Below are 57671 nucleotides of genomic sequence, written 5' to 3'. Positions count from 1 at the left end.
TCTTCTCAGTCTGGTAAAAATGGATAAAAAGACAGCGGATCTTTCCATACAGCACATGGATATCAACCAGCTTCTTGAGGACATCCTGAAGCGTTTAAGACCTATTGCGGATAAAAGGAGCATTGACCTGATCCTTGACAGCTTCCGTCCGGTGGAGGCGGATGTGGATGAAATCAAATTTACTTCCGCTATCAGTAATCTGGTGGAAAATGCCATTAAATACAATGTGGACGACGGATGGGTCAGAGTATCCATAGACGCGGACCACAAATATTTTTATGTGACTGTGGCAGATTCCGGGATGGGAATTCCGGAAGATTCCCTGGAGCGTATCTTTGAGAGATTTTACCGTGTGGACAAATCACATTCCAGAGAGATCGGAGGCACGGGACTGGGACTTGCCATTACAAGAAGTACCATTGCCATGCATCATGGCGTGATCAAAGTATTCAGCAGAGAAGGCGAGGGAACAACGTTTTCCGTTCGTATTCCGCTGTCATATATTCCGTAGGAGGTGCCGGATGAAGAAATTTTTAAGTGTCCTTCTTCTGGCTGTTTCTGTATGTATGCTGGCTGCCGGCTGCAGTATTGAAGTAGAAGAACAGCAGACGCCGGATAAATACAGCTTTTATTATCTGAATGCAGCAGAGACAACTCTGGAGAGGGAAGCATATGAACCAAAAGAGGAATCAGCAGACTTTATGGTCCGTGAGCTGATGCAGAGCATTGGAAACAGGAAGGTTCCGGAGGACGGGATCGCACTGCTTCCGGAAGAGGTAATACTTAATTCTTATGATTTTCAGGATGATGTGCTGGTTATTGATTTCAGCGCCCAGTACCATGAAATGAGCAGAGCCAGAGAAGTCCTTACCAGAGCCGGGATTGTAAAAACCTTTTTGCAGGTGCCGGATATCCACCGTGTTCGATTTACTGTGGAGGGGCTGGAGCTTACGGATTCCCGGAACAATAAGATCGGGGATATGACAGAAGAAAGCTTCCTGGAGCTTTCCGGCAAGGATACCGATTACAGGTATGATACTTTTACCCTGTATTTCGCAGACAAAAGCGGGAAGAAGCTGGTAAAAGAGGAGAGAAATATTTATTACAGGCGTACCCTTCCAAAAGAAAGAGTGGTGCTGGAACAGCTTGCCAAGGGTCCCATGGAGGAAGGGCATTATGCGGTGATTCCGGAAAAATCCGTGATCCTCAGCGCTACCATTGCAGACCGGATCTGTTATATCAATATGAACAGGGCGTTTCAGGAGGAAGCACTGGATGTGTCAGAAAGCATTCAGATCTATTCTGTAGTGAATTCTCTTCTGGATTCCTGTGAGGCAGATAAGGTTCAGCTTTCTGTAGAAGGAAGTATGGACGGAAATCTGAGAAGCAGTATGCCCCTTTATACATTTTATGAAAAAAATGATCAGTTGGTGGTTCACGAAAAAGAGGAATCCTGACAACTGTCATTCATATCTTTTTACATGATTTTATACGGAAAGGAAGGCAAATGACAAGACGTCCGGTTTGTCTTGTTTGTCTGTTCCTGATGCTGTGTATGTGTCTGGCTGATCTGGCAGGGGTTCCGCTGATACGCGGAACTCCTTTGCCGGAAACAGTGCAGACCTACATAAAAAAGCATCCGGACTCTGTGATCTGCGGGGAGGTACAGAGATGCCAGGCAACGGAATTTTCCTTTTCTGTCTATCTGAAACAAGTCGTTCTGATCTGTCGGTCAGAAAAAATTCCCATTGAAAATGTAAGAGTATTTTTAAAAACAGAAGAAGAGCTTCCGGCAGGCACGGCTGTGTGTATTTCCGGGAAGCTGGAACAGGTGGAAGCGCCGAGAAATCCCGGTGAATTTGATTCCAGGCAGTATTATGCCTGCCAGCACATTTATTATTTTATGAAAAATGGAATCATAAAAAGAAAAAGCAGAGCTTATTCAGGATATCAGCAGTTTTTGCTTGAGCTGAAGGACCGGATACATACGGTACTGAAGCTTTCTGCAGGCAGGGATGCGCCGGTTTTTGAGGCAATGCTTCTTGGAGAAAAAAGTGAGCTGGATCAGGATCTGAAGCTCCGGTATCAGATGGCGGGAATGGTTCATATTCTTGCTATATCAGGCCTGCATATCAGTATTCTGGGGATGGGGCTGTTCTCCCTTTTAAAAAGAATCGGGCTGGGGAACGCAGGGGCAGGACTTGTCTCTTTGTATGTGATGCTTCAATATGGAATGCTTACAGGAGGAAGCGTGTCTGCCATGAGAGTAGTGTGTATGTTTGTTTTAAATGTAGGAGCAAGAGTTCTGGGACGGACCTATGATCTTATGACTGCACTGGCTCTCTCAGCAATTTTTCTTCTGCTTGATTCCCCTGCATATCTTTACAGCAGCAGTTTCCTTTTATCCTTCGGAGCAGTTGTGGGGCTGGGGGCGGTATCGCCACATCTGATCAGAATTACAGGCGCAAAAGGAAAAGCAGGGAAAGCTCTGATTTCTTCTCTTTCTGTTCAGGCCGTAACGCTTCCGGTTATGCTGGTGTTTTTCGGAGAGGTGTCTGTGATCGGAATCCTTTTGAATCTGTTTGTTCTTCCCACTGTGGGAGGTGTTCTTATAAGCGGCCTGTGCTGCTCAGTGCTGGGGCTTTTCAGTGTGAATGCAGGGAGGGCGGCAGCGGTTCCGGGCAGAATACTTTTATGGCTTTACGAAAAAGTCTGTACGTTTGCCGGAAAGCTGCCTTTTTGTACCTGGATCGGGGGGCTTCCGGAAATATGGCAGAGTATCAGCTACTATCTGCTGCTGGCATCAGGAATTATCCTGGCATATGTTATGGCATCCGGGATACAAAAAAAAGAAGAAAATCAGTTGGCTGTTGGGAAAAAAGTGTCCGAGAACTCGGACAAAATCAGAGGAGTGTTCAGGAAAGCTGCAAAAAGGGCGTATCCTGCAGGGATTTTTCTTCTGGCAGCTGCGGCAGGGATTTTTGTCCTTTCCCGGAAACCTGGAAAGGAGCTCAGAATTACCTGTCTGGATATCGGACAGGGTGACGGGATTGTGCTGGAAATTCCGGATGGAGGAGTTTTCCTTATGGACTGCGGAAGCAGCAACAAGAAAAATACAGCCCAGTATCAACTTCTGCCTTATCTGAAAAGCAGAGGGATTTCTCATATAAACGGGATTATGATCTCCCATACAGATAAGGATCATATCAGTGGGATCATGGAGCTTCTTGAATTTATGGAGCAGGGCCTGACCTCTGTAAGAAGCGATGCTCTGATACTTCCTGACTGGGAGGAACCGCCGGAAGTATACAATACTCTGATCCATCTTGCGCAGAGTGCCGGAATGAAGGTGCTTCAGGTGGAAAGTGGAAACAGTTTTCGTATGGGAGAAGCCGGCTTTCATATTCTGGCTCCTGCAAAAGACGCTCTGGGAGAAGATGTGAATGAAGAAGGAATGGTTGTAGAGCTGGAGTACAGAGATTTTCGCGGACTTTTTACCGGAGATGCAGGAGAACCTGCGGAAAAAGCAATCCTGAACAGGCTGAGAGATGTGGATTTTTTAAAAGTAGGGCATCATGGTTCCCGTTATTCTTCCTGCCGGGAGTTTCTGGATCAGGTGAAGGCAGAGGTTGCAGTGATCTCATGCTCAGACTCCAATACCTACGGGCATCCCTCACCGGAAACAACACTCCGTCTGAAAAAATCAGGGGCAAAAACAGAATTTACCATGAAAAGCGGGGCTGTGTCAGTCTGTACAGATGGAAAGAGGATGTGGGTACAGAGATTTTTGGAAGAATAAATTAGGAATTTTCAAAAAAACTTGATTTTTCTTTAGCTCTTTTATATGATAAAACGTGAAAGGGAAAAAGCAGAAAATGTTTGACAGAATCTGACAGAATGAACCGGATGTCTGCCGGACTATGTGTTTTTACAGGAAACAGCTGAAAAAGCTGAGAAATAAAGGAGGATGCAAAGTGAAAGTTTTAGTTTACAGAAAATGCAGTACTTGTCAGAAAGCTCTTAAATGGCTGGACGCACATGGCATCAGCTTTGAGGAAAGAGCAATGGTAGAAGAACATCCAACATATGAAGAACTGAAAGAATGGTATGAAAAAAGCGGAATGCCCCTTAAAAAATTTTTTAATACAAGCGGAAATCTTTATAAACAGATGAATCTGAAGGATAAATTAAAGGATATGTCAGAGGAAGAGCAGCTGAAGCTTCTTGCCACAGACGGAATGTTGGTGAAAAGACCTCTTGTAGTCGGAACAGATTTTGTTCTGACAGGATTCCGTGAAAAAGAATGGGAAGAAAAAATGCTTTAAGCTTCAGACAGAACAATTGAGTTTCGGGGAAAGGAAACGGAGGAATAAAAATGTCAGATCATGAAATGATCAATCTGGATGAAATGGGAAGCCTGAAGACCAGTATGGAGAGCCTGCAGGAAACACTTCTGAATAATCACCGGATCGATCCAAACCTTTATATTGAGTATGATGTAAAAAGAGGACTGAGAGATTCAGCAGGTAAAGGCGTTCTTACCGGACTTACAGAAATTTCAGATGTAAATGCCTATGACCTTGTAAATGGAAGGAAGATCCCGGCTGAGGGAAGTCTGTATTACCAGGGCTATAATATTTATGATCTGGTAAACGGACTGGAAGGACATAAATTTGGATTTGAGGAAACCATTTATCTTCTGCTTTTCGGACAGCTTCCTTCAGAAAAGGAACTGGAAATGTTTAAAGAGGTGATGGCGCAGTTTGAAACTCTGTCAGGCCGGTTTGTGCGGGATGTTGTGATGAAGGCGTCCAATGCGGACATTATGAATTCCATGCAGAGATGTATTCTTACCTTATACACCTATGATTCCAGACCGGAGGATATTTCTGCAGAAAATGTTCTGCGCCAGAGTATTGAACTGATTGCCAAGCTGCCGCTGATCGCAGTTTATTCCTATCACTCATACCGCCATTTCCGTAAGGATGAGACTTTATTTATCCGGAATCCGCAGAAGGGGCTTTCTCTTGCAGAAAATATCCTTCTGATGCTGAGACCGGACAGCTCTTACACAGAGCTGGAAGCCAAGGTTCTGGACATTGCTCTGATGCTTCATGCAGAGCATGGCGGAGGAAACAACTCTACGTTTACCACCCATGTGGTTACTTCATCAGGAACAGATACCTATTCCTCAGTGGCAGCTTCTATCGGCTCTCTGAAAGGTCCGAGACACGGCGGGGCAAATCTGAAGGTGCAGGATATGTTTGCCGATATCAAAGCCCATGTGAAAAACTGGACAGATGAGGCAGAAGTAGAGGCATATCTGTGCAGGATTCTGAATAAAGAAGCCTTTGATCATTCCGGTCTGATCTATGGAATGGGTCATGCAGTATACACTCTGTCCGATCCCCGTGAGGTGATACTGAAAAAATTTGCCCGCAAGCTTGCCGAGGAAAAGGGAATGATGGAGGAATTTGCTCTTTATGAGCTGGTGGAGCGACTGGGAAGCCGTCTTGTTATGGAACAGAGGAAAATGTTTAAAAATGTGTGCGCCAATGTGGATTTTTACAGCGGTTTTGTATATACTATGCTGGGCATCCCCAAGGAACTGTTCACACCTATTTTTGCCATTGCCCGAATTCCCGGATGGAGCGCTCACCGTCTGGAAGAAATCCTTAACGCTGGCAAGATCATCCGTCCTGCATATAAATATGTGGGACATCATAAGGAGTTTGTTGCGATGCCGGACAGAGATCCCTGCATGGAGTATCCTTGTATGGATGAGGAAAATGATAAAAACGGGGATTGAAAAACAGAATTATTTCTGGTATACTGAACCGACATAAGGGAGTAGTCGGTATCATATGGAAAAATAAGATTTTTGAAAAATGGTATGATGAGGTCAACATTCTGGAGTAGATCCTGGCCCCATCTGAAATGACGAGACTTATCTGCACAGGGCGGATAGTCTCGTTTTTTGGTGCCCTGTGCAAGAAAAGCAGATCGTCTGTGCTTACTACTTCTCTGATAAAATACTTACATTGGAGGAAAATCAAATGGGATTATGGGAACTTTTTGTACTTGCAGTGGGACTTTCCATGGATGCGTTTTCTGTGGCAGTCTGTAAAGGACTTTCTGTCTGTCAGATCAGAAAAAAGCAGATTCTGACCGTAGGACTGTATTTTGGATTTTTTCAGGGATTTATGCCCCTGGTGGGATATCTTCTGGGAACTGGCTTCCAGGAAAAAATCCAGAGCATTGATCACTGGATCGCATTTATTCTTTTGTCCCTCATCGGTATCAATATGATCCGGGAATCCGGAGGAGAGGCAGAAAATCTGGACGCCTGCTTTACATTTAAGGCAATGCTGCCTCTGGCTGTAGCCACAAGCATTGATGCTCTGGCAGTGGGAGTGACATTTGCGTTTCTGAAGGTTCAGATCATTCCGGCAGTGAGCTTTATCGGAATTACAACCTTTGTGATTTCCTGTGCGGGAGTTCTGATCGGAAACCGGTTTGGGGCAAAATATAAATCAAAAGCAGAAATTGCCGGAGGTATCGTCCTGATCCTTATGGGAGTTAAGATACTGTTGGAGCATACCATTCTGGCCTGAAATAATCTGGAGAGAACATATATTTAATTTTTACAGAAAAAACGCCGCAGAACTGCTTTCGGACACCTGGTTTTACAGATAAAATACGTAACCAGGGCGACCGGCAGATCTGCGGCATTTTCAGTACCATAAAGCGATCCTCAGGAACTGAGGGGGTCTGAAGCAGAATTGTCCTATTTGTTATGCAATAAGATAGTCTGCTGCCATTCGTTCAAGCTCTTCCGGATTGGCATTTCTCCATGTATGGAAATCCTGTCCGGACAGGGCAACTGTTTTTCCAAGGGTAACAAGAAACTCAGGAATATCTTTCTGAAGAATGGTTCCGATTTCTTTTCCCATGGATTCATTTCCCTGTGTCTGACAGCCATTGATATAAAGCACAAAAGCCGGATGAACTTTGCCGTCCACAGATTTTGCGGCGCCACGGAAACCGATCTCTCCGGTCTGATGTGTTCCGCAGGAGGACGGGCACCCGGAAATATGGATCTGTGGAAGGGCTCCGTCCGGAATTTCTGCGTCACGGACTGCTTTTACGCAGGAGAGCAGAAGCTCCTGAGAGTCGCGAAGCCCGATCTGACAGATGGAAGCTCCGATACAGCTTACAGAGGTTTCAAAAAGAGATTCAGCTCCGTCTTTTGTCAGTTCCAGAACTTTTTCTGCTTCTTTTCCGGTAAGATTTACAATATATGCGCTTTCATCCGGAGAAAGACGGATTTCCGCATCTCTGATGCCCGCAAGATATTCTGCAAGACGACAGAAAGACTCAACAGAAGGCTGACCGCCAATAGGATGCCAGATAACAGTGTAGAGTCCCTCCTGTTTCTGGGCAATCACACGGGAACTTTCCGGAGCATTGCCGTCCGGCTGTTTGGATACCGAGGAAACATTTACAGTAATATCCAGATCCTCTCCGGAAGCAAAAACCTCATCCAGTTTTTCCAGATATGCTTTTTTATAGTTTTCAGCGCCGCCCAGAGAATCCTGCATGTAGCGGGTTCTTGCTTTTGCACGGTTTTCATAATTTCCGTATGCGCAGAAAGTCAGCCACATGGCTTTAATATAGTAGAGAATCTTTGATGGCGGAACAGATTCAGCAACCCTGATACCAAGGCGGGGATTGTTTCCAAGTCCTCCGGCGCTGTATACGTCAAAGGTTCCGTTTTTATTTGCTGCAAATCCCAGGTCACGGTAGGTTGCATGAGTAAGGTTGGCAGGTGAATTTGAGAATCCCACCTTTAATTTCCGGGGCATTTTCGGAGCTTTTATAAAATTCATAAGATATTCTCCGGCAGCCTCTGCATAGGGCAGCACATCAAAATATTCGCCTGATTCCACACCGGAAAGAGGAGAACACATGACATTGCGGGGGAAATCACCGCCTCCGCCCATGGTAACAATACCTGAGGAAAGCGCTTCTTCTGCCAGTGTGCAGATAGTATCCGGCTGAAGATCATGAAGCTGGACTGTCTGACAGGTAGTAAAATGGATACGGCTGATCTTGTGCTCCTGAATCGCCTTTGCTGTAAAAGCAAGCTTTTCCTTTGTGATTCTTCCGGCAGTCATCCGGAGACGGAGCATTCCCTTTTTTCCGTCTTTTTGTGCATAGCTTCCGTACAGACCGGAAAAGCCTTTGTAGTCTTTTTTTGTTATTTCGCCGTTATAAAATGCTATGGTTTTTTTTCTGAAAGCGGGCATATCCTGTTTCCAGGACTGCGGATCGATTTTGTAATTCATTCATGTACCTCCGTTTAGATGAACCTGCAGCAGTAAAAGATGATTCTGCGCAGATGTTTTTAAGTGAAAAAGTCAGGAAGTCCATATGGAGCAAAAACTTTCTGACATGTTTATATTATAAAAGTGTGGGAGAAGAAAGTCAAAATAAATTAAAGCGCCAGAAGTTCCGGACGCTAAGAAGGAAACACAGAAAAAGAGGCGGAAATAAAGCCTGAAACAAGGCTGCCTTCATTGCGCAAAGCAAAGGAAACTGATATACTGAAAGAAACCGTTCTGTGTATTTTCAGAGGGGAAAATTGTGTGGTAATCATGCATGGGGACAGAATATGAAAAAGAAGGACAGAAGTGGAACAACCATTAAAGACGTAGCGCGGGAAACGAATCTTGCGATTTCTACAATCTCCAAATATATGAATGGAGGTACAGTTAGAAAAAAGAATCAGGAGTTGATTGAGGCAGCAGTAAAAAAGCTGAATTATTTTCCAAATAATACTGCCCGATGGCTTCGGACAAGCAAAACTTACAGAGTAGGTGTAATAGCAGGAATTGTAAACAGTCCTCATACGTCAGCGATACTGAATGAAATAGAAAAGAAGCTCAGAGACCATGGATATTCAGTTTCGTTTTTCAGTTTTGACGAAAATCTGGATAAAACAAAAGAATATGTGGAGTATATGATTTCAAATGGAGTGGATGGAATGTTGATCACAATTCCGGGAAATACGGAAGGTCAGCTGATTTTTCCGGAGAATCTGAGGATTCCGGTGGTTACTATTGAGGAAAACAGTGGAGTCATACAGGGGGATTGTGTACAGACAAGTTGTACTCAGGGAGCTTATGAGATTACGGAGCATCTGATAAAAAACGGACATTCCAGTATTGCGGTTATTGAGGGACGCAGAAATTCTCTGACTGCCAGCGAGAGAATGAAAGGATATTTCAGGGCTATGGAGGATTATGGAATTCCTGTAAGACCGGAATATGTTGTTCAGGGGGATTATATCTATCAGGGGGGATATCTGGGAATTCATGAGCTGTGGAAGCTTAATGAAAAACCAACAGCTGTTTTTGTTACAAATTATGACATGAGTATGGGAGCTATGGAGGCAATTTATGATTTGGGAATCAGAATTCCCGAGCAGCTGTCAGTTGTTGTTTTTGATGATTTTGAGCTGTCTGTTATGGTAAATCCAAAACTGACATCAGTACGTCAGCCGCTTGCAGAACTGGCAGATGCAGCCTGTGAGCTTTTGCTGCGCAGGATGAATGGAGATGAAAGTGATTATCCGAAAAGAATCAGGATGATGCCATCCTGTATTTATCGGGAGTCTGTTCAGGATCTCAACAGATAGTGAAAAATTTATCAAATAATATAGTTGACTATTTTTGTCCAGAATGATAAAATATTGTCAATCAAGAAAAATGGAGGGTACAATTATGAATCAGTGTTTTGGATGCTCTACCTGCAAAAGCGCAGATAAGCCGTTGGAAGGATTTATCGCGGATCTGCCTATGGAAACTTCCCATCACAGAGTAGAGGGACAGAGTGCAAAGTGTGGATTTGGTCTTCAGGGTGTCTGTTGCAGACTCTGCTCTAACGGACCGTGCCGTATCACACCAAAGGCGCCAAGAGGAATCTGCGGAGCAACTGCAGATGTTATTGTAACAAGAAACTTTTTAAGAGCAGTGGCATCAGGCTCCGGCTGCTACATCCACATTGTAGAAAATACTGCACTGAACGTACTGAAAACAGCACAGGCAAAAGGCGAACTGAAAGGCCTGAATGCGTTAAACTATCTGGCAGATGAAATGGGCATTGTATGTGATGACATTTACGAAAAGGCAGAAAAAGTTGCGCGTAAGGTTCTGGATGATCTGTATAAGCCGGAATATGAAAAAATGGAGCTGGTAGAAAAGCTTGCCTATGCACCGCGTTTCCAGAGATGGAAAGAACTGGGGATTCTTCCGGGAGGTGCAAAGGGAGAAGTATTCCACGGAGTGGTAAAATGTTCTACAAACCTGAATTCCGATCCGGTTGATATGCTTACAGACTGTCTGAAGCTTGGAATTTCCACAGGACTTTACGGACTGACACTGACAAATCTTCTGAACGATATTCTCCTGGGAGAGCCTGAGATCCGCATGGCTCCGGTAGGACTTCGCGTAATTGACCCTGAATACATAAATATTATGATCACCGGACATCAGCATACAATTTTTGTTGATCTTCAGGAAAAACTGAAAAGCCCGGAAGCAGTTGCAAAGGCACAGGCGGCAGGTGCAAAAGGCTTTAAGCTTGTAGGCTGTACCTGCGTAGGACAGGATCTTCAGCTTCGCGGCGCTCATTACACAGAGGTATTTGAAGGACACGCAGGAAACAACTACACAAGTGAAGCGGTTCTTGCCACCGGCGGAATTGACGCAGTTCTTTCTGAGTTTAACTGTACTCTTCCGGGAATTGAACCGATCTGTGATGAGCTGAAGATCAAACAGATATGTCTGGATGATGTGGCAAAAAAAGCAAATGCAAAAATGATGCCTTTTGATTTTGACAGACGTGAAGAGCAGAGCATGGAAATCATTGACGAGATCGTAGAAGCATATAAGGCCCGCAGAGGCAATGTTCCTATGAATCTGTTCCCGGAGCACGGAAACGACGATACCTTAACAGGTGTAAGTGAAGTATCTCTGAAAAAATTCCTGGGCGATACCTGGAAGCCGCTGATCGATCTGATCGTATCCGGAGATATCAAGGGAATTGCCGGCGTGGTAGGATGTTCTAATCTGACAGCAGGCGGACATGATGTGCTTTCCGTAGAGCTTACAAAAGAGCTGATCGCAAAGGATATTCTTGTCCTGACAGCAGGATGTTCTTCAGGCGGTCTGGAGAACTGTGGTCTTATGGAGCCTTCCGCAGCGAAGCTGGCAGGTCCGAAGCTTCGCGCAGTCTGTGAAAAACTGGGAATTCCGCCTGTATTAAACTTTGGTCCCTGTCTGGCAATCGGCCGTCTGGAGATTGTTGCAACAGAGCTGGCAAAAGAAATCGGCGTAGACCTTCCTCAGCTTCCGCTGGTACTTTCTGCAGCACAGTGGCTGGAAGAGCAGGCGCTTGCAGACGGATGCTTCGGTCTGGCTCTGGGCTTGCCGCTCCATCTTGGACTTCCGCCATTTGTAACCGGAAGCAAGCTGGTGACAAAGGTTCTGACAGAGGATATGAAACAGCTTACAGGCGGTCAGGTAATCATTAACGGAGATGCAAAGGAAAGTGCAGATATTCTGGAAAAGATTATTATGGAAAAACGTGCTGGCCTGAATATTTAAAAAGGAGGCTGCTTATATGAAAAGAATTATCATAGAAGCTGAAAAATGTGACGGATGCAAAAGCTGCAGCCTTGCCTGTATGCAGGCACACAGAAAGGATTCCGGAGATATTTATACCCTGGATCTGAACGATATTAATAATGAAAGCCGTAACTTTATCTATAAACAGCCAGACGGCTCCTACCGTCCGATTTTCTGCCGCCACTGTGATGAGCCGGAGTGTGTGATCTCCTGTATGAGCGGCGCTCTTACCAAGAATCCGGAGGATGGACATGTTTATTATGACAAAGAGAAATGCGGTTCCTGCTTTATGTGTGTAATGAACTGTCCGTACGGGGTTCTGAAGCCGGATGATGCAACAAAATCTGTAGTGATCAAATGCGATTTCTGCAAAGATCTTGGCGGAGAGCCAAGCTGTGTAAAAGCCTGTCCGAAGCAGGCAATTCACGTAGAGGAGGTATAACATATGAAATATGTGATAATCGGAATCGGCGCAGCAGGTATGACTGCAGCCAAAACTCTTCGTGAACTGGCTCCGGAAGATGATATCGTAATGATTTCTGTAGATGAAAAGCCACATTCAAGATGTATGCTCCACAAATATCTGAGCCATGAAAGAGATGAAGACGGACTGAATTTTGTTCCTTCAGATTTTTTTGAGAAAAACAGGATTACCCAGGCTGCAGGACAGAGAGTAGAAAAGCTGGATACAGAAAAAAAACAGGTGATCTGTGACAAGGGCTTTGTATGTTCTTATGATAAGCTTCTGATTGCTACCGGAGCAGAAAGCTTTATTCCTCCTGTGGGGGCTCTTCGTACTGCGCCGAATGTATTTGGGCTGCGTCATTTAAGTGATGCAAAAGCAATTGACAAATGTGCAGAAAACGCTCAGAAAGTTGTGATCATTGGCTCCGGACTGGTAGGACTGGATGCTGCCTACGGACTTCTGGAACAGAAGAAGGACATTGTGATCGTGGAAATGGCTGACAGGATCCTTCCTATCCAGCTGGATGAGACAGGAGCTGCACAGTACCAGAAGCTTTTTGAACAGGCAGGCTGTCAGTTCCGCCTTGGCAGAAGAGGCGCAGATACTGTCTGCAATGATGCCGGTGAAGTTACTCATGTGGTTCTGGATGATGGAGAGAAGCTTTCCTGTGATCTGGTGATCGTAGCAGCCGGAGTGAGAAGCGCTGTAGCGGGATTTGAGGACAGTGGTATTCTCATTGACCGCGGAATCCAGGTAAATGATTATCTGGAAACAAGTGTCAAAGACGTTTATGCAGCAGGTGATGTGACAGGACTTTCCGGAATCTGGCCAAATGCTCAGAAGCAGGGCAAAATTGCAGCTCAGAATATGGTCCTTGGCAATAAATATCAGTATGAAGACCGTTTTGCCGCAAAGAACACCATTAATTTCTTTGGCCTGGTTTCTCTGTGTGTGGGAAAACTGAATCCGGAAGAGGGAGATGAAGTTATTGCCAGAGAGGCAGCCGATCAGTATCAGAGAGCGATCTTTACAGACAATAAACTGGTGGGATTCCTTCAGCAGGGTGATATTTCCCATGACGGAATTTATCAGTACCTGATCAAGAATCAGATTGATCTCAGTGATAAGAAAGACAGAATATTCAGCCTGAGCTTCGGAGACTTTTACGGAGTAAAAGAAAACGGAGAATATAGCTGGACATAATAAAGAAACAGAACAGAAAAAGAGTACAGTCCTTATTTATGCTTATGAGGAACTGTACTCTTTTATTTATGTATGCACGACAGTCTGTTATATAGAGAGTTATGGAGTTGAGACAGGTTTGCTGGTCTTATGATGTAATGTTTTTTGTCCTGCATATAGATTTCGAACCGATTTTCCAGAATGGAACTGCACATTTACAAATTCTGTACAGGGAAAATTACTGTAGTCGCCGCAAATACGACGAAGCAGGATTTCGCAGGCTGTATTTCCGATAGAAGTAAGATCCTGTGCGACGCAGGTCATGGAAGTATGCATAGCCCGGAAAAGGGGATCATAATCAAAGCATACCAGAGAAATATCATCAGGTACATTAAGAGAGACAGAATTGATTGCCGACAATCCTCCCATTGCAGCCAGATAATTAGTAAAAAAAATGGCAGTAGGTGGAGAATCACTTTCTAATATTTTCTGAAGCCTTTGTTTATTCTGAAAAATAACAGATTGGGTTTCGGAAAAAATAATAGGTGCATCATCAGATGGACTTTGAGAAAGCTTGATTCCATGTTGCCTGTATATATCTAAAACTGTCTGAACTCTGGTTTCTATTGTATACGAGTACTTAGAGTGGTTCAGTATATATATATTTCTATGTCCGTTCTGAAAAAGATGCTCTGCGAGTAGAGCACTTCCTCCATGATTATCAGAAAGAACACAGTCTACAGGATATTTTTGTCTCATAACTGGAAGTTGGTCAAGGACTACGACAGGGATTCCGGCCTCCTGAAGCAGGTGATAATAGTAATCCTGGTTGTCAAAAGGAAGCATAACCAGTCCCTCGAAGTTTTGAGAAATAATATCCTGAATGACAGCTTTTTCACGTTCTTTATCAAAATTGTAGGAGCAGGTAATAACAGTATATTGGCGGCTGGTAAAATAATGTGATACAGTTCCAATTACAGGCCCCCAGAAGTAATTACCCAGATCAGAAATAAGAACACCAATAGTACGCGTTTTTTTTGAACGGAGCATTTGAGCAGAACGATTAGGGTGATATCCCAGACGTTGAATTGCATCCTCAATCAGTTTTCGATTATTTTCCTGTATTTTTATATTGTTCAGATATTTAGAAACAGTAGCGGTAGAAAGTCCTGTTTCTTTCGCAATATCTTTAATTGTTATCTTCATAGAGCTCTCCTTTCAACGGCTTCGTATGAGAACATCTGTATAACTTTTCTTAATGATATCATGAAATTTCAGAATTTACAATTCTATACTATAGATTATAAATACTCTTATATGGTGAAAAACAAGATAAAAACAAAACGATTATAGTTAATAATACCAAAAAAATATAAAAATTTTATGTAAAAATGCTAAAAAAAACTTATATAAAAAGAAAATATTGACAAAAATGATAGGGGGGGGGTAAAATAAAAACACAAATAAAACGAAACGTTTAATTAAAGCGAAAGGAGAAAACAAAATGAAGAAAAAAATGATTGCTGCCATGACAGCCCTTGCAATGGTAACATCTACTGGAAGCGTAGTATTTGCAGATGAGACTGTGGATTACGATGTGGAGAATCATGAATTTAAGGATGTTACGATTACTCTTCATACCAGATGGGATGAAGCGGATATCTCAGGTCCTCTCTATCAGGATATTGTGGATGGTTTTATGGAAAAATATCCTGGGATTACTGTTGAATGTATTAACATTCCTACTGAGTCCGAATGGCTGAATTCAGAGTCTGTTCTTATGTCTGATGAAAGCTCCATGCCAAATATTATTCAGGAATATGGCGGTTCTCGTACAGCTGGATATATTGAGCAGGATTTGATTGTTGATATGACACCTTATTATGAACAGTATCCGGAATGGAAAGAAAGATTTAACGCTATGGGTGAGAGTCTTACAGATTTCAGTACATATGGATATGAAGGGAGTTATGGAATTCCTTTTACTGCATATCAGGTAATGCTTTTCTATAATGAAGATATTCTGAATGAAAATGGTATAGATCCGGCATCTATTAAGAGCTGGGATGATCTTATGGCAGCCTGCGAAAAGCTGAAATCTAATGGCGTACAGCCTTTTGAAATGGGAGAGAAAGATGATTACCGTTTTGGACATCTTCATTCAGCGTTAAACTATAAAACATATGGATGTGATATGGCAGAAAAGCTTGGAACAAGAGAAGTTGCTTATGATGGAGAGGAACAGAAGGAAATTTATCAGATGATTAAAGATGCTGCTGACAAGGGATATCTTGGCACAAACCTTCTGGGTATTGACGATGGGCAGGAAAGGTCTCTTTTTAATACAGGAAAATCAGCTTTCCTGTTTATGGGAACCTGGTATTGTGCAGAAGATAAAACCGGCGTGGAAATTTATGACAACGAAAAAATTCATGCCATGCGATTTCCGTATGTAAATGAGGAATTTGAGTTTCAGGATATGGGCGGTGGAAATGAGGCCTATTATGTAGTAGATACTGGTGATCCGGAGGAAGTTGCAGCATCCGTTCTTTTCCTTAAATATATGACAAGTGAAGAAGTTGTCAACACCTTTGCAGAAGGTTATCCATCTCCGCTTTGTGTAGAAATTACAACGGATGCAGGAAACTATCTGAGCAAGGAGGCAAGTGCTATTATTGCAGAAACAGAAGAAGTGCGCGGCGATATTGAAAATTATGATATGGCAACACATATGATTAATACTGTTCGTCAGGCACTTCAGGGAATTGCAATGGGCTCATCAGTTGATGATGTAGGAAAGACGATTACAGATCTGATTGCAGAGTATGAATAAATAAAATAAGTACAGGTAATGCATTGAATACATAATGCAGGGCGGGTGTCACCAGCGAAAGTGTTCGGTGATATCCGCCTTTTATAATTGGAGGGATGATTATGTTTCTAAAATCAAAAAATTACAGAAAGTCCTATCTGAAATCTATTCTTTTTATTCTTCCGGGTGTTGTACTGACAGTTGTCTTTGTTATTTATCCTGTTATAAATACAGCATGGCTGTCTTTGAATAATTGGAATGGTATTGGCGGAGCGCCGGTAACATGGGTGGGGTTGGAAAATTATATTAAAGTTCTTACAAGTGACAAATTCTGGAAAAGTATGCTGAATGCGCTGTATTTTATGATTGGCGGTTTCTGCATCCTGATGCCTATTGCTTTTGGTATGGCACTTCTTGTAACATCCAAGCTGAAAGGAATCAAGTTTTTTAAGACATCTTATTTAATGCCGGTCATGTTGGGAACAACGGCTGTAGGACTTATGTGGACATTTATATTAAATGCTAATTTTGGCGTTCTTGCACAGTTTTTAAGAGCAATAGGACTGGAAGAACATATTATAAACTGGCTGGCAACACCTACTGTCAATATATGGTGTATTGTTCTGGTAAATGAGTGGATGTATGCGGGATATAATATGCTTATTTTTGCGGCTGGTATTGTTGCGATACCGGATGAAATTCATGATGCAGCTTTGTTGGATGGATGTACTGGTTTAAAAAAGATTATTTATATTACAGTTCCGCTCTGTAAAAACATGTTTATGGTATTCTCAGTTATCTGTGTTACCGGATGTCTGAAGGCTTTTGATCTTGTGTGGGCAATGACTGGCGGAGGTCCTATGGATTCCAGTGCCACACCAGCTGTTCTTCTTTATACGCAGGGCTTCCAGTATAAGCTCATGGGGCGAAGTGGAGCGATCAGTATTATTCTTCTGGTAATGGGACTTGGATTGTCGGTATTGCTGAACAACGTGATATTTAAAGAGAGAGACTGATAACTGGCAGGATAACCGGTCCTTGAAGAAAGGAGAACATAATGAAAAACTACAGAACTTCAAAAAGAATAAAGACTTTTGCGCAATATTTTATTGCTGTTTTTATGGCGGTTGTAACCTTTTTTCCATTGATCGTAACCTTTATTTCTTCATTAAAAACAAATGACGAAATTCTTCTGGGAATGTTTTCCATACCAAAGGAACTGCATTTTCAGAATTATCCGGATGCGATCAGAATTGCCAATGCATTAAGATCTATTGGGAATTCACTGTTTGTAGCTATTGTTACACTGATTGTAACGGTTGTTATTGCGATGCCGGCTGCATATGTGATTGCAAGAAAAAGTTTTGGATATCTGAAAGCAGCTTACTTTTTATTTATGGCAGGGGTTATGGTTCCTGTACATTGTACTCTGGTTTCTGTATCAAAAATTTCCAGCGCGCTTGGAACGAAGAACAGCTATACTTTCCTGATACTGATCTATACAGCTTTTAATCTGTCTCAGGCAATCTTTTTGTTTACCGGATATATCCGAGGGTTGGACAGAGGGCTGGATGAGGCGGCAAAAATTGACGGCTGTGGAGATTTGAAGCTTCTTACAATGATCATTACGCCAATCTGTAAGCCAATCATTGCAACAGAAGCAATACTTGTATTTATTTATGGTTACAGTGAACTGATATTTTCACTGATTCTGATTACGGACAGTAATAAGTATACGATTTCAAGAGCAATGCTGAATTTTACAGCAAACTTTACAACTGATTATGGTCCGCAGTTTGCGTTTGTCATTATGTCCATGATACCAATGCTGATCATTTATCTGTTTCTTCATGAGAAGGTGGAGGCAGGTATGCTCGCAGGCGCTGTAAAAGGTTGATACATATTATTTGTGCTATATTTTGTGCTATATATGGAGGGTTTCGATTATGAAAGATACAAAACAAAAATGGTTCAAGGATGCGAAATATGGACTGTTTATCCACTGGGGACTTTACAGTATTCTGGCCGGAGAGTACAAAGGGATCAAAACTGACAGGATTGCAGAGTGGATTGAAAATGATCTGAATATTCCCGTAGAGGAATACAGAAAGCTTGCAGAACAGTTTAATCCCACAGGCTTTAATGCAGATGATTTTGTAAAACGTGCAAAAGAGCAGTGGGGTATGAAATATATCGTTCTTACTGCAAAGCATCATGAAGGTTTTGCCATGTATGATTCCAAAGTCAGTGATTTTAATGTGGTAAAAGCAACTCCGTATGGAAAAGATATTCTGAAGGAACTTCAGCTTGCATGCGAGAAATACGATGTGAAAATGGGATTTTATTATTCTCAGGCACAGGACTGGGATGATCCCAACGGATATATGCACAGAAAGGATAATTCAGGAAAAGATTTCCAGAAATATCTGGATGAAAAATGTAAACCTCAGATAAAGGAACTTCTGGAAAATTATGGAGATATTTGCCTGATTTGGTTTGATACTCCGATGGGGATCACCGTTGCACAGACGCAGGAACTGATCGATCTTGTAAAATCTATTCAGCCAAATTGCCTTTTAAGCGGACGTACAGGAAATCATATGGGCGACTATATGACAACCGGCGATAATTTTATTCCAAGACTTCCCTATGAAGGGGACTGGGAGATACCGGCTACTGTAAATGATACCTGGGGATTCAATAAATTTGATACAAACTGGAAAAAACAGGATGATATTATCAGTCGTCTGTTGAAGATTGTAAGTCGAGGTGGAAATTATCTTCTGAATGTTGGACCTACGGCAGAAGGAACTGTTCCGGAAAAATGTGTGGAGGTTCTTGATGAAGTAGGAAAATATGTTACTGAGAACAGTGAGGCTATATTTGGAACAAGACCTCTGGGAGTTTATGCATATGAAATTCCGGGAATTGAACTTACAGGAAGAGCACACAAACTTTATGTACATGTACTTTCTCCAAGAACCCGTATAGAGCTTCTTAATATTGGAAACGAATTAAAAGGCGCTTATGTGTTAAGTACAGGAGAACAGTTGGAATACAGTACGCTGAAATGCTGTGAAGGCGATGGTATGATTGAAGTAGAACTTCCAGAGAAGCTTCGTTCCCAGAAGAATTTCTGCGTGTGTCTTGAACTTATAGAAGAAGAGCCGATATTCGAAGCAATTAAGGGGTAAACCGTATGGATAAAAAAGAATATCTTAAAAAAATTGACGAAGTGAATTCACGGGGACCGTACACAGATACATGGGATTCTCTGTGTGAGCATCCGACACCGGTATGGTATGAAAAAGGAAAGTTTGGAATTTTTATCCACTGGGGCGTATACAGTGTTCCTGCATTTGGAAATGAATGGTATCCAAGGAATATGTATAAAAAAGGAACGGCTGAAAATCTTCACCATGTAAAAAAATATGGCACATTGGATAAATTCGGATATAAAGATTTTATTCCCATGTTTAAGGCTGAAAAGTTTGATCCTTCTCAGTGGGCAGAATTGTTTCAGGAAGCCGGAGCTCAGTTTGTAGTTCCGGTAGCAGAGCATCATGACGGATTTAAAATGTATGCCAGCGAGCTGGGATGCTGGAATTCGGCGCAAATGGGACCAAAACGAGATGTCCTGGGTGAACTTAAGACTGAGATTGAAGGAAGAAATATGGTCTTGGGTGCATCTACCCACCGTGCGGAAAATTACTGGTTCTTTAATGGTGCGCGCGAGATACCGGAAGCAGATGTGAATAATCCGGAGTATGCTGCACTTTATGGAGCAGCAGCCGGAATAACCAGAGATCATACAAATATTTATGATAATCCGCCCTCAGAAGAACATATGGAAACCTGGCTTGTCCATACCTGTGAACTGGTAGATAGGTATCGTCCGAAATTAATCTTTTTTGACTGGTGGATCCAGCAGTATGCATGGAAGCCGTATCTTAAAAGGTTTGCAGCTTATTATTACAATCGTGCAGAGGAATGGGGCGTTCAGGTTGCTATTGACGCGAAATTTGATGCGTATGTTCACGGAAGTGCGGTAAAGGATCTGGAAAGAGGACAGCTTGACCATATTACTCCGGATCTCTGGCAGAATGATACGTCTGTTGCAAGAAATTCCTGGGGTTATACAGAAGGAAATGATTACAAAAAGCCATCGGATATCGTTCTTGATCTGGTCGATGTAGTCAGCAAAAACGGCGCATTACTTTTGAATATCGGTCCGAAATCTGATGGAACTATTCCTGATGAAGATACCCATATCCTCCGGGAGATCGGAAAATGGATGAAGGTGAACGGAGAGGCTATTTACGGAACAAAATACTGGAAGGTTTTTGGTGAAGGACCTACCGTAGTTCCGGAGGGACATTTTACAGATACTTATGAGAAGAAGTTTACCTCGGAGGATATCCGTTTTACAAGTAAGGGGAATCATATTTATGCTATTGTGCTGCACTGGCCGGAGGACGGAGAAATTCATATAAAATCTCTCGGAAATGATATGAAGCTTTTAAAATCATCTATAAGGGATATTGAACTTCTGGGAACAGAACTGCATCCGACCTTTGACCGGACAGAGACTCTGAAGATTTTTTGCGGAAAAGTGATCGAACCGGGAGATATGCCTGTTGTATTAAAAATAACCATTGACTAAATGTGCGGGATGCCTGTAAAAACGGCAGAAAGGAGGCTGGCATGAGCAAAAAAAGATTTATTGGAAACTGGGAATCTATAAAAACACATCAGGTTCCGGAATGGTATGATGACTGTAAATTTGGAATTTTTATTCACTGGGGACTTTATTCGGTTCCTGCATATGCCCCCCATACCTGGGAACTGGGCGAGGTGGATTCAAAGGAATGGTTTTTGGATAATCCTTATGCAGAATGGTATTATAATTCACTGAATATCGGAAAAGGGCATACCTATGATCATCATGTGGAAAAGTATGGCAGAGACTTTAAATATGAAGATTTCGCACCTATGTGGAAGGCGGAAAACTGGGATCCTGACAAGTGGGCGAAGCTGTTTAAAAAGTCCGGAGCGCAGTATGTAGTCCTGACAACAAAGCATCATGACGGATTCTGCCTTTATCCAAGTAAGTACACAGATTTTAACTGTGTGAAAATGGGACCGAAAAGAGATATTACAGGTGAATTAACCAATGCTGTGCGGGCTGAAGGAATCCGTATGGGACTTTATTATTCCGGACTGATCGACTGGCAGTATGCCAATGATCCTATTTTTGAAGATGATGATCTTTTTGGAACCTCCAGTCCCACGTTTGAATATGCGGATTATTCTTATAAACAGATGATGGAGCTGGTAGATACATATGAACCCAGTGTGTTCTGGAATGATATCGGATGGCCGAAGCAGAGTGAGGAAATGATGCCGTACTTCCTTGCACATTATTACAATAAAGTTGAGGAAGGTGTTGTAAACGACAGATTTAACGGTCGTTTTCGTGATTTCCTCACAAAGGAATACAAGCAGGGAAAGGTTGATCGAAGCGAAAAGTGGGAAATGTGCCGCGGCATGGGATTATCTTTTGGATATAATGAAAATGAAGGCGATGAACAGATTATACCAGAAAAGGATTTAATCTCACTTCTGGTAGGGACAGTTGCCAATAATGGAAATCTTCTGATTAATGTAGGGCCAAAAGCAGACGGTACGATTCCAAAAGAACAGGAGAAACGTCTTCTGGCTCTGGGAAAATGGCTTGAGACTAACGGAGAGGGAATTTATGGTACGCGATGCAGCAGAAGGGAATCTGTTGTAATGGATAATGATACAGCTGTACATTTTACTGCAAAAGGATCAGATCTTTATGTGTTTGTGGATGGTCTTGAAGAGGGAACAAAAGAGTTTGACATCCCGAATATCTTTGGAGAACTGACCCCACTTAATAAAGAACTGCAGACAGAATCTGAAAAAACGGCATCAGGTACAAGGCTGCATTTAAAGAATTACAGAAAAGATATGTATACTCTTTGTTTTAAAGCAGCAGGACAGGAATAAAGAGCGGTTGAGAAAGGAGAAAGTTATGGGTGAAATAAAAACACTGGGCTACTATGTGAATGGAGAATGGAAAAAATCCTCTACAGAGCACTACACAGACGCTTTTGACCCGAGTACCGGAGAGGTGATCGCAAAGGTTCCCTGTTGTACAGCGGCTGAGGTGGAGGAGGCCATTGCTTCGGCAAAGAAAGCATTTCCTTCCTGGTCTGCAACTCCTGTGAAAAAAAGGGTACAGATTCTTTACAGAGTAAGAGAACTTCTCTATGAGCATATGGAAGAACTTACAATGTCCGTGGCAAAGGAAAACGGAAAAGCCTGGTCAGAGGCAGAAGGAGATGTACTGAAAGCTGTTGAAGGAACCGAGCAGGCGATTTCTGCTCCGTCCCTTATGATGGGAGAAAGCCTTATGGATGCTTCAAAGGGGTTTGATACAGTTTCGTACAGAGAACCGTTAGGTGTGTTTGCCGGCATTGTTCCGTTTAACTTCCCGGCAATGATCCCTATGGGCTGGATGACACCGATCTGTATTGCCTGTGGAAATACGATTGTTATTAAGGCTGCAACTTTTACTCCACAGACCTGTATGAGAATTGCTGATATTTATAAAGAAGCAGGACTTCCGGACGGTGTTATCAATATAGTAACCTGTTCCAGAAATGAGGCGGAAATCTTTTTAAGTCATCCGGATATTAAGGGAATTACCTTTGTAGGATCTACTTCAGTGGGAAAACATATTTATTCACAGGCAGCAGCCAGTGGAAAAAGAGTACAGGCACTTTGCGAGGCAAAAAACCATGCGCTCGTGCTTGAGGATGCGCCTATAGAGCGTACGGCAGCAGGTATTATCAACGCTTCTTTTGGATGTGCAGGAGAGCGCTGTATGGCTCTTCCTGTTGTAGTAGTCCAGGAAAGTATTGCAGATGAACTGGTAGCAGCGATCGTAAAAAAAGCAAAGGAACTTAAAGTGGGTCCTGCTTATGACAAAACAACAGGTCTGGGTCCTGTGGTCAATGCAAAACACAGAGAGTCTGTTGTGAAGTGGATTGAAAAGGGAATTGAAGAGGGTGCCGAAATTGTACTGGACGGCCGAAATGTTACAGTAGAAGGATTTGAAAACGGATTCTACCTCGGACCAACCATACTGGATCATGTAAAACCGGGAATGACAGTAGGTGACAGAGAAATTTTTGGACCTGTTCTCTGTATTAAAAGAGTGAAGAATTTTGAGGAAGGTCTTGCATTAATGAACGCCAATCCCTTTGCAAACGGCTCTGTGATCTTTACTCAGAATGGCCACTATGCAAGAGAATTTGTCCGTTATACAGACGGTGGAATGGTAGGCGTAAATGTTGGTATCCCGGTTCCAATCGGTATGTTCCCGTTCAACGGTCATAAGCAGTCATTTTTTGGCGATCTTCATACTCTTGGCAAAGACGGATATCGCTTTTATACGGAACGCAAGGTTGTAACAACCCGTTGGTTTGACGAAGAGGAGAAAAAAGCCAAAACAGTGTCTACCTGGGACGGAACTATCTGAAATTTCAATTTTTCGGCAAAGCCCGAAACTATGGAGGTATAAATGAACTACATAGAATTTGAACAGAACAGACCTATGGATCTTATCCTGCTTGGAAGGGTTGCCATAGATTTTAATCCGGCCTATAACGATCAGGTAAAAGAGGAATTTAAGCCTTTAAAGAAAGTACATATGTTTGAAAAATATGTGGGAGGCTCCCCTGCAAATATTGCAGTGGGAGTTACCCGACACGGATTAAAGGCAGGTTTTATCGGAAAAGTCTCTGATGATCAGTTCGGAGAATTTGTTGTAGATTACTTTAATGAGCAGGGAATTGATACTTCGCATATTTCTGTATGTACAGGTGGAGAAAAGCTTGGACTGACTTTTACAGAAATGCTGTCTTCCAGTGAAAGCCATATTCTGATGTACAGAAACCGTATTGCGGATCTTCAGCTTCATGTGGATGATATTGACGAGCAATATATCAGAAATGCAAAAGCTGTGTTGATTTCGGGAACAGCCCTCGCAGAAAGTCCGTCCAGAGAAGCGGCATTAAAAACAGTTATGCTGGCAAGAAAAAATAGAACAAAGATAATCTTTGATATTGATTACCGGGAATACAACTGGAAAAATAAAGATGAGATCTCAATTTATTATTCTGCCGTTGCCCGGGAAGCAGATATTATCATGGGTTCAAGGGAAGAGTTTGATCTGACAGAAAGATTGATATGTCCGGGGATGACTGATGAAGAAAGCTCGGTTTACTGGCAGAGCTGTAATGCCAGGATTGTTGTGATCAAGCATGGAATGAAAGGCTCCACAGCCTACACTGCTGATGGAGAGAAATTCAGCATTAAGCCGTTTCCGGTGGAAGCAAGAAAGGGATTTGGCGGTGGAGACGGTTATGGCTCAGGATTTCTTTATGGTTTGTATCAGGGCTGGGATATCATTGACTGTCTGGAATTTGGCTCCGCGGAGGCCTCGATGATGGTACGCAGTAATAACTGTTCGGATTCTCTTCCCGGAACAGAGGAAGTGCTGGAATTTATCAAAAAGGAAAAAGAACAGTTTGGAGAAATGATCGCCAGAGCTTAGCAGAGAGGTGATAAATATGACAGAAACAATCAGAATGACAACAGCGCAGGCAATTGTGCGTTTTCTGGATAATCAGTATATTTCCATGGATGGAGTTGAAACAAAATTTGTAGAAGGTTTTTTTACTATTTTCGGCCATGGGATTGCTGTAGGTCTGGGCGAGGCTTTGGACAGTGATCTGGGAGAACTTAAAGTTTTTCAGGGGCGAAATGAGCAGGGAATGTGCCATTCAGCGATTGCATATGCGAAACAGAATGGACGGAAAAAAATTATCGCCTGTGCATCTTCTGTAGGACCCGGAGCCGCTAATATGGTAACAGCCTGTGCAACGGCTACGGTAAATAATATTCCGCTTCTTGTATTTCCGGCAGATACCTTTGCTTCAAGGCAGCCGGATCCGGTGCTGCAGCAGCTGGAAGTAAGTTCAAGTCTGGCTGTATCAACAAACGATGCGTTTCGTCCTGTATGCAAATACTGGGACAAGATCACCCGACCGGAAATGATAATGACAGCGCTTGTAAATGCTATGCGTGTGCTGACAGATCCGGCTGAAACAGGAGCCTGCTGTATTGGGCTGTGCCAGGATGTGGAAGGAGAAGCTTTTGACTTTCCGGAATATTTTTTCCGGAAAAGAGTACACAGGATCACTCGTCCTATTGCTGTTAAAGAGGAGCTGGAGGATGTTGCATCAGTTCTCCGGGGAGCAGAAAAGCCCTTGTTGATCGTAGGAGGCGGAGTGCGTTTTTCTGAGGCAGGGGAAGTTGTGGAAAAATTCTGTGAGGAGTTTGGTATTCCTTTTGGAGAAACGCAGGGAGGAAAAAGTGCCTGCCGTTCCAGTCATCCATACTGCCTTGGCGGAATCGGGGTAACCGGAACCCTGGCCTCTAATATTATTGCAAAAGATGCAGATGTGGTAATCGCCGTGGGTTCCAGAATGTCTGATTTTACAACCAGTTCCAAGCATTTGTTCCGGAATGAAAAGGTAAGATTTGTATCCGTTAATTACAGTCGTTATCATGCATATAAAATGGATGCGGTAAAAGCAGTTGGAGATGCCCGGGCAACTATGGAAGCTTTAACGGAGATCCTTCGTAGTACAGGTTATCATTCTGCCTATACTGATGAGGTCGTTAAGGCAAAAGAGGAGTGGGATAAGGAACTTGAACGTTTGGGAGGTATTGCGTATACAGGAGAGGATTTTGAGCCTTTGATTCAGGCAAGAGATCCTCGGACGATTCCGGAATTCGTAAGGCTTACGGAGGGCAGGATCACACAGACAGCCGCACTTGCTGTGATAAACAGAACAATTGACAAAGATGCCACGATCATTACAGCTGGAGGCTCTCTTCCAAGCTGTATGCAGAGGATGTGGCGAACAGATAAGAGAGGCGGATATCATGCAGAATACGGTTATTCCTGTATGGGATACGAGGTGGCAGCAACTCTTGGAGTTAAGCTGGCAGAGCCGGAAAATGAAGTGTATTGTGTGGTAGGAGATTCCAGTTTTCAGATGCTTCACAGTGAAATTATGACTATTATGCAGGAAAGACAAAAGGTAAATATCCTGATTTTTGATAACTGTGGATTTGGATGTATCAATAATCTGGAAATGAATCATGGAATTGGAAGTCTTGCTACGGAATTTCGTTATACAGACGGCAAAAAGCCATGTGGAGATCTGATCCCTGTAGATTATGCAAAAATTGGTCAGGGGTATGGACTTCATACCTATACCTGCCGGACTATAGAAGAGCTGGAAGCAGCGCTTGAGGATGCAAAGAAACAGGACAGGGCATGTCTTTTTGACCTGAAGGTAATCCCCAAAACTATGACGGACGGGTATGAAGCATGGTGGAATGTAGGACTTGCAGAGATTTCCGAAAAGGAAAGCGTCAGAGAGGCCTGGGAGAATGTTGAAAAGGGACGTCGGGAATCTAGGGCGTATTAAGGAGACAAAATATGGCAAATGTATTTGGCTGGCCGGATTTTGATGAAAACGGCGAAAAAATCCTTACAACATATGAGAATGAATATAAAGATATGAACATGGATATCCGTGTGTATCAGATGCGTGCAGAGGAAGTGCGGGAATTTAGTTTTGAAGATGAGGAAATGGCAGTACTTCTTCTTCAGGGAAAGGTGATCTTTCGGTGGGATGAAAATCTTCGGGAGGTTTCCAGAAAGGATGTCTTTTCGCAGGGGCCCTGGTGTCTTCATGTCTGTGCAGGACAAAAGATTATGGTGACAGCGGTTGAGAATGCAGAAATTCTGGTTCAGCGTACTTATAATGACAGGCGGTTTGCGGCGAAGCTTTATGATCCGGAGGATGCCCCCTGGAAATATTCCTGCAAAGGAAAATTCGGAAATGTGGCAAATCGCAGGGTCAATACGATTTTTGATCATGATATAGCTCCGTGTTCCAACATGGTTTTGGGCGAGGTTCTGAATGACAGGGGAAACTGGTCGGGATATCTGCCTCACAGACATCCTCAGCCGGAGGTGTATTATTTTAAATTTGACCGTCCGGAAGGCTTTGGAGCAAGCTTTGTGGGAAATGAGGTATTTAAAAGTACAGAGGGCAGTTTTTCTGCGATTCCCGGTGGAGAACTACACCCTCAGGCGGTGGCTCCGGGATTTCAGATGTACACCTGTTGGATGATACGGCATCTTGAAGGAGATCCCTGGCTTCAGACAGACCGGTGCGAGGATGAACGTTATGTATGGATGCATGAAGCAGATTTTTACTGATAAAGAGCAGATTCTGAAAAGGAGAAATATACTATGATAAAGGTTGGAATTATAGGGGCTGGAAGAATCGGAAAAGTACATATTACAAGCATTGCTACAAGAGTGGCGGAAGCTCGGGTGAAGACGGTGGCAGATCCTTTTCTCACTCCGGAAACTGAAGTGTGGGCAAAATCTATGGGAGTGGAACATACAACAAAGGATTATCATGAGATTATGAACGATCCGGAGATTTCTGCAGTTTTGATCTGTTCCTCCACAGATACCCATTCGCAGATTTCACTGGAAGCTATCCGTGCCGGAAAGCATGTGTTCTGCGAAAAACCGGTGGATCATGATGTAAAAAAAATCATGGAAGTTATAAAAGCGCTGGAAGGTACAGGACTAAAGTATCAGGTTGGTTTTAACAGAAGATTTGATCATAACTTTGAGGCTCTTCAGAAGACGGTAGCAGGTGGAAACGTAGGAAAACCGGAAATTATAAAAATCACTTCCCGTGATCCTGAGCCTCCGTCTCCTGAGTATGTAAAGGTTTCTGGCGGAATATTCCTTGATATGACAATTCATGATTTTGATATGGTACGTTTTCTTGCAGGCTGTGATGCAGAAGAGATTTATGTACAGAGTGCGAATTTAGTAGATCCGGCTATTGGTCAGGCAGGAGATGTGGACACTGCTATTGTTACTCTTAAAATGCAGAACGGAGCTCTTGCCGTGATTGATAATTCTCGAAGAGCCGCTTACGGATATGATCAGAGAGCAGAAGTTTTTGGCTCGCTTGGAATGGCATCTGTATCCAATGACAGTCAGTCATCTGTCCAGCTTAGTAATTCGGATGGTGTGACAGAAGAAAAGCCTCTGTTTTTCTTTCTGGAAAGATATATGGATGCTTATGGGAAAGAAATTACAGAATTTATTAATGCTATCGTAAATAACAGGGAAACACCTCTGAATATAGAAGATGGTCTGAAACCAGTGTTGATGGGGCTGGCAGCAAAGAAATCCTGTCAGGAACACAGGCCTGTTTCTATTGCTGAGATCATATCAGAGGAGGGATTGTAATGTTTAACCAAAATAAGGTGAAACTTGGAATTGCTCCTATTGCATGGACCAATGATGATCTTCCGGATCTTGGAGGTGAAAATACTTTCGAACAGTGTGTCAGTGAAATGGCATTAGCAGGTTTTACAGGATCAGAGGTGGGAAATAAATATCCAAAAGATATTGAAATCCTGAAAAAAGCTCTGGAACTCAGAGGTATTGAAATCTGTAATCAATGGTTTTCCTGCTTTTTGCTTACAAAGCCTTTTGAAGAAGTGGAGCAGGAATTCAGAGCGCAGCTTACTTTTTTACAGGATATGGGTGCAAAGATCATAGGTGCTTCTGAGCAGAGCTACAGCGTGCAGGGACAGCAGAATACGCCGGTGTTCGGTCAGAAATATATTATGGACGATTCGGAATGGCAAGTGCTGTGTACAGGCCTTAACCGTCTGGGCAGGATTTCAAAGGAAGATTATGGAATTACACTTACATTCCATCATCATATGGGAACTGTAGTTCAGAATCCGGACGAGGTAAAACGTCTGATGGAAAATACAGATCCTGAATATGTAAGCCTTCTTTTTGACACGGGACATTTTGCTTACTGTGGAGCAGACCCTCTGGAAATGGCCCAAACATATGCAGATCGGATACGTCATGTACATTTGAAGGATATCCGTTCGGAAGTAGTACAGAAAGTGAAGGAAGAAAAACTGAGTTTTCTGGAAGGTGTTCGTTTAGGCGCATTTACAATACCGGGTGATGGAGCTATTGATTTTGACCCTGTATTTAGAGTATTGGAAGCTGCCGGGTACGAAGGATATATGGTAGTAGAGGCAGAGCAGGATCCTGCAAAAGCGAATCCCTTTGAGTATGCATTGAATGCAAGAAAATTTATACGGGAAAAAACCGGATTGTAAAGCCTGCCATAATCCCCTTGATTTTTTACGCCCCCTTTTATATCATAGATGGTATAAAAGGGGGCGGTTATTATTATGAAACTGAATATACCTGTCGGGGTCTCAGACTTTGAAGAACTGAGAAAAAGAGAATACTATTATGTAGATAAAACCGGGCTTATTTTTGAACTTCTTAAAAATTCAGCGGCAAAGGTTACACTTCTGACCCGTCCCAGGCGTTTTGGCAAAACACTTGCCATGAGTATGCTGGAAAGTTTTCTGGATATACGCAGAAACAGCGGTTTTTTAACGGTTTTTCAAAAGAAATCAACTTGACATAAAATTTTGGCGATAGTATGATTTATAAAGAGAAATTGTGTCAGAAACTTTCTGAAAGAGAGGAACAGATAAAATGCCAAACGACCACGGAGAACAGATTAGAATCGTACAGGAAACGGTAGCCGGTAAAGAGATTACTTTTGCTCATGTCATGGGCGGCCCGGCTCCGATCATATATCAGAAGCTTGGTCTGAATCCACAGGTGGATTACAGATCTTCAGCAATTGGAATCATGAATATGACGCCGCCGGAGTCTGCGGTGATTGCTTCTGATATTGCAGTGAAAAGCGGAAACGTGTATCTGGGATTTGCAGACCGTTTTACAGGAACTCTGATTATTACAGGAGAAATTTCAGATGTTATGTCAGCGCTCACAGAGGTGGTGGATTACTTCCGGGATTCACTGGGATATGTAGTCTGTGACATTACAAAGAGATAGGAAGTGCAGTCATGGCTCGTATAAAAAGAGAGGAACTGCTGGAAAAGCTGTTCAGGGATGATTATGAACATCTGAAGGGGAAAAGGCTGCGTCTTACCCGTGTGCGTGTTCCGGGCAAAGAAGTATGTCTGGCCCATGTGATCAGTCCGTCAGAGGCATGTATTTATGAAAATCTGGGACTTCATATTGGTGTTCATGAGGGGGAGGATCACAGAGGAGAAGCTGTGGGAATGATCCGGTTTACTCCCTGGGAGGCCGTAGTTGTCGCTGCGGATGTGGCGATTAAGGCAGCAGACGTTCAGATTGGGTTTATGGACAGGTTTTGCGGTACGCTGATCCTTACCGGAGGGCTCAGCCAGGTTCAGACTGCGGTGGAGGAAGTTGTCAGGTTCTTTGACCAGGTGCTTGGATTTAAAACCTGTGAAGTCCATAAAAGCTGAAAAACAGGATAAGGCATAAAATGAAAAAAATATTTTTAATGGGAAGAAGTGAAGCGGGAAAAACCTCTCTGACACAGGCTCTGAAAGGGGAAAAGCTTCATTACGAAAAAACTCAATACACCAACACAGCGGACAATACCATTGATTCTCCTGGAGAGTATGCGGAGTCCAAGCATTTCAGTGTAGGACTGGCATGTTTTTCCTTTGAGGCGGACGTGGTTGCCATGGTTCAGGCGGCAGACGAGCCTTTCAGTCTTTTTGGCCCGGGGGGCAAAAATTTTATTCTTCGTCCTATGATCGGCGTAATAACCAAGATCCATTCGCCTCATGCCAATATTCCCATGGTTCGTCAATGGCTGGAAAATGTAGGATGTGAGCGCATATTCCTGGTGGATAACGCTACCAGAGAGGGGATAGATGAACTTCTGGAATACCTGAAGGATGATCTTGAGCCTCTGACTCTGGAACAGGCAAAATTCAAGCAGAGTATAGGGCTGAATGAATGGGATCCTCTTCCTGAGGGTGTGGAATATCCGGAGAATATTCGGTGAAAAAATAAAAGCAGTGAGAATCATAAAATAAAAAAATGCCGGGGCGCATGAAATTTCATTCATGCGCCCCAACATTTATTATAGAACCACATTTATTATAGAACCATTTTTATCAGGCTCATGTATTGCAGAAGCCTTTTAGCAGAATGTTACATTCCGTCTTTTAACACATCGTAATCTCTCAGGACCTTTTCGATCACAGTACCCTTAATAAAATGGAGAACAGGTTTTTTCAGTGCATTCAGAGGACCGGGAAGCTGAATCTCCAGAGGAGATTTTCCGTCCATAAGCTTTACGGTACTGCTGAGAAGCTCACGGATATCGTACACGCTTCCCCACACTTCAGGAACACCTCTGTCAACGCCCAGAAGTCCGTACACGGCCTCCATTGCTGTTCTTACAGAATATTCTGTGGTAAATACAGTGTCTCTCGGTGTGTCTGCAAACTGTCCAAGGAAGGCGAAGTTTACGCAGCCGTCAGGAATGACATCCGGTCTGTCTCCTTTTGTTCTCGGCATAAAGAAAGCCGTAATATAGGGCATCATAGTAGGAACGCAGACAGCGCTTTTTTCTGCCAGCTCAGGAATCTGCTCTGTAGGAACACCCAGATGATAGAGCCATTCTTCAGTGATCTCTTTACCTGTACATTCTTTCATCGGTTTTTTTACATAGTCGCCGGGAACGTCCGTAAACAGTCCGTATACCCATACGCAGACCTTATCTGGATCCTGCTCTTTAAACTGTCCCTGACGGTTAATGGTCCAGCTTAACAGCCATTTGGAGTCCTTACAGCTTACGATACCGCCTGTAACAACCTTTCCGGTGCGGGGATCGCGTTTACAGATATTGGTAATATAAGGAATGATTTTTTCATCCAGTGTTGTGATGGTTGCAGATTCCCAGTTGGTTTTGTTAATGTCGGAACAGAATTTTTCCGGATGTCCAAAGCTTGGATCCTGTTTTGCAATATTTTTCCAGAGATTCCAGCAGCCGCTTGTACGGACTTCCGCATCTCCATTAGGCGCATGGTTCTGATCACCGTAGATGGTTCCCTCGGTACAGCTTCCGTTTGTGACAAAAACAAGATCGTTTTCTGTAAGGACAATTCCTTTTTCCACGCCCTTTACCCTGCATTCAATAGCGGAAGCAATTTTCTTTCCGTCTTTAAAGTCAAAAAGTACGTTTGTAACTTCTGTGTTGAACTGGAAATCAACGCCTGCAGCCTCCAGATACTTCTGCATGGGCAGGATCAGAGACTCATACTGGTTGTATTTGGTAAATTTCAGAGCGCTGAAATCAGGAAGCCCTGCAATATGATGGATAAATCGCTGGAAGTAAAGCTTCATTTCCAGCGCGCTGTGCCAGTTCTCAAAGGCAAACATGGTCCTCCAGTACAGCCAGAAGGTTGAATTGAATACCTCATCGTCAAAGACATCTTCAATTTTTTTATCATAAAGATCCTCGTCTTTTGTCATAAAAAGCTTCATGATCTCCATGCAGCCTTTCTGACTTAAATTGAATTTACCGTCGGTATGGGCGTCCTGTCCGCGATTGACTGTGGCGCGGCAAAGGGAATAATTGGGGTCATGCTTATTCAGCCAGTAATACTCATCCAGAACCGATACTCCCGGTGTTTCCAGAGAAGGAATGCTTCGGAAAAGATCCCACAGACATTCAAAATGGTTTTCCATTTCACGTCCGCCTCTCATGATATAGCCGCGGCTGGGATCAAAGATGCCGTCGCAGGCTCCTCCGGCAATATCCATTGCCTCAAGAATATGAATATGAGAGCCGGGCATCTGGCCGTCGCGTACCAGGAAGCAGGCAGCGGCAAGAGAAGCAAGACCGCTTCCTACAATGTAGGCATTTTTATGGTCAACGCCTTCCGGCTTTTCCGGACGGGCAAAGGCTTCGTAGTTTCCGTTGCTGTAATAGATTCCTTTGCTGTTTTTTTCATATTTTCCGCGCTCTGTATTCCGGTAATCGCTATTTGATACCGGAGCAGGAGCTTTGTGCTCTTTTGAGGTTGTTTTTGCCAGCACCGCTGCGGCGCCAGCGCCTGCTGCCAATGCAAGTCCGATCTTCATACCTTTTTTTGCCATTAAAAAAACCACCTTTCTGAAAAACAGATGTACTTTTGTCGTGATATTATAGTATTGCCCTTTTGCATCGGGTTCAATTTACAAAAAAAGAGAAATGATAAAAAGTTTATCATTTCCCCTGATCTGTATAATTATGAATAGAATTTGCAATACAGCCGTGAAGAGTGGTACAGATATTGTCGGTCATTGCCTGATAATCGTCTTTCATTCCCCGGCTGATCCAGTCCAGCAGGATTCCCACAAGGCTGTATTTATAAAAATCGGCAATAAAATTTTTTTGTTCTTCTGTAATGGAAAGCTCCGCGGACTGTTCCTGTACCACACCCATGATCAGATCATGAGTGAGCTTAAAAAGATAATTCTCAATTTTTTCTCTTCCAATGGCATGACAGGCATTCTGCACAAGAGTCTTATTTTCGTAAACAGCCTCAAAAATCTGTACAAGTCCTTCCTGCCAGGTATCATAAGTTTTTTTACCCTGAAGAGCTTTTCTGGATTCCTCCAGACAGGTCCACTCTGCCAGATCATAAATATCCCTGAAATGGTAATAAAAAGTCATGCGGCTGATCCCGCAGTCCGAGGTAAGATCATTGATGGTGATCCGGTCCAGGGATTTTTTCAGCATAAGCCTTTTCAGGGACTCTTTCAGGGCATATTTTGTCATATTCTGCAAAAGATCATCTCCATTTCCGGTTTGTAATAAAAGTCTGAAAATTCTTAAAAATATAATGTTATTATATCTGGTGAAATGCCGGAAATCAAGGGACTTTGTCCTGGCTGTCCCGGTATTTTTATGCCAAAAACTCCACGGGACAGTATTACGTGAACAGGAACCAAAAACATACGAAAATATACCGGGAAGTACTGTCCGGGAACTGATACATGGATTACTTTTAACTAACTGAAGAATATATAAAAAATCTAAAAAAATTATAAACTAATCATAAAAAAACATATTGACTTAGCGAATATTATCTGTTAGAGTAGACACGAATTAACGTGATTGTGAAAAATGTACAAATTTTATTGCGGATGTTCCGGACAACATTGGAAAAATGTCGAAAAAGAGCAGAAAAAGATAAAGTTTGTCATAGGTCACAAGCGAAAAAGAAGGAGGATTTTCATTATGAAATGGCTTCAAAAATTGGGAAAAGCTTTAATGCTTCCAGTTGCATGTCTGCCGATCTGCGGTATCCTTATGGGTATTGGATACCTTCTGTGTCCGGCCACCATGCAGGGGGGGGAGATCACAGGTATCATCCCTACAATCGGTCTGTTCCTTGTTAAGGCAGGCGGAGCACTCATTGATAACATGGCAATTCTGTTTGCAATCGGCGTCGGTGTCGGTATGTCTGACGATCACGATGGTACAGCAGGTCTTGCAGCTCTTGCTTCCTGGCTGATGATGACAACACTTCTCAGTGAAGCAGTTGTTACAATTCTCAGACCTGGCGTTGCTGAAAACGCAACACAGCTTCTGGCTTACCAGAAGATTCAGAACCCGTTTATCGGTATCATTGCCGGTGTGATCGGTTCTACATGCTACAACAGATTCAAGAACACAAAACTTCCGAACTGGCTTGCATTCTTCAGCGGAAAACGCTGCGTAGCCATGGTTGCAGGTGTTGTTTCCATTATCGTTGCAGCTGTCCTTCTGTTTATCTGGCCTCTGATCTTCGGCGGACTGGTAGCATTAGGTAAAGGTATTGCAAACATGGGCGCTGTAGGTGCCGGTATCTACGCATTCCTGAACAGACTTCTGATCCCGACAGGTCTGCATCATGCACTGAACAACGTATTCTGGTTTGATACTATCGGTCTTGGTGATATCACAAACTTCTGGGCTGGCAAAACATCAGCAGATGTTTCCTGGAGCCTTGGTATGTACATGTCCGGATTCTTCCCATGTATGATGTTTGGTATCCCTGGCGCAGCCCTTGCTATGATCCACACAGCAAAAGACAACAAGAAAAAAATCGCTATCGGTCTTGTAGCTTCCGCAGCAGTATGTTCTTTCATCTGCGGTGTTACAGAGCCGTTTGAATTCGCATTTATGTTCCTTGCTCCGGTACTGTATGTAATCTATGCTCTGCTTTATGGTATCTTTACATTTATTACAGTATCTCTTGGATTCCGTGCAGGATTCTCCTTCTCCGCAGGTGCCACAGACCTTCTGTTCTCCGCATCTCTGCCGGCTGCACAGAAAACATGGCTGATCATTCCTCTTGGAATCGCAGCATTTATCGTATTCTACGTAGTATTCCGTTTCGCAATCGTTAAGTTTGATCTTAAAACTCCGGGACGTGAAGACGACGATGAAGATGAGACAAAAGTAGTTCTTGCAAACAACGACTTTACAGCAGTTGCAAAGATCATCCTTGAGGGTGTTGGCGGACCGCAGAACGTGTCCACAATCGACAACTGCATCACAAGACTTCGTCTTGAGATCAAAGACTATACTCAGGTTGATGAGAAAAAGATCAAATCAGCCGGTGTAGCAGGCGTGATCCGTCCGAGCAAAACAAATGTACAGGTTATTGTAGGTACACAGGTTCAGTTCGTAGCGGATGAGTTCAAAAAATTATGTAAATAATATACATAACAGGAGGGAGGGTGCTGCGGCATCCTCCTTTCTGCTGTCAGGGGCAGAGAGAATGGTCTGCTTCTGGTCAAAGTCTGAGTATAAAATATATTTAGGCTTGCAGATTATATTGAAATAAGCTGTAAAGATATGTTAGGATAAGAAAAGTAATAACTGTTTACAGGTAATATTTCTCCGGGTGTTCAGATGTGTTTTCTGCCAAAATCCCGGCACACACGGAACAGAATGCTGTCAGCGGATATAAGCCGGAAGGTATTTGGCAGGATCACCGGAAATGAAGTAGACAGTAGCAAAAAAGAAAGAGAGGATACGATCATGTTTAAAGGATTATTTGGTAAAAAAGAAAAAAACAATAAGCTTTATGCACCGTTAAAGGGCGAGGCAGTGCTTCTGGAAAATATTGAGGATCCGATGTTTGCTCAGAAGATCCTGGGTGACGGAATTGCTATCGAGCCATCTGAAGGAAAGGTATACAGCCCGGCAGACGGAACAGTATCCATGATCGCAGATACAAAACATGCAATCGGCATCAACACACAGGACGGTCTGGAGCTTCTGATCCACATCGGAATGGACACTGTTGCCCTGAAGGGAGAGGGATATACTCCAAAGGTAGAAGCCGGAGCTTCTGTAAAAAAAGGAGATCTTCTGATGGAATTTGATATGGATTTCATTAAAGAAAAAGGCTACAGCTGTGTAACTCCTATGATCGTCACAAACATGGATGATATCAAGGGGGTAACTCCTCATGCGGGAGCTGCAGTACCGGGAGAAACCGTTGTTGTAGAGTACGAAAAATAAGCAAGAGTCTGGATGTTCATAATTTATCATGCAGGAAGAATCCCGGAGAGTCTGTTTATGCAGATTCCCCGGGATTTTTTGAATTTCTTATAGGAAACACTGCAAAAAAACAGCGAAAAGATTGAAATATTTACATATTTTTTAATGAAACAGAACAAAAAAGTCGTTAATATACACAATAAAAAGTTGTATTTTTTATACAATTATGATAAAATATCCACAACACTTACCATTGGAGATGGAGTGATGAGTGTAAGAGGAGAATGCAGTTGTGAAAAATTGGGCTGATATGCTGAAAAATATTACCATGCTCACACAGTTTGGTCTGTCCTTTGTGACTCCTGTATTTTTATGCCTTGCCCTGTGCTGGTGGCTGAACATTCATATGGGAGTTGGGGCATGGGTCTATATTCCGGGGTTCTTTTTCGGCTTGGGAGGTTCGTTCATGGTAGCCTATAAGCTTTATCTGAAGATCATGGAAGAACAGAAAAAGGAAGACAAAAAAAAGCATAAAAAAGTGTCTTTTAACAGACATGTGTAAATACAGAAATTCCGCATACAGGTACGGACGTGAGAGAAAATATGTAATTAACTGAGCTGATAATGTATTTAATAACAGAAGGGAAGATATAATATGTTTGGTGAAATTCAGCCGGCAGTAAAAAAAGAAACAAAAAAAGTGATCATTTATACACTTACAGGAATTGTCCTTATGTGGATCGTATTTGCTGTTCTTCATGGCACGATGCCGGAGAAGGTACCGTTTGATTACACAGTGATCCTCGGAGGCCTGGGAGGCGGAGCAGTGGCTGTTCTGAACTTTTTTCTTATGGGACTTACCGTACAGAAGGCTGCAGCCTGTGAAGACGAGGGATCTGCCCGCATGAGACTGAAAGCCAGCTATTCTCAGAGAATGCTTCTTCAGCTGGGCTGGGGCATAGCCGCTATTATTGCTCCCTGTTTTCAGTTTGCTGCAGGACTTTTACCGCTTCTGTTCCCTTCCATGGGGATCAAGCTGAATGCGATTTTTAAGAAAAAATAGGATGAAATACTGACTGTAAATAACTCGCAGCAGTTTTCCATAGTATTTAAAAATAAAAAGACGGGAGGTGGAAGCGTACATGGAACTGGACATATCCGGAGCAAAGGTCTATTTTACCATTCCGACGGAAATCCCCATTCTGGGAGATATTCAGATCAGCGAGACAATGATCGTAAGCTGGATCGTTATGATCCTGATCACAGGACTTTGTATCTGGCTGACCCATGATCTGAAGGTGGAGAATATTTCCAAGCGGCAGGCGCTGGCAGAAATGATCGTGGAGCAGGCGAATAAATTTGTGGTTGGAAACATGGGAGAAAAATTCCGCCATCTGATTCCTTTTGTAGCGGCTCTGTTTGCCACAAGCATTGTATCCAATCTGATCAGTCTGATCGGGCTGCGAAGCCCTACGGCAGACTTGTCCACTGAGGCAGCCTGGGCAGTTGTGGTATTTATCATGATCACTGCTCAGAAGATCAAAACAGGCGGTGTGGGCGGATATCTGAAGGGATTTACAACACCTATTGCCATTATGACGCCGTTTAATGTTCTTTCTGAGCTGGCTACGCCTATCAGCATGGCATGCCGACATTTTGGAAACATTCTTTCCGGTGTGGTTATCAACGGACTGATCTACGGAGCACTGGCAGTTGCCAGCTCGGCACTTCTGGGACTTCTTCCAGGTATTGTAGGAGATGTTCTGGCAAAAATCCCCATTCTTGATGTGGGTATTCCTGCAGTTCTGTCTGTTTACTTTGACTGGTTCTCAGGCTTTATGCAGGCGTTTATATTCTGTATGCTGACGGTTATGTACATTGCCAATGCAGCAGAAGAATCATAGGAATCATAAAAAATTAAAATAACAGGAGGGTTTGTATTATGGATTTTCAGATTTTAGCAAAAGGTATTGCACTTGCAGGATGTGCGATTGGAGCAGGATGTGCGCTTATTGCAGGTATTGGACCTGGTATCGGTGAAGGTAACGCTGTGGCAAAGGCACTTGAGGCTATCGGACGTCAGCCGGAATGTAAAGGAGACGTAACTTCTACGATGCTTCTTGGCTGTGCCATTGCAGAGACAACCGGTATTTATGGTTTTGTTACAGGTCTGTTGCTGATCTTTGTAGCGCCTGGCATGTTTATGAATTTCCTGGGATAACAGTCAGGTATAAGAACAGGAGGTTAAATTTATGCAGGTACAGGAATTAGTCGGAATTGTGCCCTGGACCTTTATTGCACAGATCTGCAATCTTTTTTTACAGGTGTATCTGATCAAAAGATTTTTGTTTAAGCCGATCAATAATATGCTGGCAAAACGTAAAGAACTGGCAGACGCTCAGATTCAGGAGGCGGTAAAAGCAAAAGAAGAGGCCGAGACTATGAAGTCTGAGTATGAGCAGGGAATACGTGATGCAAGAAATAAAGCCAATGAGATCGTGGCGGCAGCTCAGAAGACAGCTGCAGTTCAGAGTGAGGAGCTTCTGAAAGAGGCGGCAAGTCAGGCGGCAGCCATGAAAGCCAAGGCAGAATCAGATATTGCGCAGGAAAAGCGAAAAGCAGTCAATGAGATCAAGGATGAAATTGGCGGCATGGCAATGGAGATAGCAGGTAAGGTGATCGAGAGAGAGATTTCTGAAGAAGATCACGCGAAACTCATTGATGATTTTATTGCGAATGTGGGTGAGACATCATGACACAGACTGCCAGAATGTACGGCGGCAGCCTGTATGAGCTTGCTGTCGAAGAACAGCTTGTGGAAGCCATAGGCGGGCAGATGGAAGAAATCCGGCAGATTTTTCATGAAAATGCGGATTACATGAAGCTTTTAAGCGAGCCCTCTGTTCCCTGGGAGGAAAGGACAAAGCTTATAGATGAGGCTTTTGGCTCACAGGCACAGAAATATTTGGTGAATTTTATAAAGCTTTTATGTGAGAGAAATATTCTCAGAGAATATGGAAGTTGCTGTGAGGAATTCAGGAGACGTTATAATGCGGATCATGGAATCGCTGAGGCAGTGGTGACAGGCGCAGTGGCTTTAAATGACTCTCAGATGGAAGCGTTGAAACAGAAACTGGAAAAGATCAGCGGCAAAAAAGTATCTTTACTTCAGAAGAAGGATCCTTCTGTAGTTGCGGGACTTCGCGTGGAGCTGGAAGGAAAGCTTCTGGATGGCACAGTCCAGAGTCGTTTGTCCGGTCTTTCCAGAAAACTTGACGAAATAATTGTTTAAAGGATGGTATGGAAACATGCAATTAAAACCTGAAGAGATATCCAGGGTCATCCGCAGTCAGATCAAATATTACGAGAACACTATCAAACAGGATGAAACCGGTACAGTTCTGCTGGTAGGCGACGGAATTGCCAGAGCCAGCGGCCTTGTGAACTGTATGGCAGGAGAGCTTCTGGAATTTGAGGACGGAAGCTACGGTATGGCGCAGAACCTGGAAGAAAACAGTGTGTCGATTGTATTATTTGGCTCCGGGGAGAGCATTGGTGAAGGCCAGACAGTGAAACGTACCGGAAAGGTAGTGTCGGTTCCGGTGGGAGACGCCATGATCGGCCGCGTGGTCAATGCTCTGGGACAGCCTATTGACGGAGCGGGACCTGTTGTAACAGAAGAATTTCGGGCTATTGAAAGTCCGGCGCCGGGAATCTGCGAAAGACGTTCTGTACATGAACCTCTGCAGACAGGAATTAAGGCCATTGATTCCATGATTCCTATCGGAAGAGGACAGAGAGAGCTGATCATCGGCGACCGCCAGACCGGAAAAACAACGCTGGCAGTAGATACGATCATTAACCAGAAAGGCAAGGACATGATCTGTATTTATGTTGCCATTGGACAGAAAAGGTCTACAGTTGCTTCTCTGGTAGAAACACTTACCAAAAACGGAGCCATGGAATACACCATGGTAGTGGCGGCGACTGCTTCCGAGGCAAGCCCGCTGCAGTATATTGCGCCTTATTCCGGATGCGCAATGGGCGAGTATTTTATGAACAAAGGAAAGCATGTGCTGATCATTTATGATGATCTGAGCAAGCATGCGGTTGCATATCGTGCGCTTTCTCTTCTGATACGCCGCCCACCGGGACGTGAGGCTTATCCGGGAGATGTATTTTATCTTCATTCCAGACTTCTGGAGCGCGCTGCCAAGCTAGATGACGAACATGGCGGAGGTTCTCTGACTGCGCTTCCTATTATCGAGACACAGGCCGGAGACGTATCAGCCTATATTCCAACCAATGTAATTTCTATTACAGACGGACAGATATTCCTGGAAACAGAACTTTTCCATTCCGGTGTTATGCCGGCTGTAAACCCGGGTATTTCCGTATCCCGAGTTGGCGGAAACGCGCAGATAAAAGCAATGAAAAAGGTTGCCGGAACTCTGAAGCTGATCTATTCTCAGTATCGTGAGCTGCAAAGCTTTGCTCAGTTTGGCTCTGATCTGGATGCGGATACAAAGGCTCGTCTGGAGCAGGGAGCACGTATTGTAGAAGTTTTGAAGCAGGATCAGAACGAGCCGGTTCCTGTAGAAAAACAGGTAGCGATTCTGTATGCGGTAATCAACGGAGTCCTTACAGACATAAAAACCGAAGATGTGCGTCAGTATGAGAAAAAGCTGTACAGTTTCCTGGATTCGGATGCAGACGGAGCAGCGGCAATGCAGGAGATCCGCAGCACAGGAAAGCTGGAAAAAGAAACAGAAGAAAAATTAAAAAAAGCTCTGGAAAACTTCACAGGAGATTTTCTGGAAACGGAAGCTGCAAAACAGTAAGGAGGAGACAGTATGGCTGCAAACATGAAAGCGGTAAAGCTGCGCATCAAAAGTGTACAGAGTACCATGCAGATTACCAAGGCAATGGAACTTGTAGCATCCTCCAAGCTGCGTAAGGCCAAGGAGCGGGCTGAAGTCTGCAGACCGTATTTCCGCACTCTGCACAGTACACTGAAGGATATTGCTGTAAATAATACGGATTTCAGTTCTGTGTACGCGGCAGAGGCCAGAAGCGAAAAATTCTGTTATGTAGTGATTGCCGGTGACCGCGGTCTGGCCGGAGGCTATAATGCCAATCTGTTCAAACGTATGGAAGAAGACAGCGCCGGACGGGATTACATGGTTCTGCCTGTAGGAAAAAAGGCTGTAGAATATTTTAACCGCAGGAAGATTGAAATCGTTACGGAAGAATTTGGAGAAATCGCAGATATTTCTGTCGGGGACTGTTTTCAAATCGCAAATATTCTCTGCAGAAAATTCCGGGAGGGAGAATTTGGTCACATAGAGCTTTGCTATACCAGCTTTGTGTCCATGCTTTCACAGCAGCCGGATGTGTTTTCTGTGCTTCCTCTGACAGATCTTAAAAATGAATCAGAGGAAAAAAATTCTGTAACAAGAAATCTGATACTTTATGAGCCGGGCAGTACGGAGGTGTTTGATGCCATTGTTCCGGAATATCTGGCAGGGCTGATCTACGGAGGCGTGTGCGACAGTCTGGCAAGTGAGCTGGCAGCCAGACGTACAGCCATGGATGCGGCAACAAAAAATGCAGGAGAAATGATCGATCAGCTGAACCTGTTTTATAACCGCGCCCGTCAGGCAAGTATCACTCAGGAGATCACAGAGATCGTTGCAGGCGCGGAAGGTCTGTAAAGCTGACTGCAGACAGCAATGCTTTGGATGATAACAAAAAATAGAGGAGATTCATAAATGAGCGAGAAACACGTTGGCGAAGTTGTGCAGGTCATCGGTCCGGTTCTGGACATCCGCTTTGCGCACGATGAACTGCCGGCACTTCTCAATGCCATTGAAGTTGATAATAAAGGCGCAAAGCTGATCGTGGAAGTGGCTCAGCAGATAGGTGATAATACAGTCCGCTGTATTGCCATGAGTTCCACAGACGGTCTGGTGCGGGGGATGAAGGCCGTAGACACCGGAGGTCCTATAACCGTTCCGGTAGGAGAAGAATGTCTGGGCCGTGTGTTTAATCTTCTGGGCGAGCCGGTGGACAACCGTCCGGAACCGGAGATTAAGGAACGCTGGGCAATTCACCGTCCGGCTCCGTCTTACGAGGAACAGACTCCGGCTACAGAGATACTGGAAACGGGAATCAAGGTAGTCGATCTGATCTGTCCTTATGCAAAAGGTGGAAAAATTGGCCTGTTCGGCGGCGCAGGTGTGGGAAAAACCGTTCTGATCATGGAGCTGATTCACAATGTTGCCACTGCTCACGGAGGACTTTCCGTATTTACAGGTGTTGGCGAGCGTACCCGTGAGGGAAACGACCTTTACAATGAAATGCAGGAAAGCGGAGTTATTGATAAAACAGCCCTGGTTTACGGACAGATGAACGAACCGCCGGGAGCCCGTATGCGTGTAGGTCTTTCCGGGCTTACCATGGCAGAGTATTTCCGTGATGTAAAAAATCAGGACGTACTTTTGTTCATTGATAATATTTTCCGTTTTACCCAGGCCGGATCAGAGGTTTCCGCCCTGCTTGGACGTATGCCGTCAGCAGTAGGCTATCAGCCTACACTGGCTACTGAAATGGGCGCTTTGCAGGAGCGTATTACATCTACCCGCAAAGGTTCCATTACTTCCGTACAGGCTGTTTACGTGCCTGCGGATGACTTGACAGACCCGGCTCCGGCAACCACGTTCTCTCATCTGGATGCGACTACAGTACTTTCCCGTGATATTGCCAGTCAGGGTATTTATCCGGCAGTAGATCCGCTGGAATCCAGCAGCCGTATTCTTTCCCCGGAAGTGGTGGGAACAGAACATTATGAAATTGCCCGCCGTGTGCAGCAGGTTCTGCAGCGATATAAAGAACTTCAGGATATTATCGCTATCATGGGTATGGATGAGCTTTCCGAGGAAGACAAGCTCTCTGTAAACCGCGCGCGAAAAATCCAGAGATTCCTGTCTCAGAGCTTCTCTGTGGCAGAACAGTTTACCGGTATGCCCGGACAGTATGTTCCTCTGAAGGAAACCCTGAGAGGATTCAGAATGATCCTGGACGGAGACTGTGATGATGTTCCGGAAAGCTGTTTCCTGTTCTCCGGTACTATTGACGAAGTTTTTGAAAAAGCAAAGAAACAGTAAAGGAGGCCGTTTATGAGCACCTTTCCATTGCAGATCGGAACACCGGATGGTCTTCTGTTTGAGGGAGATGTGGCCCGTGTCGTGTGCAGAAGCATTACAGGCGATCTGGCAATTCTTGCCGGGCACTGTAATTTCTGTACGGCTCTTGGCATGGGAGAAGCCCATGTAGTCATGGAGGACGGCACCAGACGGGAGGCAGCCTGCATTGGCGGGATGCTTTCTGTGATAGATGGCAAATGCAGTCTTTTGGCAACTACCTGGGAGTGGAAGGAAGATATTGACAAAGCCAGAGCAGATGCGGCAAAGACTCGGGCAGAGGCAGTACTGGAGCGTACAGGCCTGACTGATCAGGAGTATAAAAACGCAAAGGCAAAACTTCAAAGGGCTCTGGTGCGGCTCAGCGTCAGGCAGTAATAAAGAAATCAGGGGGATATCAGGGAGTAATAAATACAGGTTCTGATAAAAAAGAATTATTTTAAATCATATTATGCCATAACGGAGCAAAATGAGCTGCCGCATCGATCAGAGATGCGGCAGCTGCGCGTTCCGTTTCTTTTTCTATTTCGCTTAAAAATATGGAAAAAAATGTTGACAGAACATAAAGTGTATAGTACAATTACTCAATGTGACATAGTGCGATAACTCCTGAGCCAAAGCCCCGGCAAAGGCGTTTTATCAGCGGTTTCGGACATTTCCGCGATTATTTTGCACTGATCACCAGGAATTATTTATTATCGCGGGATACCGCGGTCAGACAAATTAAATCGTTGATAATTAACAGGAGGTAAAACCATGCAGACTTATATGGCTAATCCAGATAAAATCGAGAGAAAATGGTATGTAGTTGATGCAGAAGGCTGTACACTGGGCCGTCTGGCATCTGGTGTTGCAAGTGTATTAAGAGGTAAAAACAAACCTCAGTTTACACCGCATGTAGATACAGGTGATTATGTGATCATCGTAAACGCTGACAAGATCAAAGTAACAGGAAAGAAAATGGATCAGAAGATCTACTATCACCACTCTGATTATGTGGGCGGAATGAAAGAGACCACATTAAAAGAAATGATGGCTAAGAAACCGGAAAAGGTTATTGAGCTGGCTGTTAAAGGTATGCTTCCAAAGGGACCTCTGGGAAGAACCATGTACAAGAAACTTTTCGTTTATGCCGGACCGGAGCACAAACATGAGGCTCAGAAACCGGAAGTCTTAACATTTTAATGAGGAGGTAAGAGACATTGGCTAGCGCAAAATTCTACGGAACAGGAAGAAGAAAAAAATCAATCGCAAGAGTTTACCTTACACCTGGTACAGGCAAAATCACAATCAATAAAAGAGATATCGACGAGTATTTCGGTCTTGAAACACTGAAAGTTATCGTTCGTCAGCCACTGGCTGCTACAGAGACAGAGGGCAAATTTGATGTTCTCGTTAATGTAAAAGGCGGCGGATACACAGGACAGGCTGGTGCTATCAGACACGGCGTTGCAAGAGCACTGCTTCAGGCAGACGCTGAGTACAGACCAGTTCTGAAAGCTGCTGGATTCCTTACACGTGATCCACGTATGAAAGAGCGTAAAAAATACGGTCTCAAGGCAGCTCGTAGAGCACCTCAGTTCAGCAAGAGATAATCTTCGGAACTCGGATTTACGTTCAAATCCTTGTTTTACAAGGGTTTGTGGAGTTGTCAGATGTGGTGAAAAGCGGTGGAATTTACTCAGTTCGCAACGCATTTGCAACATGTTTGCAACAAAAATATCTAAAAAATATAGGACACTTTTCGGTGATAGGCACTGGAGAGTGTCCTTTTTGTTATGCAGATTTTGTATCGGCAGTTACGCTGTCCTCATCTTCTAAGGTTTTGTTGATTGCGTCTACAAGAACCTGCATATCTAAGTGAGTATAAACTTTTTCTGTCAAAGTCATAGCACCGGAGTGCCCCACAATTTTCTTGATTGTTGTATCCTGAACACCGGCTTCCGATAACATGGAAATACAGGTATGCCGGGTACAATGTGGTGTACGGTCAATTCCAATCTGTTCCACAAGAGGAGTCCAATAGCTGTCATAGTAATTGCGATAAAGAAATCTTTTGCCATCCTCTGTATGAAGAAGATATTTGCAATCAGGACAAGAATTATACCAGTCTTTATAGTAAGGCAGGAGCTTATCAGCAATCGGAACTTTTCGGATTCCGTTTTCTGTTTTGCTGTCAATTACATCAAAATACTGTTCTTCCAAATGCACATTTTCTTTCTTCAAGTCAAGAAATTCAGAGATACGTGTGCCATTATAAAGCAGCATGAGGATAATCTGATAGTATTTGTCCTCTTTCATTGTCCAGACTTTTGCGACTTCTTCTTTCGTGAATTTTGTACGTGTATGCTTGTTTGGATTGCGGTCTTTGTACTGGGAGATTTCGACAAAAGTAGAATAATCTTTGTTGCAGATGTCATTCTTCAATGCAAATTCATATAACTGGTTGAACAGGATTTTGATTTTCTTCAATGTGGGATAATTCTTTCCGCAAGTGTCAATAACCTGTTGCAAGTCTGCCAGTTTTAAATCCTTGAAAACTCGGTTGTAAAGAATGCCACATGTTTTGTGAGATGCCTTGTATCCTTTGATATTGCTTTCGGATACCGTAGGAAATTTTTTCTTAGACCATTCTTCATACACTTCATCAAAAGTCATTTTGGCTGCCTTCGTATCATAAGGATTCCGATTATAATCAGCCAGCATTTGCAATCCCTCTGTTTTTGTGGCGGCATATCCAATAATGATATATTCATTTACTTTCTTTTCTTTGACTGGATCAATGCGATAGCCTGTGGTTTTACGAACCATCCAAGGTTTTCTTCTTTTTCCAGATAGTTTTACTACACTTCCGTAGCCGTTCGGTAATTTCATATTCTAAAAATCCTCCTTAAAAATTAGGACTCTTTCTTACCGTACCGCTCGTTCATAATTTTTTGAAATCTCTGGATTCGTTCTTCGTTTGAGATTTCTTCTGTTTCTTTTTCGGTCAGTTTTGCATTTGCGTAATAAGCAAGTGTTTTATCCTGCCACTTCTGATAAGATTCGAGACTTGTCTGATAGTCCTTGACTTCATTTCGTTTATCCTCAAATTCTTCCAAGAATAGACAGAGATCCTGATTTAACTCCGTAGAAACATCTTTTCCATTAAAAGTAATAGCACATTCCCATCCATCATAATGTGGTGGTCGTTTGACTTCGATATTGAAGCCAAGTTCCTTTATCTTATCTAACTGAAATAAGAAATTCATAATATCAGAAAGATTTTCTAAAGGTTTTCTCTCGGTATCATACCCTATGAGATATGTGGATTCGCAGTCTAAAACTTTTGCGATTTCATTGAGCATAGCAATGGAAACTTCGATTTCTCCGCTTTCATATTTTTGGATTGTGCGAAGCGATTTCCCTAACAAATTTGCAAGCTCTGTTTGGTTGATACCTTTTTCTTTTCGAGCAGTACGGATTCTAAGTCCGATTTGATTGTTATGTAACTTCTCATTACTCATCATTATTCACCTCACGCTTATCATATCATAGAAAAATACGAATTACAAGTGCATATTTATATAAAATAGTATTGACATGTGCAGAATAAGTGCATATAATAAAAATGCGCATTAAAAGTACATATTAAAAAAGAAAGGAGAAATAAAATGAAGATAAACGTATTTAAAATGCAGATTTTGATGGGAGAAAGAGGATTAACAATTAAGAAATTGGCTGAGTTAAGTGGAGTGTCAAGGCAGACGATTTCCTGCATTATATCAGGAAAGGGCTGTACACCGCAGGTAGCATATAAAATTGATACAGCTTTAGATCAAGAACTCAGTCAGATTGTAAAGGAGGATATGGAAAATGGATAAAAGATTATATGTAGAATTGCCGCCATTTACGGGAAGAAATGTGCCGATTACGGAAATTGCAAAAGCAATCGGAAAAGATGCTCATTACGTTCGTATCGGAATACAGCAGGGAATTTTGAAATTTGGAGTGGCAATGAAGATGGGCGATTCCAATGAATTCAGTTATTACTGTTCTGATCGTAAAGTATGGGAGGAAACTGGATATTTCAATGGAGAGGCAAAAAAGCAGGGAAAAGAAAAAGCCCTTGCGTAACACAAGGACAACTTCTCAGAGCTTTTGATAACTCTATCTCGCAAATTCAGTATATCAAAGGCTCTGAGAGAATACAACGAAAATTTTAAAGGAGTCGAATTGAATATTTTTCAAGCAGTAAAAGAAAACGTAACTGCAAGGCAGGCTGCCGAACAGTACGGATTAAAAGTAAATAAAAATGGGATGGTCTGTTGCCCCTTTCACGATGACAGGCATCCCAGTATGAAAGTAGACAAAGGCTTTTGCTGCTTTGCCTGTGGTGCGAAAGGGGATGTGATTACGTTTGTGGCAGATTTCTTTCATCTTGCACCATTGGAAGCAGCAAAGAAACTGGCAGAAGATTTTCAGATACCGTTTTTTATAGATAATGCAAAGAAAAGGAATGTCAGTAAGAAAAAAGAAAAACCGAAAAGAACATTGTACCAGACCGAAAAGAAATTTGAAGAATGGGAACGGGAAAGTATCCGCATTTTATCAGATTATCTTCATCTGCTGGAAGAATGGAAAGTGAGCCATGCACCTAAAATGCCAGACGAAGAATGGAAAGCAGAATTTATAGAAGCCTGTCAGCAGACAGAAAAGATAAATTACTATCTGGATTTACTGGTGTTTGGAGAGTTACAGGACAGAATTGAATTTTTGCTGGATAGTGGGAAGGATGTGAAAAGAATTGAAGAACGAATGGAAGAATATAGACGAAACAACAAGGAACAGACTGGAAAAAGCATTGGATCAGAGGGAAATGAACTCTAAGCCGTACTCTCAGGAATGGTTTGAGGATGGGCAGATTGATGAGGTAGCATTTTGTGAAAATTTCCTGCAAAGAATGCCTTTGAAATGTATCAACGGTATCTTTTTCAGCTATGATGGAATGCTGCCGGACAGCGAAGTGGAAAAAGAAATTTACAGAATGGTAAAACCGGTTCTTACGAAAGGGATTTCCAAGAAAGTGAAACAGCTTTTGGAGGTTCTTAAACTGGAAGCCTATTCGGAGGAACTTCCGGTGCAGATGGATCGCATCCATGTGAATAACGGGACTTATTTTTTGAATGGAGATTTCACAGAGAAGAAAGAGTTTTGCCTGAACCGCTTGCCTGTAAATTATGAAATGAAAGAAGCAAAGCCGGAACGGTGGCTGAAATTTCTTTCAGAACTGTTGGAGGAAGATGATATTCCTACCTTGCAGGAATATATGGGATATTGTTTAATTCCATCCAACAAGGCACAGAAGTTATTGATTATCTTAGGAAAAGGCGGGGAGGGAAAATCCCGTATTGGTCTGGTCATGAGAAAAATTCTCGGAACGAATATGAATGTAAGCAATATTCAAAAGGTAGAGCATAACCGTTTTGCAAGGGCAGATTTGGAATACCGGCTTTTGATGGTGGATGATGATATGAAACTGGAAGCCTTGAAAGACACCAACTATATTAAAACCATAGTCACTTTGGAGGATAAGATGGATTTGGAAAGGAAGTCAAAGCAGAGTGTGCAGGGAAATTTATATGTCAGATTTCTTTGCTTTGGAAACGGAAGTCTCAGTGCCTTGCATGACCGTTCCTATGGATTTTACCGCAGGCAGATTATCCTTACGGTCAAAGATGTGCCGCCGGACAGAGTAGATGATCCCTATCTGATTGAGAAACTGCAAAGAGAAGCAGACGATATTTTTCTCTGGTGTCTGGAGGGGTTGAAACGATTACTGAAAAATAAATACCGCTTTACCATCAGCGAACGTGCAAAGAAAAATCTACACGAAGCTATGGAATCCGGGAATAACATTATCGCTTTTATGCAGTCATCCGGGTATATCCGTTTGGAAGAAAATACAACAGCGACTTCTAAGAATCTTTATCAAGCATACTGCCGTTGGTGTGAGGATAATACGGAAAAACCTATGAGTGCAAAAAGTTTTTCAGGGTACTTAAAAGAAAATGAAAAGAAGTATCACATTCATTATTCTACGAATATTCCTTCAGACAATGGGAAAAATGCCAGAGGATTTCAGGGAATCCATACGCAGATACGCATAGACAGTTACCGTTGATACGGATGAAAAACCGATAAAAAAGAATTTTTCAAAGAAGCGTATATGCGTATATTCTCAGGAAAATCAAGGGATTACAGGTTTCTGAAAAGTATGGAAGATACGTTTATACGCTTATACGTGTAATTTTTAAATTTATTTTATTTTTTAGCAGAAGGGAGTGTTGTAGATGTTAAAGCAGCCGGAAAGAGAAAGCAGAAATGTGAATGATTTATTTTATGAGATGGAGGGCAGGCAGATACAAAAAATGAACAAGGTACTGGCAGACGTGGAACTGACAAAAGCAGAGGAAAAAACTCTGATATGGCTTGCGGGCTGGGAAGAAAGTACCGTAGATCATCTGCTGTCAGTCATAGAAAAAGCAGCCCGGATACGGGCAGATCAAAAGGGCGGATACGCCCATAAATCTAAGCGTGTGTCCGAGAAGTAATCGGACTTTGTTAAACAAAAATAAGCCCTCGGCGTTTGAGAGCGAAATACACCCATCACACAAACTTCGTTTATGCTCTGCGTATTTCGCCCTGCCGGGAGCTGTACCGCCGACAGGCGGATAAGTTCGTAAACAGGTGCCTATGCACCTACTCGTAGCAAAGCCGGCGCAAGCCGAGAAAGGAGGATGCTTATAGGCAGACATTCATTTATCAGACAAAGTAAGCTGTCCGATATGGCAGGGCGTATTGATTATATCTCCAATCCGAAAAGACAGGAATATCTCTATGCTACCTATCAGACAGAAGGGGCAACACCGGAGTTTTGGAAAAATCTTGCGATAGAAAATCAGTTGGATTTTAAGGCGAGCGGATCAGCAGGGAAATGTATCGAAGGGCGTGAGTTCATCATAGCACTTCCCGAAAGTTTTGTTCAGTACAGGTCAGGTGATGTGGTAAGAATTTTTACAGAGACTTTTCATAAAAGATATGGAGTGGAGTGCAGCGCAGCCCTTCATCACAACAAGACAAAGACGAATTACCATATCCATCTGGTATTCAGCGAACGGAAAATGTTGGAGCAGCCCGAAGTGAAGATTGCCACCCGAAATATGTTTTATGATGAACAGGGAAAGCATAGACGCACAAAAAAAGAGATTTTAGACGAGCAGGGAAATATCCGAGCAGGGTGCAGCATTATCCCTAAAGGGGAAGTATATGACAGTCATATCTTCACAAAAAAAGAGGAATGGTTTAAGAACAAAGCCTTTACCAAAGAAGTGAAAGAACTGTTTACTGATACAATTAACTGCTATGTAAAAGAAGAATCAGAAAAACTTTCTGTATTCCAACAGGGCGGCGTTTATCTGGCAACGAAGAAAATCGGAAAGAACAATCCGAAGGCAGAGGAGATAAAGGCAGACAATGCGGCAAGGCAGGAATGGAATCGGACAGTTGATGTGGCATTAGTCGAGGGTGTTCCTGAAGAAGATATTTTGAAGATTAAGCAGGAAAAAATCACAGATGAAACGCTGCAATCTATCAGGACACACGGTTGGCTGCCGGATATGTTTCGACAGATTATCCGAGGGGCAAAAGACTTTTTACAGGAAGTGATTTTCAAATTTAAGCTGCCGCCTAAACCTGTACCAAAGATTGATTTGCAAGAGTGGAAAGATATGCAGAAGGTCATGTATGACTTGCAGGGACAGTCAAGGGAGATAAAACGCACACAGCAGGATATTTCTTCTTTGAAAAAGCAACTGTCAGAGCTGCGAGGGTTCTTTAAAGGCAAAGAACGAAAATCTCTGGAAGGGAAAATTGAACTGTTAGAGGATTTGGAAAAGCGTCTGCACAAGAGTATGGAGCAGATAGTAAAACGTGAAGGTTATCCTAATGTGCAAGCCTTTCAGAAGGTTTATAACAAGGCAGAAGCGCTAATTATGGAATATAATGAAGAACTGCGAGTATGGAAAAATCAGATGGAGCAGAAGAAAGAAAATCCATTAGAACAACCGAAAAAAATAAGCGTATTGGAAAAATTGTACCGCTATCAGCAGGAAGGCAGACAGCAGCCGAAACGGTCAGTTAAGAAGAAATCTATGGATAGAGAACGATAAGAAAGGTGGAAATGATTATGAAAAAAACAATATTTGAAGAAATGAGCGGCACTTATATCAGACATGGGGATTATCTTATCCCCTGTCTTACCTTGCCAGAGGAAGAAGAACAAAGATTTATTGGCGTATGGGGACAAAGACATAAACGCTATTTGAAAGAGCATAAGAGAGCCATTTATATTACTCTGCTTACAAATGGCAGGCTGAATAGTTATCTTGCAGATATAGAAGAACAGGCACAGGAACGCTTTGAAAGGATTGTAGAGCAGATGAAACAGGCACAAGGCATTACAGAACAGTTAAAGGCAGAAAATCAGATGGAATGGGTAGCAAAAATGAACAATATACAAGCGTGTGCGAGGGAGATTGTAGATAAAGAGATTATTTTTCTATAAAGGAATATTTTGGGAAGAGAAAAGGCGCAGTTCCGAGTGAACTGTGCCCTTTTCGATGAGTTGTTGTTTATTTGTTGCTTTTTATAAGCTATACTATAATGAAAAGACAGTATGGAATCAGAGGTGGACTTTATGAATTATAAGATTTTAATGGTTGATGATGATAGAGAATTGCTAAAAATGCTGAATCAATACTTTACATTGAAGAATTATACGGTAATGATTGCAGAAAATGGCATAGAAGCAATGGAAAAGATAAATGCAAACCCTGATATTATCCTATTGGATGTGAATATGCCGGGAATGGATGGGATTGAAGTATGCAGAAGAATCAGAGATAGGGTTTCCTGTCCAATTATTTTTTTGACTGCTAAGGTAGAAGAACAGGATCGGGTAATGGGGCTGCTGTCCGGTGGAGATGATTATGTTTTGAAACCGTTCAGTTTGAAAGAACTGGATGCCAGAATTATTGCTCACTTGAAACGTGAGGAACGTTTACATAGGAAAACAGAACAACGGTTTTATGGGGATTTAGTAATTGACTATGCCAGCAAATGTGTACATATTAAGGAAAAAACTTTAGATCTTACGAAATTAGAGTATGAGATCATAGAATTTTTGTCTATGAACCCTGAAATGGTATTTGATAAAGAACGAATCTATGAGAAGATTGGCGGATATGATGCAGAAGGGGACAGCCGGGTGGTTACGGAGTTGATTCGCAGAATCCGCAAGAAAATGAAAATGTATTCGGAACACGAATATATTGCAACGGTATGGGGGAGGGGATATAAATGGGCAAAATAAAAAATCTTTCGTTAAGGAAAACCATTGTTTTGTATATGATAATTAGTTTAATAATTAGTTTTTATCTTTCAGCACTAATTATGCGAATAGCAAGCACAGTACAAAACAACATTTGGTGGAATTATGTAGACCAAGAAGAATATTTTGAAATGGCTGAAGGGGATGGTAGAAGGTATTTGCCAGATGTTCCGAGACCACATTCTTATGAAATGAAAGAATTTGATTATCATGTATCGGAAATATGTGATTTTCTTCAGACATTTACAGTGCTTATCGTATCTGTTGCAGGGAGTATTATAGCGGTATTTCTTTTTTATAAGCATAAACTGAAATGCCCTATCGAAGAATTAGAACTGGCTTCCCGACAAGTTGGTCGAAATAATTTAGATTTCCATATCACTTATGAAAATGAAGATGAGATGGGCGGATTGTGCAAAGAGTTTGAACGAATGAGAGGACAGCTGGCAGAGAATAATCAACAGTTATGGAAAATGCTTGAGGAAGAAAAGGCTTTGCGGGCTGCCATTGCACATGATATACGTTCTCCGCTCTCTGTGCTGGAGGGGTATCAGGAAATGCTTTCAGAATATCTTCCGAAGAAAGAGATAAATATGGAGCAAGCCTTAGAAATGGTAAATGAAAGCAAAAAACAGATTGAACGTATGGATATCTTTGTGGAAACTATGCGAAAGATGAGCAGTTTAGATACAAGGGAGTTAGTAGCAGAAGAAATTACCAGTAAACAGGTAGAAATAGACGTACGGGCAGAGATGAACGTGTTTAGGAAAAAATTTGGAAAGCTATATGAATTAGAATGTTCGGAAACAGAAGAAAAATTTTCAGGAGATAAGGAAGTGATTTTAGAGGTTATAGAAAACCTTTTGTCAAATGCCTTTCGTTACGCCAAGACAAAAGTGGAAATGGAAGTGTTTCTTACCTGTTCTGAATTACAGATCAGAATAAAGGATGATGGAGTGGGATTTACAATAGATAAGCAAAAGGCAACAGAGCTTTTTTATCAGCAAAATGTGAAAGACAGTTTGAAACATTCAGGAATGGGCATGTATATCAGCAGATTGTATTGTGAAAAGCATGGTGGTCAGTTACTGATAGAAAATGAAAAACAGAGTGGAGCTGTAATAACAGCAGTATTTCATCGGATTGCATGAGCGGTCCGATTTTTTTATGCTGTTGTCTTTTTGTTGTGATTTATATTTTATGATGTCTATAACGAAGGAAAGGAGGAATACGTATGATTGCTATTTTTAAAAGAGAGATTAGGAATTATCTAAAGCGACCGTTATTTTGGGTAGGTGTTCTGCTTGTGATTTATGGTGTGTTTAATGCGACAAGTCCATATTTAACCACACATTATCTTACAACGGGGGAGGAAATCATCAATGATCAGTCCAACACTTCGGTTGAAGGAGAAGTGTATGAGGGCTATATTCCAGCCACGCCTGAAAAGCACAGAGAGGTATGGCATGAAAAGGTAAAAATAAAATTAACGGATGTGTTTGGATTGACGGATTCAGAAGCACAGAATGTCATTGAAAAGCTGGAAAGCATGAATTTAAAAGAGGCCTATGCGTATTTGGAGCAGGAATATGACTGGTACGGGGCAAGGTATTTATACGAGGACAGTACGTATTATAAGGGAACGGCAGAAGAAATCAACGCATATCTAGATAAAAAATTGGAAGATAAGACATTTTCTTTTTATTACGCAAGAAAATTTGCTGATTTTGCGGGTCTGTATATGGTGTTTTTTGCAATTATTATGTTGGCGGTTTTATTTTTACAAGATACAAAAAAGCATACTTATGAATTGTTGCATACAAAGCCTGTGACTGCCGGGAAGTATGTAATGGGAAAAGTGAGTGCAGGATTTACAATTTGTTTGCTTGTGCTAACTATTTTGAATATACTGTTTTGGGTATTGTGCCGCATCTATACAAAGGATAGTGGATTTGAAGTGCGACTATGGGATTTTGTGGCTTCTACGGTACTTTATATATTGCCTAATATGCTGATGATTGTGAGTATATATACATTGATTTCACTCATATTTAAAAATCCACTTCCGGGTGTACCACTTTTGATTCTTTATATGGTGTATTCCAATTTGGGCGGAACTAATGCAGAGGGAGTTTACGGATATTGGGGCAAACCTTTGGCAATCATGGTACGATTTCCGGGGCAGCTTTTTGATACGACACCGCCCCCGATGGCGCTCTTAAATCAAAGTTTTCTTATTATTGTATCGGTAGTAATTATACTGATTTCGATACAGATTTGGAAGCGGAGGCGAATATAAATGAAGAAGGAAATGAAGATTGTTCTGCCATTTTATAAAATTGCTTATGCAGTATCCTTTGTTGTAATTTTAAGTGTGATTCGTGCAGTTGTTTTCACGTATGAAATAGGACTATCCATAGAGCCGCCTTTTGCGATATTGACTGCTGTTTTTTGTGCAGATACTTATGTGCAGGAAATTACAAGCAACCGTTCCGAAGTTCAGAGACTGTATCAGATAAAAAAGAGAATCTATTCTATTATACAGAGACTGATGATACAGGGAACTTTTTTGCTGCTGCTCGCTGTTCTTGGATATGGATTGTTTTTTGCGTTTCAGAAACCAATTACACATCCAGTAACAGAAAGTGAAATACTTCAGTTTATTACCTGTTTTGGGGCGATTGTAGTAACTATTTTCTTTTGGGGAATATTGGCTAATACATTGTCTATGCTTTTTCGCAATATGTGGATGGGAATTGGAAGCAGTCTTTTGATATGGGTAGCAACAAATTCCACAGGTGGAGATAAACTTTTTGGAGCATGGAATCTGTTTTCTTATTCTTTTAGAGATATAGAAAATACTGCCGATATTACATGGCTGTATGGGAAAGGCTTGTGTATTTGTATCGGACTGATTTTGTTACTGGCATTGCCGAAGATCGTAAGAAAGAGAGGGTAAATTTATGAGTATTCATATTGAGGATTTAACGGTAAGATTTAAGAATAGTGTCACAGCAATCGACCATGCAGATTTAGATATACCAAATGGGATATTTGGACTATTGGGAGAAAATGGAGCGGGAAAGACAACTTTGATGAGAGTTTTGACCACTGTGCTTAAACCTACAAACGGAATGGTTACATTAGACGGAATTTTGTATAGCGAAGGAAACTATGAAAAAATCCAAAGAAAGATAGGGTATTTACCACAGGAAATTGAACTGTATCCTAATTTGACGGTTCAGGAGTGTTTGGAGTATATGGGAGATCTGGCAGGTGTTCCGAAAGCAGAATGTAGAAAGCGGATAGATTATTATTTGAAAAAGACCAGTCTTATAGAACATCGTAAGAAGAAAATGAAGCAGTTATCAGGCGGCATGAAAAGAAGGGTAGGATTGGTGCAGGCACTTTTGAATGAACCGGAATTTCTGATTGTAGATGAACCGACTACTGGCTTAGATCCAGAAGAACGTATTCGTATCCGAAATTTATTAGTAGATTTTTCTGAGAACAGGACAGTTTTGTTTTCCACTCATGTGGTAGAAGATTTAGCTGCGACCTGTAACCAACTTGCAATTATGCACAAAGGTAGCTTTTTATATGCGGGTTCTATGAAGAATTTGGCTGAAGAAGCACAGGGAAAAATATGGGTTTGCAAAGTACCAGATGAGGAAAAAACGAGAGAAGTGGAACGTAAATATCGTATTACATCGAAACAGTACATTGAGGGTGGATTACAGTTAAGAGTGATTTCTGAAATACAGCCAGAATTGGAGTGTATGTCAGTCCCAGCAACATTGGAGGATGCGTATATTTATGTGACGAACCAATATAAGTAGAGGGCTTTCATATCGGACTTCAAGAGGGAAATAAGATTATGAGAAAAAATTAAAGAAGGAGCATATCAGTTTGAGTTATCTCCTTCTTTGATGATTATTTAGAGGTGTTCTGAGGAGTAATGAGAAGTTCTGCGTTTGTAACGTGTTTGCAACACCGCATTCCAAGAATCCGGTAAAATCGAGCTTTCTAAGTTATCTAAACGTTAATTTCAGTTACGCAAGAGATAATCGACTGCTTAAAAATGCTAAAAAAGCCCGGAAATACGCCATTTTCCGGGCTTTTTCTATGCCCAAAATTCTGTCTGGACTGTTCGGTTTTGATGGAATTTGAACGGAAATTTATGGGTTTATAGTGGCCAAATTACTGGTGGACAAGCCCATTTTGACCGTAAGTAGGTAATCATTCGTATATTGACATTTTATAAAAGCCATCTGATACTGCTCCTGGCTGTCTGCCAGATTCTC

General features: G+C 42.5%; 58 protein-coding genes (1 of these 58 running past the window's edge). 52 read left to right on the top strand and 6 right to left on the bottom strand.

What is annotated here, in order from left to right; translation table 11 throughout:
• From NSA57_RS13695 to NSA57_RS13670, 6 genes are all read left to right on the top strand, one after another.
• Nucleotides 1-511, top strand: the 3' portion of a protein-coding gene (locus NSA57_RS13695; protein WP_257465113.1) for a sensor histidine kinase. It extends 911 nt beyond the left edge of the window; 511 of the gene's 1422 nt are visible here — the last part of the coding sequence; the start codon falls outside the window, past its left edge; it ends in the stop codon at nt 509-511.
• Nucleotides 512-521: 10 nt separating this feature from the next.
• Nucleotides 522-1457, top strand: coding sequence for a GerMN domain-containing protein (locus NSA57_RS13690; RefSeq protein ID WP_257465112.1), 936 nt, complete (start codon nt 522-524; stop codon nt 1455-1457).
• Nucleotides 1451-3799, top strand: a complete 2349-nt coding sequence (locus NSA57_RS13685) for a DNA internalization-related competence protein ComEC/Rec2 (RefSeq protein ID WP_330671349.1) — start codon at nt 1451-1453, stop codon at nt 3797-3799. Before NSA57_RS13690 ends, NSA57_RS13685 begins: the two co-directional genes overlap by 7 nt.
• 121 nt (nt 3800-3920) lie before the next feature.
• Nucleotides 3921-4325, top strand: coding sequence for an arsenate reductase family protein (locus NSA57_RS13680; RefSeq protein ID WP_173752614.1), 405 nt, complete (start codon nt 3921-3923; stop codon nt 4323-4325).
• A 50-nt stretch (nt 4326-4375) separates the two neighbouring features.
• Nucleotides 4376-5809 (top strand): citrate/2-methylcitrate synthase, encoded by a 1434-nt coding sequence (locus tag NSA57_RS13675; RefSeq protein ID WP_257465110.1) that lies wholly within the window; start codon nt 4376-4378, stop codon nt 5807-5809.
• A gap of 247 nt (nt 5810-6056) precedes the next feature.
• Nucleotides 6057-6614, top strand: coding sequence for a manganese efflux pump MntP (locus NSA57_RS13670; protein ID WP_257465109.1), 558 nt, complete (start codon nt 6057-6059; stop codon nt 6612-6614).
• Between the two features lie 180 nt (nt 6615-6794).
• Here NSA57_RS13670 and NSA57_RS13665 read toward each other — a convergent pair whose 3' ends face one another.
• Nucleotides 6795-8348: a nitrite/sulfite reductase gene (locus NSA57_RS13665; RefSeq protein ID WP_257465108.1), complete on the bottom strand. Its 1554-nt coding sequence runs from the start codon at nt 8346-8348 to the stop codon at nt 6795-6797.
• 326 nt (nt 8349-8674) lie between these two features.
• Between NSA57_RS13665 and NSA57_RS13660 the strand changes: the two genes are divergently transcribed.
• The 4 genes from NSA57_RS13660 to NSA57_RS13645 all read left to right on the top strand — a co-directional run bounded on the left by NSA57_RS13660 (nt 8675) and on the right by NSA57_RS13645 (nt 13359).
• On the top strand, nt 8675-9700 hold the full coding sequence (locus tag NSA57_RS13660) for a LacI family DNA-binding transcriptional regulator (RefSeq protein ID WP_257465107.1): 1026 nt from the start codon (nt 8675-8677) through the stop codon (nt 9698-9700).
• An 85-nt stretch (nt 9701-9785) separates the two neighbouring features.
• Nucleotides 9786-11669: an anaerobic carbon-monoxide dehydrogenase catalytic subunit gene (gene cooS, locus NSA57_RS13655; RefSeq protein ID WP_147598685.1), complete on the top strand. Its 1884-nt coding sequence runs from the start codon at nt 9786-9788 to the stop codon at nt 11667-11669.
• 16 nt (nt 11670-11685) lie between these two features.
• Nucleotides 11686-12132, top strand: a complete 447-nt coding sequence (locus NSA57_RS13650; protein ID WP_022067889.1) for a 4Fe-4S dicluster domain-containing protein — start codon at nt 11686-11688, stop codon at nt 12130-12132.
• Between the two features lie 3 nt (nt 12133-12135).
• Nucleotides 12136-13359, top strand: a complete 1224-nt coding sequence (locus NSA57_RS13645) for an NAD(P)/FAD-dependent oxidoreductase (RefSeq protein ID WP_257465106.1) — start codon at nt 12136-12138, stop codon at nt 13357-13359.
• Nucleotides 13360-13458: 99 nt separating this feature from the next.
• On the opposite strand, the gene NSA57_RS13640 is transcribed toward NSA57_RS13645, so the two are convergent.
• Nucleotides 13459-14544: a LacI family DNA-binding transcriptional regulator gene (locus NSA57_RS13640; protein WP_257465105.1), complete on the bottom strand. Its 1086-nt coding sequence runs from the start codon at nt 14542-14544 to the stop codon at nt 13459-13461.
• Nucleotides 14545-14842: 298 nt separating this feature from the next.
• Here NSA57_RS13640 and NSA57_RS13635 point away from each other — a divergent pair, with 298 nt between their 5' ends.
• The 16 genes from NSA57_RS13635 (at nt 14843) to NSA57_RS13560 (ending at nt 31251) form a co-directional block, all read left to right on the top strand.
• Nucleotides 14843-16171 (top strand): ABC transporter substrate-binding protein, encoded by a 1329-nt coding sequence (locus tag NSA57_RS13635; protein WP_257465104.1) that lies wholly within the window; start codon nt 14843-14845, stop codon nt 16169-16171.
• Nucleotides 16172-16272: 101 nt separating this feature from the next.
• Entirely contained in the window at nt 16273-17166 is an 894-nt protein-coding gene (locus tag NSA57_RS13630; RefSeq protein ID WP_257465103.1) for a carbohydrate ABC transporter permease, read from the top strand.
• A gap of 41 nt (nt 17167-17207) precedes the next feature.
• Nucleotides 17208-18047: a carbohydrate ABC transporter permease gene (locus tag NSA57_RS13625; protein ID WP_257465102.1), complete on the top strand. Its 840-nt coding sequence runs from the start codon at nt 17208-17210 to the stop codon at nt 18045-18047.
• 49 nt (nt 18048-18096) lie between these two features.
• Nucleotides 18097-19344 (top strand): alpha-L-fucosidase, encoded by a 1248-nt coding sequence (locus NSA57_RS13620; RefSeq protein WP_257465101.1) that lies wholly within the window; start codon nt 18097-18099, stop codon nt 19342-19344.
• 5 nt (nt 19345-19349) lie between these two features.
• Nucleotides 19350-20813 (top strand): alpha-L-fucosidase, encoded by a 1464-nt coding sequence (locus tag NSA57_RS13615; protein WP_257465100.1) that lies wholly within the window; start codon nt 19350-19352, stop codon nt 20811-20813.
• Between the two features lie 41 nt (nt 20814-20854).
• Nucleotides 20855-22183 carry an alpha-L-fucosidase gene (locus tag NSA57_RS13610; RefSeq protein WP_257465099.1) on the top strand — a complete coding sequence of 443 codons (1329 nt, stop codon included), beginning with the start codon at nt 20855-20857 and terminating at the stop codon, nt 22181-22183.
• Nucleotides 22184-22208: 25 nt separating this feature from the next.
• Nucleotides 22209-23720 (top strand): CoA-acylating methylmalonate-semialdehyde dehydrogenase, encoded by a 1512-nt coding sequence (locus NSA57_RS13605; protein WP_257465098.1) that lies wholly within the window; start codon nt 22209-22211, stop codon nt 23718-23720.
• A gap of 42 nt (nt 23721-23762) precedes the next feature.
• Nucleotides 23763-24797: a 5-dehydro-2-deoxygluconokinase gene (gene iolC, locus NSA57_RS13600; RefSeq protein ID WP_257465097.1), complete on the top strand. Its 1035-nt coding sequence runs from the start codon at nt 23763-23765 to the stop codon at nt 24795-24797.
• Between the two features lie 16 nt (nt 24798-24813).
• Nucleotides 24814-26745 (top strand): 3D-(3,5/4)-trihydroxycyclohexane-1,2-dione acylhydrolase (decyclizing), encoded by a 1932-nt coding sequence (gene iolD, locus NSA57_RS13595; protein WP_257465096.1) that lies wholly within the window; start codon nt 24814-24816, stop codon nt 26743-26745.
• Between the two features lie 11 nt (nt 26746-26756).
• Nucleotides 26757-27545 carry a 5-deoxy-glucuronate isomerase gene (locus tag NSA57_RS13590; protein ID WP_257465095.1) on the top strand — a complete coding sequence of 263 codons (789 nt, stop codon included), beginning with the start codon at nt 26757-26759 and terminating at the stop codon, nt 27543-27545.
• 33 nt (nt 27546-27578) lie between these two features.
• Nucleotides 27579-28604: an inositol 2-dehydrogenase gene (gene iolG / locus NSA57_RS13585; RefSeq protein WP_257465094.1), complete on the top strand. Its 1026-nt coding sequence runs from the start codon at nt 27579-27581 to the stop codon at nt 28602-28604.
• Nucleotides 28604-29503, top strand: coding sequence for a myo-inosose-2 dehydratase (iolE, locus tag NSA57_RS13580; protein ID WP_257465093.1), 900 nt, complete (start codon nt 28604-28606; stop codon nt 29501-29503). The genes iolG and iolE overlap by 1 nt, the downstream gene beginning before the upstream one ends.
• Before the next feature lie 75 nt (nt 29504-29578).
• Nucleotides 29579-29818, top strand: a complete 240-nt coding sequence (locus tag NSA57_RS13575; RefSeq protein ID WP_306814109.1) for an AAA family ATPase — start codon at nt 29579-29581, stop codon at nt 29816-29818.
• A 76-nt stretch (nt 29819-29894) separates the two neighbouring features.
• Nucleotides 29895-30260 (top strand): BMC domain-containing protein, encoded by a 366-nt coding sequence (locus NSA57_RS13570; RefSeq protein WP_022067886.1) that lies wholly within the window; start codon nt 29895-29897, stop codon nt 30258-30260.
• Between the two features lie 11 nt (nt 30261-30271).
• Entirely contained in the window at nt 30272-30700 is a 429-nt protein-coding gene (locus tag NSA57_RS13565) for a BMC domain-containing protein (RefSeq protein WP_147598682.1), read from the top strand.
• A 20-nt stretch (nt 30701-30720) separates the two neighbouring features.
• Nucleotides 30721-31251, top strand: a complete 531-nt coding sequence (locus tag NSA57_RS13560) for a EutP/PduV family microcompartment system protein (protein ID WP_022067884.1) — start codon at nt 30721-30723, stop codon at nt 31249-31251.
• 149 nt (nt 31252-31400) lie between these two features.
• Here NSA57_RS13560 and NSA57_RS13555 read toward each other — a convergent pair whose 3' ends face one another.
• Together NSA57_RS13555 and NSA57_RS13550 are read right to left on the bottom strand one after the other, a co-directional pair.
• A complete protein-coding gene (locus NSA57_RS13555; protein WP_257465092.1) occupies nt 31401-33353 on the bottom strand; it encodes an oleate hydratase in 1953 nt (650 codons plus the stop codon).
• Nucleotides 33354-33462: 109 nt separating this feature from the next.
• Nucleotides 33463-34026 (bottom strand): TetR/AcrR family transcriptional regulator, encoded by a 564-nt coding sequence (locus NSA57_RS13550; protein ID WP_138271458.1) that lies wholly within the window; start codon nt 34024-34026, stop codon nt 33463-33465.
• A gap of 453 nt (nt 34027-34479) precedes the next feature.
• Between NSA57_RS13550 and nagE the strand changes: the two genes are divergently transcribed.
• The 14 genes from nagE (at nt 34480) to rpsI (ending at nt 45532) form a co-directional block, all read left to right on the top strand.
• Nucleotides 34480-35946 (top strand): N-acetylglucosamine-specific PTS transporter subunit IIBC, encoded by a 1467-nt coding sequence (nagE, locus tag NSA57_RS13545; RefSeq protein ID WP_171026678.1) that lies wholly within the window; start codon nt 34480-34482, stop codon nt 35944-35946.
• A gap of 324 nt (nt 35947-36270) precedes the next feature.
• Nucleotides 36271-36756 (top strand): PTS sugar transporter subunit IIA, encoded by a 486-nt coding sequence (locus NSA57_RS13540; protein ID WP_138271459.1) that lies wholly within the window; start codon nt 36271-36273, stop codon nt 36754-36756.
• A gap of 271 nt (nt 36757-37027) precedes the next feature.
• The gene (locus NSA57_RS13535) at nt 37028-37297 is read left to right on the top strand and encodes an AtpZ/AtpI family protein (protein WP_147598679.1); all 270 of its coding nucleotides are present in this window, start codon (nt 37028-37030) and stop codon (nt 37295-37297) included.
• A gap of 93 nt (nt 37298-37390) precedes the next feature.
• Entirely contained in the window at nt 37391-37798 is a 408-nt protein-coding gene (locus tag NSA57_RS13530; protein WP_022066871.1) for a hypothetical protein, read from the top strand.
• A 79-nt stretch (nt 37799-37877) separates the two neighbouring features.
• The gene (locus NSA57_RS13525; RefSeq protein ID WP_138271462.1) at nt 37878-38639 is read left to right on the top strand and encodes a F0F1 ATP synthase subunit A; all 762 of its coding nucleotides are present in this window, start codon (nt 37878-37880) and stop codon (nt 38637-38639) included.
• Between the two features lie 35 nt (nt 38640-38674).
• Nucleotides 38675-38956: an ATP synthase F0 subunit C gene (gene atpE, locus NSA57_RS13520; RefSeq protein ID WP_138271463.1), complete on the top strand. Its 282-nt coding sequence runs from the start codon at nt 38675-38677 to the stop codon at nt 38954-38956.
• Nucleotides 38957-38987: 31 nt separating this feature from the next.
• A complete protein-coding gene (atpF, locus tag NSA57_RS13515) occupies nt 38988-39491 on the top strand; it encodes a F0F1 ATP synthase subunit B (protein ID WP_022066868.1) in 504 nt (167 codons plus the stop codon).
• Nucleotides 39488-40027, top strand: coding sequence for an ATP synthase F1 subunit delta (atpH, locus tag NSA57_RS13510; RefSeq protein WP_257465091.1), 540 nt, complete (start codon nt 39488-39490; stop codon nt 40025-40027). Before atpF ends, atpH begins: the two co-directional genes overlap by 4 nt.
• 16 nt (nt 40028-40043) lie before the next feature.
• A complete protein-coding gene (gene atpA, locus NSA57_RS13505) occupies nt 40044-41576 on the top strand; it encodes a F0F1 ATP synthase subunit alpha (RefSeq protein WP_257465090.1) in 1533 nt (510 codons plus the stop codon).
• A 12-nt stretch (nt 41577-41588) separates the two neighbouring features.
• Nucleotides 41589-42449: an ATP synthase F1 subunit gamma gene (gene atpG, locus NSA57_RS13500; protein ID WP_022066865.1), complete on the top strand. Its 861-nt coding sequence runs from the start codon at nt 41589-41591 to the stop codon at nt 42447-42449.
• 57 nt (nt 42450-42506) lie between these two features.
• The gene (atpD, locus tag NSA57_RS13495) at nt 42507-43901 is read left to right on the top strand and encodes a F0F1 ATP synthase subunit beta (protein ID WP_022066864.1); all 1395 of its coding nucleotides are present in this window, start codon (nt 42507-42509) and stop codon (nt 43899-43901) included.
• 12 nt (nt 43902-43913) lie between these two features.
• A complete protein-coding gene (gene atpC, locus NSA57_RS13490) occupies nt 43914-44315 on the top strand; it encodes an ATP synthase F1 subunit epsilon (protein WP_022066863.1) in 402 nt (133 codons plus the stop codon).
• Nucleotides 44316-44693: 378 nt separating this feature from the next.
• Nucleotides 44694-45122: a 50S ribosomal protein L13 gene (gene rplM, locus NSA57_RS13485; protein ID WP_022066862.1), complete on the top strand. Its 429-nt coding sequence runs from the start codon at nt 44694-44696 to the stop codon at nt 45120-45122.
• Between the two features lie 17 nt (nt 45123-45139).
• On the top strand, nt 45140-45532 hold the full coding sequence (gene rpsI, locus NSA57_RS13480; protein WP_022066861.1) for a 30S ribosomal protein S9: 393 nt from the start codon (nt 45140-45142) through the stop codon (nt 45530-45532).
• 181 nt (nt 45533-45713) lie between these two features.
• On the opposite strand, the gene NSA57_RS13475 is transcribed toward rpsI, so the two are convergent.
• Together NSA57_RS13475 and NSA57_RS13470 are read right to left on the bottom strand one after the other, a co-directional pair.
• The gene (locus tag NSA57_RS13475; protein ID WP_226976621.1) at nt 45714-46811 is read right to left on the bottom strand and encodes a tyrosine-type recombinase/integrase; all 1098 of its coding nucleotides are present in this window, start codon (nt 46809-46811) and stop codon (nt 45714-45716) included.
• Between the two features lie 23 nt (nt 46812-46834).
• On the bottom strand, nt 46835-47446 hold the full coding sequence (locus NSA57_RS13470) for a helix-turn-helix domain-containing protein (RefSeq protein WP_226976620.1): 612 nt from the start codon (nt 47444-47446) through the stop codon (nt 46835-46837).
• Nucleotides 47447-47590: 144 nt separating this feature from the next.
• On the opposite strand from NSA57_RS13470, the gene NSA57_RS13465 reads away from it, so the two are divergent.
• The 12 genes from NSA57_RS13465 (at nt 47591) to NSA57_RS13410 (ending at nt 57206) form a co-directional block, all read left to right on the top strand.
• Nucleotides 47591-47800 (top strand): helix-turn-helix transcriptional regulator, encoded by a 210-nt coding sequence (locus NSA57_RS13465; protein ID WP_226976619.1) that lies wholly within the window; start codon nt 47591-47593, stop codon nt 47798-47800.
• Nucleotides 47793-48053 carry a hypothetical protein gene (locus tag NSA57_RS13460; RefSeq protein ID WP_040351214.1) on the top strand — a complete coding sequence of 87 codons (261 nt, stop codon included), beginning with the start codon at nt 47793-47795 and terminating at the stop codon, nt 48051-48053. Before NSA57_RS13465 ends, NSA57_RS13460 begins: the two co-directional genes overlap by 8 nt.
• 99 nt (nt 48054-48152) lie before the next feature.
• The gene (locus NSA57_RS13455; RefSeq protein WP_257465089.1) at nt 48153-48806 is read left to right on the top strand and encodes a CHC2 zinc finger domain-containing protein; all 654 of its coding nucleotides are present in this window, start codon (nt 48153-48155) and stop codon (nt 48804-48806) included.
• Nucleotides 48796-50100, top strand: coding sequence for a DNA primase family protein (locus tag NSA57_RS13450; RefSeq protein ID WP_226976696.1), 1305 nt, complete (start codon nt 48796-48798; stop codon nt 50098-50100). The genes NSA57_RS13455 and NSA57_RS13450 overlap by 11 nt, the downstream gene beginning before the upstream one ends.
• 169 nt (nt 50101-50269) lie before the next feature.
• Nucleotides 50270-50530 (top strand): hypothetical protein, encoded by a 261-nt coding sequence (locus tag NSA57_RS13445; protein WP_226976617.1) that lies wholly within the window; start codon nt 50270-50272, stop codon nt 50528-50530.
• A gap of 186 nt (nt 50531-50716) precedes the next feature.
• Nucleotides 50717-52147, top strand: coding sequence for a MobA/MobL family protein (locus NSA57_RS13440; protein WP_226976616.1), 1431 nt, complete (start codon nt 50717-50719; stop codon nt 52145-52147).
• Nucleotides 52148-52164: 17 nt separating this feature from the next.
• The gene (locus NSA57_RS13435; RefSeq protein ID WP_226976615.1) at nt 52165-52542 is read left to right on the top strand and encodes a TnpV protein; all 378 of its coding nucleotides are present in this window, start codon (nt 52165-52167) and stop codon (nt 52540-52542) included.
• 132 nt (nt 52543-52674) lie between these two features.
• Nucleotides 52675-53349, top strand: a complete 675-nt coding sequence (locus NSA57_RS13430) for a response regulator transcription factor (RefSeq protein ID WP_257465088.1) — start codon at nt 52675-52677, stop codon at nt 53347-53349.
• Nucleotides 53337-54518, top strand: coding sequence for a HAMP domain-containing sensor histidine kinase (locus NSA57_RS13425; RefSeq protein WP_025580964.1), 1182 nt, complete (start codon nt 53337-53339; stop codon nt 54516-54518). Before NSA57_RS13430 ends, NSA57_RS13425 begins: the two co-directional genes overlap by 13 nt.
• 83 nt (nt 54519-54601) lie before the next feature.
• Nucleotides 54602-55666: an ABC transporter permease gene (locus tag NSA57_RS13420; RefSeq protein ID WP_022037030.1), complete on the top strand. Its 1065-nt coding sequence runs from the start codon at nt 54602-54604 to the stop codon at nt 55664-55666.
• A complete protein-coding gene (locus NSA57_RS13415; RefSeq protein ID WP_015521696.1) occupies nt 55667-56326 on the top strand; it encodes a hypothetical protein in 660 nt (219 codons plus the stop codon).
• Nucleotides 56327-56330: 4 nt separating this feature from the next.
• Entirely contained in the window at nt 56331-57206 is an 876-nt protein-coding gene (locus tag NSA57_RS13410) for an ABC transporter ATP-binding protein (RefSeq protein ID WP_226976613.1), read from the top strand.
• The last annotated feature ends 465 nt before the right edge of the window (nt 57207-57671 follow it).

The organism is Blautia caecimuris (assembly GCF_024622975.1).
Lineage (GTDB): Bacteria > Bacillota > Clostridia > Lachnospirales > Lachnospiraceae > Blautia_A > Blautia_A caecimuris.
The sequence above is the reverse complement of the archived record's forward strand: the minus strand, read 5'-3'. Positions and strand labels throughout refer to the sequence as shown.

Excerpts from the sequence above, each read along its gene's own strand:
- rplM (WP_022066862.1), top strand. The coding sequence starts at position 44,694 with ATGCAGACTTATATGGCTAATCCAGATAAAATCGAGAGAAAATGGTAT.
- NSA57_RS13650 (WP_022067889.1), top strand. The coding sequence starts at position 11,686 with ATGAAAAGAATTATCATAGAAGCTGAAAAATGTGACGGATGCAAAAGC.
- atpF (WP_022066868.1), top strand. The coding sequence starts at position 38,988 with ATGCAGGTACAGGAATTAGTCGGAATTGTGCCCTGGACCTTTATTGCA.
- NSA57_RS13435 (WP_226976615.1), top strand. The coding sequence starts at position 52,165 with ATGAAAAAAACAATATTTGAAGAAATGAGCGGCACTTATATCAGACAT.
- NSA57_RS13660 (WP_257465107.1), top strand. The coding sequence starts at position 8,675 with ATGAAAAAGAAGGACAGAAGTGGAACAACCATTAAAGACGTAGCGCGG.
- NSA57_RS13475 (WP_226976621.1), bottom strand. The coding sequence starts at position 46,811 with ATGAAATTACCGAACGGCTACGGAAGTGTAGTAAAACTATCTGGAAAA.
- NSA57_RS13440 (WP_226976616.1), top strand. The coding sequence starts at position 50,717 with ATGCTTATAGGCAGACATTCATTTATCAGACAAAGTAAGCTGTCCGAT.
- NSA57_RS13555 (WP_257465092.1), bottom strand. The coding sequence starts at position 33,353 with ATGGCAAAAAAAGGTATGAAGATCGGACTTGCATTGGCAGCAGGCGCT.
- NSA57_RS13530 (WP_022066871.1), top strand. The coding sequence starts at position 37,391 with ATGTTTGGTGAAATTCAGCCGGCAGTAAAAAAAGAAACAAAAAAAGTG.
- atpC (WP_022066863.1), top strand. The coding sequence starts at position 43,914 with ATGAGCACCTTTCCATTGCAGATCGGAACACCGGATGGTCTTCTGTTT.
- NSA57_RS13665 (WP_257465108.1), bottom strand. The coding sequence starts at position 8,348 with ATGAATTACAAAATCGATCCGCAGTCCTGGAAACAGGATATGCCCGCT.
- atpD (WP_022066864.1), top strand. The coding sequence starts at position 42,507 with ATGAGCGAGAAACACGTTGGCGAAGTTGTGCAGGTCATCGGTCCGGTT.
- NSA57_RS13590 (WP_257465095.1), top strand. The coding sequence starts at position 26,757 with ATGGCAAATGTATTTGGCTGGCCGGATTTTGATGAAAACGGCGAAAAA.
- atpA (WP_257465090.1), top strand. The coding sequence starts at position 40,044 with ATGCAATTAAAACCTGAAGAGATATCCAGGGTCATCCGCAGTCAGATC.
- NSA57_RS13690 (WP_257465112.1), top strand. The coding sequence starts at position 522 with ATGAAGAAATTTTTAAGTGTCCTTCTTCTGGCTGTTTCTGTATGTATG.
- NSA57_RS13410 (WP_226976613.1), top strand. The coding sequence starts at position 56,331 with ATGAGTATTCATATTGAGGATTTAACGGTAAGATTTAAGAATAGTGTC.
- iolE (WP_257465093.1), top strand. The coding sequence starts at position 28,604 with ATGTTTAACCAAAATAAGGTGAAACTTGGAATTGCTCCTATTGCATGG.
- cooS (WP_147598685.1), top strand. The coding sequence starts at position 9,786 with ATGAATCAGTGTTTTGGATGCTCTACCTGCAAAAGCGCAGATAAGCCG.
- NSA57_RS13675 (WP_257465110.1), top strand. The coding sequence starts at position 4,376 with ATGTCAGATCATGAAATGATCAATCTGGATGAAATGGGAAGCCTGAAG.
- nagE (WP_171026678.1), top strand. The coding sequence starts at position 34,480 with ATGAAATGGCTTCAAAAATTGGGAAAAGCTTTAATGCTTCCAGTTGCA.
- NSA57_RS13625 (WP_257465102.1), top strand. The coding sequence starts at position 17,208 with ATGAAAAACTACAGAACTTCAAAAAGAATAAAGACTTTTGCGCAATAT.
- NSA57_RS13460 (WP_040351214.1), top strand. The coding sequence starts at position 47,793 with ATGGATAAAAGATTATATGTAGAATTGCCGCCATTTACGGGAAGAAAT.
- NSA57_RS13525 (WP_138271462.1), top strand. The coding sequence starts at position 37,878 with ATGGAACTGGACATATCCGGAGCAAAGGTCTATTTTACCATTCCGACG.
- iolD (WP_257465096.1), top strand. The coding sequence starts at position 24,814 with ATGACAGAAACAATCAGAATGACAACAGCGCAGGCAATTGTGCGTTTT.
- NSA57_RS13420 (WP_022037030.1), top strand. The coding sequence starts at position 54,602 with ATGATTGCTATTTTTAAAAGAGAGATTAGGAATTATCTAAAGCGACCG.
- NSA57_RS13570 (WP_022067886.1), top strand. The coding sequence starts at position 29,895 with ATGCCAAACGACCACGGAGAACAGATTAGAATCGTACAGGAAACGGTA.
- NSA57_RS13575 (WP_306814109.1), top strand. The coding sequence starts at position 29,579 with ATGAAACTGAATATACCTGTCGGGGTCTCAGACTTTGAAGAACTGAGA.
- NSA57_RS13670 (WP_257465109.1), top strand. The coding sequence starts at position 6,057 with ATGGGATTATGGGAACTTTTTGTACTTGCAGTGGGACTTTCCATGGAT.
- NSA57_RS13610 (WP_257465099.1), top strand. The coding sequence starts at position 20,855 with ATGAGCAAAAAAAGATTTATTGGAAACTGGGAATCTATAAAAACACAT.
- NSA57_RS13560 (WP_022067884.1), top strand. The coding sequence starts at position 30,721 with ATGAAAAAAATATTTTTAATGGGAAGAAGTGAAGCGGGAAAAACCTCT.
- iolG (WP_257465094.1), top strand. The coding sequence starts at position 27,579 with ATGATAAAGGTTGGAATTATAGGGGCTGGAAGAATCGGAAAAGTACAT.
- NSA57_RS13620 (WP_257465101.1), top strand. The coding sequence starts at position 18,097 with ATGAAAGATACAAAACAAAAATGGTTCAAGGATGCGAAATATGGACTG.
- NSA57_RS13450 (WP_226976696.1), top strand. The coding sequence starts at position 48,796 with ATGAACTCTAAGCCGTACTCTCAGGAATGGTTTGAGGATGGGCAGATT.
- NSA57_RS13430 (WP_257465088.1), top strand. The coding sequence starts at position 52,675 with ATGAATTATAAGATTTTAATGGTTGATGATGATAGAGAATTGCTAAAA.
- NSA57_RS13470 (WP_226976620.1), bottom strand. The coding sequence starts at position 47,446 with ATGATGAGTAATGAGAAGTTACATAACAATCAAATCGGACTTAGAATC.
- NSA57_RS13680 (WP_173752614.1), top strand. The coding sequence starts at position 3,921 with ATGTGTTTTTACAGGAAACAGCTGAAAAAGCTGAGAAATAAAGGAGGA.
- NSA57_RS13615 (WP_257465100.1), top strand. The coding sequence starts at position 19,350 with ATGGATAAAAAAGAATATCTTAAAAAAATTGACGAAGTGAATTCACGG.
- NSA57_RS13565 (WP_147598682.1), top strand. The coding sequence starts at position 30,272 with ATGGCTCGTATAAAAAGAGAGGAACTGCTGGAAAAGCTGTTCAGGGAT.
- NSA57_RS13445 (WP_226976617.1), top strand. The coding sequence starts at position 50,270 with ATGTTAAAGCAGCCGGAAAGAGAAAGCAGAAATGTGAATGATTTATTT.
- NSA57_RS13630 (WP_257465103.1), top strand. The coding sequence starts at position 16,273 with ATGTTTCTAAAATCAAAAAATTACAGAAAGTCCTATCTGAAATCTATT.
- NSA57_RS13640 (WP_257465105.1), bottom strand. The coding sequence starts at position 14,544 with ATGAAGATAACAATTAAAGATATTGCGAAAGAAACAGGACTTTCTACC.
- NSA57_RS13425 (WP_025580964.1), top strand. The coding sequence starts at position 53,337 with ATGGGCAAAATAAAAAATCTTTCGTTAAGGAAAACCATTGTTTTGTAT.
- NSA57_RS13540 (WP_138271459.1), top strand. The coding sequence starts at position 36,271 with ATGTTTAAAGGATTATTTGGTAAAAAAGAAAAAAACAATAAGCTTTAT.
- NSA57_RS13645 (WP_257465106.1), top strand. The coding sequence starts at position 12,136 with ATGAAATATGTGATAATCGGAATCGGCGCAGCAGGTATGACTGCAGCC.
- atpG (WP_022066865.1), top strand. The coding sequence starts at position 41,589 with ATGGCTGCAAACATGAAAGCGGTAAAGCTGCGCATCAAAAGTGTACAG.
- NSA57_RS13605 (WP_257465098.1), top strand. The coding sequence starts at position 22,209 with ATGGGTGAAATAAAAACACTGGGCTACTATGTGAATGGAGAATGGAAA.
- atpH (WP_257465091.1), top strand. The coding sequence starts at position 39,488 with ATGACACAGACTGCCAGAATGTACGGCGGCAGCCTGTATGAGCTTGCT.
- NSA57_RS13465 (WP_226976619.1), top strand. The coding sequence starts at position 47,591 with ATGAAGATAAACGTATTTAAAATGCAGATTTTGATGGGAGAAAGAGGA.
- NSA57_RS13415 (WP_015521696.1), top strand. The coding sequence starts at position 55,667 with ATGAAGAAGGAAATGAAGATTGTTCTGCCATTTTATAAAATTGCTTAT.
- NSA57_RS13635 (WP_257465104.1), top strand. The coding sequence starts at position 14,843 with ATGAAGAAAAAAATGATTGCTGCCATGACAGCCCTTGCAATGGTAACA.
- iolC (WP_257465097.1), top strand. The coding sequence starts at position 23,763 with ATGAACTACATAGAATTTGAACAGAACAGACCTATGGATCTTATCCTG.